49 protein-coding genes (1 of these 49 only partly in view) are annotated in these 57,671 nt (G+C 57.1%); 30 read left to right on the forward strand and 19 right to left on the reverse strand.

Going from position 1 to position 57,671, the window contains the following annotated elements:
* Window positions 1–47: 47 nt before the first annotated feature.
* From QFZ94_RS42555 to nifB, 7 genes are all read right to left on the reverse strand, one after another.
* Window positions 48–1,211 carry a DegT/DnrJ/EryC1/StrS family aminotransferase gene (locus QFZ94_RS42555; RefSeq protein ID WP_368587270.1) on the reverse strand — a complete coding sequence of 388 codons (1,164 nt, stop codon included), beginning with the start codon at window positions 1,209–1,211 and terminating at the stop codon, window positions 48–50.
* A complete protein-coding gene (locus tag QFZ94_RS42560) occupies window positions 1,201–1,479 on the reverse strand; it encodes a hypothetical protein (RefSeq protein ID WP_026228609.1) in 279 nt (92 codons plus the stop codon). Before QFZ94_RS42560 ends, QFZ94_RS42555 begins: the two co-directional genes overlap by 11 nt.
* Window position 1,480: 1 nt before the next feature.
* Window positions 1,481–1,699 (reverse strand): putative nitrogen fixation protein NifT, encoded by a 219-nt coding sequence (gene nifT, locus QFZ94_RS42565; protein WP_184228259.1) that lies wholly within the window; start codon window positions 1,697–1,699, stop codon window positions 1,481–1,483.
* Between the two features lie 318 nt (window positions 1,700–2,017).
* Window positions 2,018–2,515 (reverse strand): nitrogen fixation protein NifZ, encoded by a 498-nt coding sequence (locus QFZ94_RS42570; protein WP_429464021.1) that lies wholly within the window; start codon window positions 2,513–2,515, stop codon window positions 2,018–2,020.
* 59 nt (window positions 2,516–2,574) lie between these two features.
* The gene (locus QFZ94_RS42575; RefSeq protein ID WP_368587268.1) at window positions 2,575–2,937 is read right to left on the reverse strand and encodes a HesB/IscA family protein; all 363 of its coding nucleotides are present in this window, start codon (window positions 2,935–2,937) and stop codon (window positions 2,575–2,577) included.
* Window positions 2,938–3,005: 68 nt separating this feature from the next.
* Window positions 3,006–3,200 (reverse strand): 4Fe-4S binding protein, encoded by a 195-nt coding sequence (locus QFZ94_RS42580; RefSeq protein ID WP_084598351.1) that lies wholly within the window; start codon window positions 3,198–3,200, stop codon window positions 3,006–3,008.
* Window positions 3,201–3,269: 69 nt separating this feature from the next.
* Window positions 3,270–4,868, reverse strand: a complete 1,599-nt coding sequence (nifB, locus tag QFZ94_RS42585; protein ID WP_429464319.1) for a nitrogenase cofactor biosynthesis protein NifB — start codon at window positions 4,866–4,868, stop codon at window positions 3,270–3,272.
* Window positions 4,869–5,272: 404 nt separating this feature from the next.
* On the opposite strand from nifB, the gene nifV reads away from it, so the two are divergent.
* From nifV to QFZ94_RS42620, 7 genes are read left to right on the forward strand one after another with little or no spacing between them, the layout of a single operon-like run.
* Window positions 5,273–6,409, forward strand: coding sequence for a homocitrate synthase (gene nifV / locus QFZ94_RS42590; RefSeq protein ID WP_410851696.1), 1,137 nt, complete (start codon window positions 5,273–5,275; stop codon window positions 6,407–6,409).
* A gap of 41 nt (window positions 6,410–6,450) precedes the next feature.
* Window positions 6,451–6,789 carry a nitrogenase stabilizing/protective protein NifW gene (gene nifW / locus QFZ94_RS42595; RefSeq protein ID WP_410851695.1) on the forward strand — a complete coding sequence of 113 codons (339 nt, stop codon included), beginning with the start codon at window positions 6,451–6,453 and terminating at the stop codon, window positions 6,787–6,789.
* Window positions 6,790–6,803: 14 nt separating this feature from the next.
* Window positions 6,804–7,652 carry an electron transfer flavoprotein subunit beta/FixA family protein gene (locus QFZ94_RS42600; RefSeq protein WP_410851694.1) on the forward strand — a complete coding sequence of 283 codons (849 nt, stop codon included), beginning with the start codon at window positions 6,804–6,806 and terminating at the stop codon, window positions 7,650–7,652.
* On the forward strand, window positions 7,649–8,767 hold the full coding sequence (locus QFZ94_RS42605) for an electron transfer flavoprotein subunit alpha/FixB family protein (RefSeq protein ID WP_410851693.1): 1,119 nt from the start codon (window positions 7,649–7,651) through the stop codon (window positions 8,765–8,767). Before QFZ94_RS42600 ends, QFZ94_RS42605 begins: the two co-directional genes overlap by 4 nt.
* Window positions 8,764–10,077 carry an FAD-dependent monooxygenase gene (locus QFZ94_RS42610; protein ID WP_410851692.1) on the forward strand — a complete coding sequence of 438 codons (1,314 nt, stop codon included), beginning with the start codon at window positions 8,764–8,766 and terminating at the stop codon, window positions 10,075–10,077. The genes QFZ94_RS42605 and QFZ94_RS42610 overlap by 4 nt, the downstream gene beginning before the upstream one ends.
* Window positions 10,074–10,376, forward strand: coding sequence for a ferredoxin family protein (locus tag QFZ94_RS42615; RefSeq protein WP_018435014.1), 303 nt, complete (start codon window positions 10,074–10,076; stop codon window positions 10,374–10,376). The genes QFZ94_RS42610 and QFZ94_RS42615 overlap by 4 nt, the downstream gene beginning before the upstream one ends.
* Before the next feature lie 59 nt (window positions 10,377–10,435).
* Window positions 10,436–10,939 (forward strand): hypothetical protein, encoded by a 504-nt coding sequence (locus QFZ94_RS42620; protein WP_026228606.1) that lies wholly within the window; start codon window positions 10,436–10,438, stop codon window positions 10,937–10,939.
* A gap of 1,424 nt (window positions 10,940–12,363) precedes the next feature.
* Here the strand turns inward: QFZ94_RS42620 and QFZ94_RS42625 are convergent.
* Window positions 12,364–12,612 carry a hypothetical protein gene (locus QFZ94_RS42625; RefSeq protein WP_429464025.1) on the reverse strand — a complete coding sequence of 83 codons (249 nt, stop codon included), beginning with the start codon at window positions 12,610–12,612 and terminating at the stop codon, window positions 12,364–12,366.
* A 287-nt stretch (window positions 12,613–12,899) separates the two neighbouring features.
* Window positions 12,900–13,328 (reverse strand): hypothetical protein, encoded by a 429-nt coding sequence (locus QFZ94_RS42630; protein ID WP_429464027.1) that lies wholly within the window; start codon window positions 13,326–13,328, stop codon window positions 12,900–12,902.
* Window positions 13,329–14,830: 1,502 nt separating this feature from the next.
* On the opposite strand from QFZ94_RS42630, the gene QFZ94_RS42635 reads away from it, so the two are divergent.
* Complete coding sequence (locus QFZ94_RS42635) at window positions 14,831–16,723, forward strand: SAM-dependent methyltransferase (RefSeq protein WP_429464028.1); 1,893 nt, start codon at window positions 14,831–14,833, stop codon at window positions 16,721–16,723.
* Window positions 16,724–17,145: 422 nt separating this feature from the next.
* Here the strand turns inward: QFZ94_RS42635 and QFZ94_RS42640 are convergent, their stop codons facing one another.
* From QFZ94_RS42640 to QFZ94_RS42675, 8 genes are all read right to left on the reverse strand, one after another.
* On the reverse strand, window positions 17,146–17,715 hold the full coding sequence (locus QFZ94_RS42640) for a nitrogen fixation protein NifQ (protein WP_018435008.1): 570 nt from the start codon (window positions 17,713–17,715) through the stop codon (window positions 17,146–17,148).
* 16 nt (window positions 17,716–17,731) lie between these two features.
* The gene (fdxB, locus tag QFZ94_RS42645) at window positions 17,732–18,034 is read right to left on the reverse strand and encodes a ferredoxin III, nif-specific (protein WP_018435007.1); all 303 of its coding nucleotides are present in this window, start codon (window positions 18,032–18,034) and stop codon (window positions 17,732–17,734) included.
* A complete protein-coding gene (locus QFZ94_RS42650) occupies window positions 18,031–18,249 on the reverse strand; it encodes a CCE_0567 family metalloprotein (RefSeq protein ID WP_410851689.1) in 219 nt (72 codons plus the stop codon). Before QFZ94_RS42650 ends, fdxB begins: the two co-directional genes overlap by 4 nt.
* 73 nt (window positions 18,250–18,322) lie before the next feature.
* Complete coding sequence (gene nifX, locus QFZ94_RS42655) at window positions 18,323–18,736, reverse strand: nitrogen fixation protein NifX (protein WP_018435005.1); 414 nt, start codon at window positions 18,734–18,736, stop codon at window positions 18,323–18,325.
* Between the two features lie 51 nt (window positions 18,737–18,787).
* Complete coding sequence (nifN, locus tag QFZ94_RS42660) at window positions 18,788–20,149, reverse strand: nitrogenase iron-molybdenum cofactor biosynthesis protein NifN (RefSeq protein ID WP_410851688.1); 1,362 nt, start codon at window positions 20,147–20,149, stop codon at window positions 18,788–18,790.
* 21 nt (window positions 20,150–20,170) lie between these two features.
* On the reverse strand, window positions 20,171–21,664 hold the full coding sequence (gene nifE, locus QFZ94_RS42665) for a nitrogenase iron-molybdenum cofactor biosynthesis protein NifE (protein WP_429464031.1): 1,494 nt from the start codon (window positions 21,662–21,664) through the stop codon (window positions 20,171–20,173).
* A 273-nt stretch (window positions 21,665–21,937) separates the two neighbouring features.
* Complete coding sequence (nifA, locus tag QFZ94_RS42670) at window positions 21,938–23,584, reverse strand: nif-specific transcriptional activator NifA (RefSeq protein ID WP_410851686.1); 1,647 nt, start codon at window positions 23,582–23,584, stop codon at window positions 21,938–21,940.
* 730 nt (window positions 23,585–24,314) lie between these two features.
* Window positions 24,315–25,247, reverse strand: a complete 933-nt coding sequence (locus QFZ94_RS42675; RefSeq protein ID WP_429464033.1) for a LysR family transcriptional regulator — start codon at window positions 25,245–25,247, stop codon at window positions 24,315–24,317.
* Window positions 25,248–25,902: 655 nt separating this feature from the next.
* Here QFZ94_RS42675 and QFZ94_RS42680 point away from each other — a divergent pair.
* The gene (locus tag QFZ94_RS42680) at window positions 25,903–26,616 is read left to right on the forward strand and encodes a hypothetical protein (RefSeq protein WP_368587013.1); all 714 of its coding nucleotides are present in this window, start codon (window positions 25,903–25,905) and stop codon (window positions 26,614–26,616) included.
* Between the two features lie 626 nt (window positions 26,617–27,242).
* Entirely contained in the window at window positions 27,243–28,562 is a 1,320-nt protein-coding gene (locus tag QFZ94_RS42685) for an ATP-grasp domain-containing protein (protein WP_429464035.1), read from the forward strand.
* Here the strand turns inward: QFZ94_RS42685 and QFZ94_RS42690 are convergent.
* Entirely contained in the window at window positions 28,559–29,467 is a 909-nt protein-coding gene (locus QFZ94_RS42690; protein ID WP_429464036.1) for a LysR family transcriptional regulator, read from the reverse strand. The two genes, QFZ94_RS42685 and QFZ94_RS42690, sit on opposite strands and share 4 nt — an antisense overlap.
* Before the next feature lie 226 nt (window positions 29,468–29,693).
* Between QFZ94_RS42690 and nodB the strand changes: the two genes are divergently transcribed.
* The 16 genes from nodB (at window position 29,694) to QFZ94_RS42770 (ending at window position 51,513) form a co-directional block, all read left to right on the forward strand.
* Complete coding sequence (gene nodB / locus QFZ94_RS42695) at window positions 29,694–30,371, forward strand: chitooligosaccharide deacetylase NodB (RefSeq protein WP_410851683.1); 678 nt, start codon at window positions 29,694–29,696, stop codon at window positions 30,369–30,371.
* A gap of 421 nt (window positions 30,372–30,792) precedes the next feature.
* Window positions 30,793–32,136 (forward strand): chitooligosaccharide synthase NodC, encoded by a 1,344-nt coding sequence (gene nodC, locus QFZ94_RS42700; protein ID WP_429464038.1) that lies wholly within the window; start codon window positions 30,793–30,795, stop codon window positions 32,134–32,136.
* Between the two features lie 55 nt (window positions 32,137–32,191).
* Window positions 32,192–33,106: a nodulation factor ABC transporter ATP-binding protein NodI gene (gene nodI, locus QFZ94_RS42705; protein WP_375792177.1), complete on the forward strand. Its 915-nt coding sequence runs from the start codon at window positions 32,192–32,194 to the stop codon at window positions 33,104–33,106.
* A 2-nt stretch (window positions 33,107–33,108) separates the two neighbouring features.
* Window positions 33,109–33,897: an ABC transporter permease gene (locus QFZ94_RS42710; protein ID WP_368587017.1), complete on the forward strand. Its 789-nt coding sequence runs from the start codon at window positions 33,109–33,111 to the stop codon at window positions 33,895–33,897.
* A gap of 90 nt (window positions 33,898–33,987) precedes the next feature.
* Window positions 33,988–34,740: a sulfotransferase gene (locus QFZ94_RS42715; protein WP_429464039.1), complete on the forward strand. Its 753-nt coding sequence runs from the start codon at window positions 33,988–33,990 to the stop codon at window positions 34,738–34,740.
* A gap of 221 nt (window positions 34,741–34,961) precedes the next feature.
* Window positions 34,962–35,552 carry a NodA family N-acyltransferase gene (locus tag QFZ94_RS42720; RefSeq protein ID WP_410851680.1) on the forward strand — a complete coding sequence of 197 codons (591 nt, stop codon included), beginning with the start codon at window positions 34,962–34,964 and terminating at the stop codon, window positions 35,550–35,552.
* Between the two features lie 110 nt (window positions 35,553–35,662).
* Entirely contained in the window at window positions 35,663–36,268 is a 606-nt protein-coding gene (gene nodS / locus QFZ94_RS42725; protein WP_311733526.1) for a nodulation methyltransferase NodS, read from the forward strand.
* A gap of 13 nt (window positions 36,269–36,281) precedes the next feature.
* Window positions 36,282–38,030, forward strand: a complete 1,749-nt coding sequence (nodU, locus tag QFZ94_RS42730) for a nodulation protein NodU (RefSeq protein ID WP_429464042.1) — start codon at window positions 36,282–36,284, stop codon at window positions 38,028–38,030.
* Window positions 38,031–38,211: 181 nt separating this feature from the next.
* Complete coding sequence (cysC, locus tag QFZ94_RS42735) at window positions 38,212–38,808, forward strand: adenylyl-sulfate kinase (protein WP_035491029.1); 597 nt, start codon at window positions 38,212–38,214, stop codon at window positions 38,806–38,808.
* A 217-nt stretch (window positions 38,809–39,025) separates the two neighbouring features.
* Entirely contained in the window at window positions 39,026–40,618 is a 1,593-nt protein-coding gene (locus tag QFZ94_RS42740) for an efflux transporter outer membrane subunit (protein ID WP_429464044.1), read from the forward strand.
* 94 nt (window positions 40,619–40,712) lie between these two features.
* The gene (locus QFZ94_RS42745) at window positions 40,713–41,864 is read left to right on the forward strand and encodes an efflux RND transporter periplasmic adaptor subunit (protein ID WP_429464045.1); all 1,152 of its coding nucleotides are present in this window, start codon (window positions 40,713–40,715) and stop codon (window positions 41,862–41,864) included.
* 11 nt (window positions 41,865–41,875) lie between these two features.
* Entirely contained in the window at window positions 41,876–44,923 is a 3,048-nt protein-coding gene (locus tag QFZ94_RS42750) for an efflux RND transporter permease subunit (protein ID WP_429464047.1), read from the forward strand.
* 1,554 nt (window positions 44,924–46,477) lie between these two features.
* Window positions 46,478–48,166 (forward strand): FAD-dependent oxidoreductase, encoded by a 1,689-nt coding sequence (locus tag QFZ94_RS42755; RefSeq protein WP_429464049.1) that lies wholly within the window; start codon window positions 46,478–46,480, stop codon window positions 48,164–48,166.
* Between the two features lie 39 nt (window positions 48,167–48,205).
* Window positions 48,206–49,549: an amidase family protein gene (locus QFZ94_RS42760; RefSeq protein ID WP_429464051.1), complete on the forward strand. Its 1,344-nt coding sequence runs from the start codon at window positions 48,206–48,208 to the stop codon at window positions 49,547–49,549.
* 82 nt (window positions 49,550–49,631) lie between these two features.
* On the forward strand, window positions 49,632–50,999 hold the full coding sequence (locus tag QFZ94_RS42765; RefSeq protein WP_429464053.1) for a carboxyl transferase domain-containing protein: 1,368 nt from the start codon (window positions 49,632–49,634) through the stop codon (window positions 50,997–50,999).
* An 82-nt stretch (window positions 51,000–51,081) separates the two neighbouring features.
* Window positions 51,082–51,513 (forward strand): integrase core domain-containing protein, encoded by a 432-nt coding sequence (locus QFZ94_RS42770; protein WP_429464055.1) that lies wholly within the window; start codon window positions 51,082–51,084, stop codon window positions 51,511–51,513.
* Window positions 51,514–52,388: 875 nt separating this feature from the next.
* On the opposite strand, the gene QFZ94_RS42775 is transcribed toward QFZ94_RS42770, so the two are convergent.
* A complete protein-coding gene (locus QFZ94_RS42775; protein WP_429464321.1) occupies window positions 52,389–53,207 on the reverse strand; it encodes an IclR family transcriptional regulator in 819 nt (272 codons plus the stop codon).
* Between the two features lie 151 nt (window positions 53,208–53,358).
* Here QFZ94_RS42775 and QFZ94_RS42780 point away from each other — a divergent pair, with 151 nt between their 5' ends.
* From QFZ94_RS42780 to QFZ94_RS42795, 4 genes are all read left to right on the forward strand, one after another.
* On the forward strand, window positions 53,359–54,354 hold the full coding sequence (locus QFZ94_RS42780) for a hydroxymethylglutaryl-CoA lyase (protein WP_410853098.1): 996 nt from the start codon (window positions 53,359–53,361) through the stop codon (window positions 54,352–54,354).
* Window positions 54,351–55,625, forward strand: a complete 1,275-nt coding sequence (locus QFZ94_RS42785) for a CaiB/BaiF CoA transferase family protein (RefSeq protein ID WP_410853099.1) — start codon at window positions 54,351–54,353, stop codon at window positions 55,623–55,625. The genes QFZ94_RS42780 and QFZ94_RS42785 overlap by 4 nt, the downstream gene beginning before the upstream one ends.
* 77 nt (window positions 55,626–55,702) lie before the next feature.
* Entirely contained in the window at window positions 55,703–57,016 is a 1,314-nt protein-coding gene (locus tag QFZ94_RS42790; RefSeq protein WP_368587790.1) for an MFS transporter, read from the forward strand.
* Window positions 57,013–57,671 carry the 5' portion of an amidohydrolase family protein gene (locus tag QFZ94_RS42795; protein ID WP_026228592.1) on the forward strand. Its footprint extends 472 nt past the window's final position, so the window shows 659 of its 1,131 coding nt (coding positions 1–659); its start codon is at window positions 57,013–57,015; the stop codon falls past the right edge of the window. Before QFZ94_RS42790 ends, QFZ94_RS42795 begins: the two co-directional genes overlap by 4 nt.

Below are 57,671 nucleotides of genomic sequence, written 5' to 3' on the forward strand. Positions count from 1 at the left end.
CGACAACATGGCCGATGTTACCTTCTTCTCTCTTTCCGTTGTTCTACCTAGAGATAGATCGCGGCCCCCGCACCGACGTTGGTCGCCGTGTCCTTCAAAGTTTTGACGATGTACTTCACATCCTGAACAGTAAGCTGAGTGTGCAGCGGCAACGCGAGTGCTCGATCGCCAATCCGCTCGGTATCGGGCAGACAGCCTCGTCGACCTCCAATAGCATCGGCGGCCTTCATGTAATGAAACTGCTCATGCAACGGATGGCTGTAGGCTGCCGTTTCTACCCCGGAAGCCAGCATGTCGTCGATCATTTGAGCACGCGCGCTGTGAGTAAACCTCTTGCCCAGATGCACGACGTAAAGCATCCAATTCACTTCGTCCACGTCCTCCGCCTGATACGGTGGTTTGATGCCTTCGAAGCTCTCCATCGCTTCATGATACCAGGCTTCGACCCGCTTCCGTTGGGCGAGCCGCTCCTCGAGCCCTGCCAGTTGTGCGAGGCCGAGCGCGGCGGTGATTTCACTCATACCCGCCTGCAGCGGCACCCGGGCACCGAGGGAGACCGACTTTCGATCGGCGCTCAGACGTCGCCTTAAGTAACGCAGTTCGTGCGCCAAGCTGTCGTCGTCCGTGACGAGCATTCCGCCCTCTCCCGCACACAACGCGGAGGGTGGCGAAAAGTCAAAAACCGTCACTTTACCGAACGACCCCACGCAGCGCCCACGGTAGCGTGATCCGAGCGCCTCAGTGCTATCCTCGATCAGGCTCAGACCATTCAAATCGGCAAGCTCGCGCAACGATTGCCACGCGGCAGGATGTCCGTTCGTATTTCCCGCAAGGATTGCACGCGTCCGATCTCCAATCTTCTCTTGTGCCTTCATCGCGTCGAGGCAACCGCTCCAGTAGTCGATGTCGGCAAACACCGGTGTCGCGCCAGCGAGGGTGATCGCATGCGCGATCTGATGCCATGTATGCGATGCGCAGATGACTTCATGGCCTTGACCGATGCCGAGCGCACGCAGCGCAATCCAAGTGCCGAGCGTCCCGCTCGCCACTGCGACCGCATGGACACGGCCGCTCCAGCCTGCGAATGCAGTCTCAAAAGAATCGAGCATTGGTCCGTCGCTCCAGCACGACGATTGCAGGACCGCGTGAACCAGCTCGACCTCCCGCGGCCCGCACGCAGGCTCAGTAAGTGAAATTCCCTCAGTTTCCATCGTAGACTCCGTCTTCTGCAAGGATGAGCATATTGGCCTCACTTGCGTCTGTTGTCACGGAAACACAGACACCTGTCGACGTCGCGAGATAAACGCGGCGGCCCCGAAACTGGAGGAGGGGTTTTTCATTGACAAGCTCGACCGCGCTAATCCGAATGACTCGCACATCGGGATACGACTTCCGCCAGGTTGCGGCAGCCTCCAGCAGCGTCGGTTCGCTCAGCATCAACTCGGCGATAGTACTGATCTGATCTGCTGTAAGTGCCATGTCAGTCGGGCTCACCCGCGACGCGACGCGCTTCTACGGTGACAGGAAGCGTTGTATCGGCCGCCATCTCCGGCAGCTGGAATCGCCAGCCGTTCGCAAGCGTTATCACTCCGCCCCACATCTTCTTGCCATCGATGCAGACGATCTGCTCCTCGAGATCCTTCTTTGGCACGTAGGCGCTGAGTATGCCTTTCCTGTCCATGCGGATCATTAGTTTCACGTTGAGAGTTCCAAGGTCGGTTAAAAGATTCGCACTTCAACAAGTAAATCCAATAAATCTAACGATCGGGCCGAGAAGCACAGCGCTCGTCGTAGGTGGCTCTTGTACTGCGACCAGTGCCTCCCAGCTCTGATAGACCGATATCGTCCTTCTTCCCTTACGACCGTCCAGCCGGGCGCGATCTCGCCCTCAGTGCAGCGACCGCCTGCCCGTCAAAATTGACTGATTGAGCGCATCGCAAGACTCGCAGGCACCACGTATTTCTGGCCATTTCGGCAAGCCTCCAAGCCTTAACCAGAAAGCCGCTTCCGCACCGGCCTAAAATAGACTTCGCCGTTGCAAAGGTCCCGCAACTCCGTGACGCGGATTGCCGACGACTAGACGGGCTCCGTTGACTTGCGAACCGTCCGGTGCATCATAACCATGCGCATTACACGAGCCGCGTCCGACGGTTCCATTGCGGTCAGTTCCCTCGGGGATACGAAGACCTATCCAGCATAGATCGGCCGCATGCTCGCCCAAACGGGCGAGCACGTCATGGGGAAGGTGGTCGAGCGTGCATAGCTCCTTGGCGCGCATGCCGACGCGATGGTCGATTTCGACGAAGTGAACTGCATAGATGTAGAACCGTTGCAGGAAGGTTTCGATTCCGATCACATACCCCACGTCGCCTTTGCTGACGAGCGAATCACCCAAAGCCTTACCGGCGTATGTGCCGTCGTTACGGATGGAGAAGCGCGAAGCGACGCGCTCACCAATGCTGAAGCGAGGCGCAAATGTGAGCTCAATGAGGTCATCGTTGTCAGTTCCAGTCATACTTTTCCTCCGTGACATACCGAACTGCTAGCTCAAGACAACTGCGGTCGATGAATGCGTCAACCGCGTCCGATCGCGCTCACATCAATCCGAGCGACATCGGCACTGACCGCGACGACCGACCGTTGGTCCTCCTTAATAAATGCGAAACCTGACCGATCTGGCGTTTCGATAAAGTCGATCTTCAGACCATCTAGCAAAACGCGGCTTTCTGCCGGCAAGAAAATTCGCAGTCCGTGGACTTCGATGGTCTCGTCGCCGGTCCGAGCCTCTACTTCGGCACTGAATTCGGCGTCATATCCAGAGCATCCGCCGGTCCTGACAAGAAGACGAAAACCAGCACTTGATGGCAAGCCGGAAAAACGCACCACACGGCGCATAAACTTTTCCGCGGCAGCGGTAACAGAAAATTTGGTCAACATGATGTCGGCATGGTAACAGTTAGCAGTCGTTTGACGATTCGTCAATGTGCTGCCCGCGGCTAGCGATGCTAGCTCACCACAATGCACCCGTCCACGGGACAAACCGCCAAGCACTGCGGAGTATCAAACTGTCCTTCGCATACGGTACATTTCTTCGGATCGATCGCGAACACGCCACCTTTCTCGCTTATGGCGACATTCGGGCACTGCGGCTCGCAGGCCGAGCAGCCGGTACAGGTCGAGGCAATGATCTTCAGGGGCATAATGGCACTCCTTGTAATGATGGTTTGTATAGCGCGCGGGCAGCGCCGATCCATTTGTCCGTCTGCCGCTCAATCAGCAGCAGCCGTCGCAGTGATCGACGTCTTCTGCCGGATCCCGGGGGCGCCACGCTCCACGTGCACGGTCACGCCTTTCGTGATGCGGCTGCAATATTCGATGAACCATATCAGCGCGGCTTTTTCGATTGTTTCGTACGCGTACTGGTCCACCGGCTCAATGCCCGCCTGCGACAGCTCCTTGCGCGGACACAAACCGACCTTCGCAACCAGTACAGCGTGGCAATCGCTGATCGCGTGTATGAGCGGTGGCAGGCGATCTTCATCATCATGGCCGCCCCGACAATACGACTCCACGCGGCGGTGTCCCACAAAGATCGCTCCGCCAGCGCTGACCTCGAAAATCTGGAACTCGGAGACATGCCCAAAATGTGCGTTCACGCGGCCGCCTCCCTTCGTCGCGACAGCGATCAGCACCTTCAGGTCGGCCGGCACTTCGCTCGCCTTCACCAAAGCCATTGCAGTCTGTTTCGCGTCGCGCTGCGCATTGCGTTGCACTTCCACTCGGCGCTGATGTTCCCGACGGTAATTAGCGTCGGACCTAGTTTCCATGTCGTCGATCCCGTCGAGCTTGAACTCGTCGCGGCGGTCCTCACTCAGTAGACCTACTGCGTCCGCACGGCACTGACGGCAATGGCGCATTAACGTAGCGCCTCCCTTGCAACGGTCCTGCACGACCATTAACTCGCTAGCAGTAGGGCCACGCTGTCCGTGCAGTCCGAAATACGTGCCATGCTCAGCGTCCGAGATGAGCGGCATGATATTGTGCAGGAAAGCACCGCGCTTCTTCACTTCGCTGTTCACCTCGATCAGGTGTTCGTCATTTATGCCCGGAATCAACACCGAGTTGATCTTCGTCAACACGCCGCGCGCCGTGAGCATTTCGAGCCCTTGCATTTGCCGCTCATGAAGGATCTGCGAGGCCTCCTTGCCCCTGACGCGCCGGTGGTCCCAAAAAATCCACGGATAGATCAATTCACCGACGTTGGGGTCCACCATATTGATGGTGATCGTCACATGCTCAACAGCGTTGCTGCAAATCTCATCGACAAAGTCCGGCAACGCTAGTCCGTTCGTTGACAGACATAGTTTGATGTCCGGAGCGCGCTCGCGGAGCATACGGAAAGTGTCAAAAGTCCTCTTCGGATTGGCGAGCGAGTCACCGGGACCCGCAACGCCCAACACCGTCAACTGCGGAATCTTGGCCGCGACGGCCATAACCTTATTCACGGCCTGCTCCGGCGTCAGCTTCTCCGACACGACGCCGGGTCGCGACTCATTGGAACAGTCATATTTACGATTGCAGTAGTTGCATTGGATGTTGCAGGCGGGCGCCACCGCCACATGCATTCGCGCGTAATGGCGATGCGCTTCTTCCGAAAAACAAGGATGCTTGCTTATCCTTTCCCATACTTCTGCCGGCTCGCGCTCAGGCACGTCCGACGAACTGCAGCCCGACTTGTCTGCGCGGCCGTGGGTGTCGCAGCCGTCGATCTGAACAAGCGCATGTCCGGTCACCCTCAGGGTTAGTGTCTTTTGGATGCCGACAGGCGCAGTCGAGGACAGCGTGCTGGCATTCGCGCAATCTTGCATGGATGTTCTCTCCAAAGCCTCCAGTGGTTCGCCGGCTTTATCAGCGAAATCCATGCCACTCGCTCGAACTCCATTGGTATCGGTACGTGAGTTGGCCAACCAACTCAATGTTCTTCCTACGCGTCTTGACCAAAAGCCGACAACCAAGCCGTATTCTGTCGCTGTCACGACAAAAATAACGCACTCGTCGTGAGCACAAATTGCTTTTGGTAGGCCACTATACGCTCTCAATCACCCGGCACTGCCGGATTGCGCGCGTGGGGCATCCGCGATCCTCCGCCTGAAGGGCAAGCTTCGGCCGTTCGTGTGGCGCCGACAGGGTACCGCAAAGCGTTGTTTTGACGTGTAGACCATCACCTGGCACAACGTTTGCGACCCATGGCCAACAACTGAAGCGATCCGACATGAGCAACCCAATCATCAATGACACGACACTCCGCGACGGCGAGCAAACCGCTGGCGTCGCATTTCGCACAGAGGAAAAGTGCGCGATTGCCGCCGCGCTGTCGCAAGCTGGCGTCTCCGAACTCGATATCGGCATTCCAGCCATGGGCGAAGAGGAAATGGCGTGCATTGATGCGATTGTCGACATGAACCTCGACGCTCGTCTGATGGTTTGGGGGCGACTCACCGACGAGGACCTCAGCGCGGCATTACGCTGCGATGCCGACATGATTCATCTTTCGGTCCCGGTATCGGATATTCACTTGCAACACAAGCTACGACAGCCGCGTAGTTGGGTGCTAGCGCGCATCGCACGCGTCATTGGTAAGGCTGCGAAAAGCCACCCCAAGATCTCCCTCGGTATGGAAGACGCCTCGCGTGCGGACCCCTCGTTCATCTTAGAAGTTGCGCGATGCGCAGAGCAGCATGGGGCTCAGCGCGTTCGATTTGCGGACACCGTAGGCATATTGGATCCTTTCAAGACATTCCACGCTATCGCAGCAATTCGCGCCGCCGTGGACCTGGAAATCGAAATCCATTCGCACGACGACCTAGGACTCGCCACCGCCAACACGCTAGCGGCTCTCTCGGCAGGGGCGACCCACGCCAGCACTACCGTCAACGGCTTGGGTGAGCGGGCCGGCAATGCAGCGCTTGAGGAAGTCGTCATGGGCACGCGACATCTGCTCCGACGAGACACCGGCATTGACGCAACTGCGTTATGCGACATCTCATCGCTGGTCGAACGGGCGTCTGGCCGCGCTATTTCCTCCAACAAGAGCATTGTTGGTAGGGACGTCTTTACGCACGAGTCAGGCATTCATACCGACGGCCTTTCGAAGCACCCCACGACCTACGAGGGATTCGATCCCGCAGAACTAGGCCGGCACCGGTCGACGATACTCGGCAAACATTCTGGATCCCAAAGTGTGCGTGACGCCTACGACGCTCTTGGCGTCAAAGTGTCTGAGCGGCTTGTGCCCCAGTTGCTTGCACGTATCCGGTCATTTGCCACACAGTACAAACAGGCGCCGGGGACAGCCGATCTGCATCGCTTCCTGACGCAAGCACGTGGCACCCGAGTTAAGGTGTCTTGAGGCCGTCATCGGGTGCGCATTGGTCCAATAGGAGAAACTACGTGCAAGAAGTTATCGAACAACTGCATCGCCTGTCGTCCGCGGAAGACTTCCTGCGATTCTTTGACATTTCATACGATGAGAAGGTAGTGAACGTCAGCCGCCTGCACATTCTCAAGCGTTTTTTTCAGTACATCGAGCAACAGAAGGCGCTACCGCGTAATAACGCGGCGGCTGTGTTCTCTATCTATCGATGTTTACTGAATAAGGCCTACAACGACTTCGTCTTGTCCACGCCCGCAGAGCAAAAGGTTTTCAGAGTCTTTCAGGAAGCGGACGGACGGCGGGTCGTCTCACTTGACCAGCTGCGCGCGTCGCTGCCAGCACGCGGCGACGCCTGACCCCGGAGTAGCCAATGCATATTGTCGTTTGCATCAAGCAGGTACCGGACTCGGCACAGATCCGCGTTCACCCTGTCACCAACACCATCATGCGTCAAGGCGTCCCAGCCATCGTAAACCCGTACGATCTGTTCTCGCTGGAGGAAGCGTTGAGGCTAAAGGACCTCTTTGACGGTACTGTAACCACACTCTGCATGGGGCCGCCGCAGGCTGAAGACGCACTTCGCAAATGCGTCAGCTATGGGGCCGACGAGGCTGTACTCGTCACCGATCGCGCTTTCGCTGGCGCCGACACGCTGGCAACGTCATATGCGCTGGCTACCGCGATCCGACAAATCGCCAAGGAACAGCCGGTCGATATGATCTTTACTGGCAAGCAGACTATCGACGGCGACACTGCTCAGGTCGGCCCCGGCATCGCTACACGCATGGGCTTCCAGTTGCTCACCTACGTGTCCAGGATCCTGGAAATCGACCTCACCGCACGCTCGATCGTCGTCGAGCGTCGCGCAGAAGGCGGCGTACACGTACTCAAAACTCGATTGCCATGCTTGGTGACGATGCTTGAGAACACCAACGAACTTCGCTTCGCGTCGCTGCCCAGAATGATCCACGCGGCAGCTTTTCCGGTACGGAAATGGAATCGCGAGCAGGCCGGTATCGAGGACGTTAGCAAAATTGGGCTGAAAGGCTCACATACCGTAGTGAGCAAAGTGTTCGGCCCAACACCGCGCGAGCAAAAAGCCGAGATGCTCACAGTGGATATGGCGAGCCTGCGCGGCGTCTCGTTGGATCTGGTGCATAGGATGTTCGCTCGCCATCCGACTTTGGAGGCAGACGTGCTAATGAAGAGGACCTTATGAACTCGACCGTTGCCGCGAAAAAGCAGCCGGCCTTGAATGCCGGAGGCCGCAACCTGGAGCTACCCGAACATCTGAAAAACTACACCGGTGTCTGGGTCTTCCTTGAGCACGACCGCGGCCACGTGCATAGCGTGTCTTGGGAACTGCTCGGCGAGGCGCGCAAGCTTGCAGACAAACTTGGCAGCAACGTCTGCGTGGCGGTGCTCGGCGGCACGGATGAGCCCCTCGAAAAGTTTTCAACTGAGGCGTTCAGCCTTGGAGCAGACAAAGCCTATGTCATTCACGACCCAGTGTTGCGTGGCTATCGCAATGAGCCATTCACGAAGGGGCTGACCGATCTGGTCAACAAATACCACCCTGAAATTCTACTGCTCGGCGCGACCTCGATGGGCCGGGATCTCGCCGGCTCCGTTGCGACAACCCTGCTCACTGGGCTCACCGCCGACTGCACCGAACTGAACATCGATCCGACCTCCCGGTCACTGGCGGCCACCCGTCCGACGTTTGGCGGCTCATTGCTCTGCACGATCATGACGCTTGCATATCGCCCGCAGATGGCGACGGTACGCCCACGGGTCATGGCGATGCCCTCAGCGCAAGAAGGCCGCGTCGGCGAGGTCGTGCAGGAAACACTGGGGCTCGTCGAAGCCGACATTGCCACCAAATTGCTCGACTTTGTCGCCGATACGACGAGTTCTCAGATCAACCTTCCGTATGCGGATGTGATCGTCAGCGGCGGCAAGGGTCTCAAAACTCCGGAGAATTTTGGACTCGCGTTTGATCTGGCGCGCGTACTCCGTGGTGAAGTCGGCGCTACGCGCCCGTGCGTGCAGGCAGGTTGGGTCGAGGCGGATCGACAAGTCGGGCAAACTGGCAAAACCGTGCGGCCAAAACTTTATATCGCAGCCGGCATCTCGGGGGCAATCCAGCATCGCGTCGGCATGGAAAGCTCGGACGTGATTGTCGCAATCAACACCGATCCCAACGCACCTATTTTCGATTGCGCGCATTACGGCATCGTCGGGGACGCACTGCAGTTCCTGCCCGCGCTAACGCACGCCTGCAAGGAACACTTGGCACTTCGGCAAATGCGAGACACCAGGAGAGTTAGATGAGAGAATCGTCGCAATTCGACGCGATCGTCGTGGGTGCCGGACCGTCGGGCAACGCTGCGGCCTATGTTATGGCTAAAGGTGGACTCAAAGTACTTCAAATCGAACGCGGCGAATATCCCGGTAGCAAGAACGTTCAAGGTGCGATTCTTTACGCCAATGCACTTGAAGAAATCATCCCAGACTTCCGTGACGACGCGCCACTTGAGCGCCACATCATTGAACAGCGCATGTGGATGCTCGACGATACTTCGTTTGTGGGCACACACACGCGTAGCGACGACTATAACAACCCACCGTATAACCGCTACACGATCATACGGGCGCAATTCGACAAGTGGTTTTCGTCGAAGGTCCGTGAGGCCGGTGCCTTACTGATCTGCGAGACTACGGTGAATGACCTGATTCTTGACGGAGACCAAGTTGTCGGCGTCCAGTGCGACCGCGAACACGGCGAAGTTTATGCGGATGTCGTGATTCTCGCTGACGGCGTCAACTCAACTTTGGCCCGCAAAGCGGGCTTTCATGGTGAGATCGAAGCGCGCAACGTCGCACTAGCTGTGAAAGAGATCCTCTTCATGCCCGAGGAGACAATTCGCGAGAGGTTTAACGTTGCCGATCAAGAAGGCGTTGTAATAGAGATGGTTGGACGAATCACAGATGGCATGGCAGGAACTGGGTTTCTTTACACGAACAAGGAGTCGCTGACGATCGGCGTCGGCTGTATGCTGAGCGACTTCAAGAAAAACTCTAATCGCACAACCCCGTATCTGCTTCTCGAGAAAATGAAGCGTCACCCGTCCATCGCTCCCCTTATCGCGGGTGGCGAGATGAAGGAGTACTGCGCGCATCTCATTCCCGAAGGAGGGTTTAATGCGATCCCGCAAGTATACGGTAACGGCTGGATGATCGTCGGTGACTCGGGCGGCTTCGTCAACGCCGCGCACCGAGAAGGCTCGAATCTCGCAATGACGACGGGGCGCCTCGCCGCCGAGACAGCAATAGCCGCCAAAGCGGCCGGCCGCCACGGCTACCGTGCCAGCACGCTGTCAGCGTATAAGGCCGCGCTAGACAAGAGTTTCGTGATGAAGGACTTGCACAAGTACCGCGATATGCCGAAGGTCTTACACCATAATCCCCAGTTCTTTACCACATACCCTGATCTCGTCGCGAAAGCGGCCCGCACTATGATGACGGTCGATGGCATCGACAAGAAGACCAAGAAGCGCGAGGTCATAGCCAGCTTCCGTAAAAGTCGCTCAGTGGCAGGGCTGATCGGCGACGCATACAAATTCTGGAGGGCTTTCCGATGAATAATACGATCACTGCCAACATCGACGAAAAGCTGTTTCAAAATCGCTACCGAGTGGACGTCGGGCGGCCGCACGTCCGCATAAAAGACGTGGACATTTGCACAAACGATTGCACAGAAAAGAGCTGTACATTCGTGTGTCCCGCCTCCTGCTATCGGAACGAGAACGACGGCTCAGTCACGTTGGTCACCGACGGCTGCCTCGAATGCGGTAGTTGCCGCATTTTGTGCACCGACCACCACAATGTTGAATGGGCCTATCCGCGCGGGGGATATGGCATACAGTTCAAATTCGGCTAAACGAACAAGCTCAGTATCGCTCCGCGGCTGAGCGCCTTATCACATCCGGAGAAACTTTGATGAATCTCATTACTGGTATCGAGTCGACGGATCTATTCGGCGGTGAAGTCCCGGCCGGCGTACTACAGCTGATCGAGAGAACCCGCCGCGGCAGCGATGACGATGTGGCCGCCGCGTTGTGGACTGCCATCCTGTCCTATCCGCGCTGCCTGCCACCCTACTATCTGCTATATAAGTTCCATGCAAACCGGGGAGAACTTGGCGAGGCGCATAGAGTTGCAACGAGGGCTTTGGCGGTCGCTGCCTGGGAAGCGTCGATCAGCGGTGATTGGTGCGCGGTGCAGCCGGGCGACGCGGACTTCTCCATTCCCGGGCCGCCGCGCTTTTGGCTCTTTACGCTGAAGGCGCTTGCGTTCATCAGCGTACGGCGTGGCGAACGGGCCCTTGCACTGAAGCTGATTGCCAAACTACGCTGGCTGGACCCGATTGATTGCATCGGTTTCGAGGTCGTCGAAGCCTTACTCGCGCAGTCAGAACACGGCAATCGCAAACTGACGAATTGACAGACAGCAATTCGTCACTAGAAGGGGAACTCCCACGATTCATTGGAGCTTTTCCGCATGCCCAATCGAAATGCGTGGTCAGCTTTGTAATGCTCAATCCTTCCGGCACGGTGCATAGCACCTTCTCAACAACAAGCAGACCATGACTTCGTGCGTGTTCGGTGCGGAAGGCAATCCCGGTATCGTCAATGTCGCGTCTACCTTCATGCAGGGGTGCACATCAATCCGTGCCGAAGGTTGCGAGCGAGTTCCGGACCTCGCCGCTGACGACGTCGCAATCCCCGAACAGCTAATGCAATTCTAGTTCGAAAAGCATGAGTACAACGGGCCGCCAGCGGAGTTGAGCATCCTTTCGTGCGATGTTGGGGGCGGCTGTTCTGCTCGTATCAGTAGCAATCCAGTTGGCCGAATGCAATGGAGACGATGTGGCACCGCCGCTTACTGACAAGGAGGCAAGTCAACCATTCGCATTCGGCCAGTCTACACCGCCCGGTACCCTTACTCCATCGACCGCACCATCGCGGCCACCCCCGAAGTGGGCGCAAAGTAGACGCGCTCGGGTGGCCACGCGTGGGTAGTGCAAACCGGTCGACCCGACAGCTACAGATTATGTCGTCGTTGACGCTCGGGCCGTCATGCCCGGGATAAAGCGATGCGCGCGCAATTGAGGCAAAGCGGGATGCAGACGCGTGGACACCGTCAGGACGGCAAGCCCGACTGGATGCCTGCGCGCCATGCAACCTGCCGAAGTGGCGGAGGGAGTCAAGACGCCAACCGTCGTGCGGGCGTCGGTTTATTACGCAGATCCGACCACCCCAACCCACGCATGACATTTGTCGGCGAGGCGGAAACATTCGAACGGGTTACACGATCGTCCACGCTCGATTCAATCGAGCCAACCAGTCGGACTGGTTGCATCGCGACATTCGGACAGAACCTGCCGGGCAATCGGTACAAGCTGATACGCTTCACACCGTGCTCTTCGCAATGCGGTTTTTGTTAAGGCCATGTCACTCATCCCTAGCTGTCAGGTTGACGACCATCGTCAACGGGATAACGCCCCGTTCGCGTCAGCCTCATCGCAAGGGCCTCCACACCACTACGGACGGCTTCCCCTCGTTGCGGCATCGGAGTTTTTCGTCATGGTGTTTGTCCTTTGTCATTTTCCAGCCATCAGGTCCGTAAGTCGGAGCGGTCCGCAACTAACGCTACTCTTACTTGAACAGCAGCGCTTTGATATCACACAGACTGAACCGAAACCTGAAGCATAGGACATCGCGCAACTGATGACCGCCGCTGGGAAGCGAAGACCGTGGGTCACGGCGATCTCGCATCCTAAGCACGCGATCGTACTCGGTCAATTCAGCAATGTCACAGTGACTCTCTGACTGCTCAGAGCCCAACTGATAGATTAGGTTTCGTTCTCATTCTCCTTCGCGAATACGGGTGGATACTTCTGCGATTGTCATTTCACCAATGTGACGCGAAAGCGGATGAAAGAACATTTCATCAAAGAGCTCTTCCGATTCTTTGAAAGCTCGTGCTGGATTCTCCTCAACGAAAGCGTAGGCTTCTTCGTGAGCAAGGACGAGAAGTTTATGAATCTGTCTTTTATGCATCGTGAACAGCATATCAACTAAAAATAAAGGCGCACACTGATTAAATGGCTGCATTTCTGCATTCTAATACGTGCGAGCATTGCCACCAGCCGCTTCGCTCGTAGTTTGAGCGCCCCGTTTCTTCGGTACGTATATGAGCAATTTCTGTATGGTTTGCAACGCAGTTCACCGCCGAAGCGACGCAGCAGCGTGGCCTCGCGGGTCAGCGGCAAGCCCGATGGCGCATGCGGGACCTTGCAAAGGTTGCAGAACGGACAAGCGTGTCTAACCGGCTCGCGCTGCGCCATAGGCACATGCTCGGGGGGTCAAGCCCACCTGTTCTCTTGTCCCGGTTTGCGAATCTACTCCGTACCAGCACTACAGCAGTAGGCGAGGAGGAATACATGGTTTCCGGTGTCGGTCCTGACGATTGAGCGGATATCCGCGTTGAGCTTCGCCATCGCCGCAGACACGTAGTCGGGGGCCGGCAGCTTGTCGGTATTGAAGTCGTGGACAACCACGGCAACGGCGTTGTTGTCCTTCGTCATTGGGTGAGCGAGAACTCGATCTTCTTCCGCGAACCTCTGTTCCCGCGTCGCTACTGCACCAACCCGTCCGCTGCAGTATCCATGAGTACCTGACATCACATGAATCGTATTACCATCACTGCTCAGCCCCGCAGCGATCGTGTTGAGAGCGGCCGCGACGTCGTCCACGCAACACAGATCATGGAATCCCCAAATTTGCACGGCGTCGGGAGTACCGCTGGTAATGTTTACAAGTATTGCCACGATGTTCTCCAAGGTTTCGAAAGGGCCCATTTGACAATCAACCAACAATGACGGCCAAAGTGAGATGTCACTGCCCCGCCATTTCGCGCACAGCGATTACACAAGAGCCGGGAAAGTGAGAGGCCAGTTCAAAAAGCTTGCTCTGCGCGACTTAACGCTTTCCAGTCGTCAAAAAAGCAACGGAATTTCTAGTGCTTCATGAGTGCCAGCGGGACGCTTGAAGCGGAGGCCGACGGGCGACGGCACCTCATAAACGAGTTCGCCGCACCGCAATCTTTAGAAGTTAGGCCGACGATACATATAGCCCGCGTCCGACCGACGGCCATTCTCCGAAAGGCTGTCAAACGCGAAGTCACCTGGACGAGCATGCACCTCAGATCAACGAGTTTTGCTGCTTAGGCCGTTTCGTACCTGTGCCGTGATCAGTACAGCAACAATCATGCTCGTCACCGGTTAAAAGCAACGCCCACTGACCCTCCGTCAAACGTTGCGCAGCGGTAAATCCCAGAAGGATTTCGCGAGACTGACAGGTGGCCGCGTACTCAGCAGGCGACCAGCGGCGCTCTTCCGGCTAGCACTGCGGCCAGCCCCATCCAAACATGCCCCTCTTGATTTTAGGCATAGAAACTCCTTATCAGGATAGCAGATGGCCATCGAACCCGCGGTTCATAGCACTGCTGCCACGATAACGAAACTAATGTCATGGTGCCGCCGCCCACCTCAACGCTGAACGCGCTCGAACGCTGCCACGTTTTAGCTATAGCACCGAAGGCTAGCAGACTATAGAACAAGTTGGCATTCAACATTTCTTATACTACCAGCCGCAAGTTCTTATCGACCGCTTTCAATGAGGCATAACCTTCGCGTGCGAGCCGATATCGGAATCCGATACAGATGGGGCCACGCAAACCGTGCCAGAGCACCACATTCCTGCGGCAATTCGTTGGGACAACGGCTGACAATCGTTCAACCGCGCATGCTCGATGACATTGCCAGACGGATGAGACGCTTGTGCGCCGTGAGCGTACCACTGACGAGCCATGGAGGCCTGGAGTGCAACAAAGCCGCCCGGGTGGAATAGCCGGGATCAGATCTAATCTATGACGGCGAGGCCGGGTTGCAGCTGCGCAAAGAATCGGAGCAGCGACTATCAACAAGTAGCAGTAGCTAGATTTTTGGCGACCGCGCGGACCACCACTTGACTGTTTGATTTGCGCGGCGCGCAAACCAGCCAGAGAGTTCTATCGCATCCAAAGTGATTCAGAATTCAATCGGGGCTGCGTTGTATCGCCCTTCCAGACATCACAACATCGCAGCGCTTGGCGTTTCCTTGGTAGCACAGGCAAGCTATTGACAATGCTTTCAAGATCAGGCCAGATGCCGATCGGCGCGACACCTGATATTCATTTAGCTTGAAAATGCGGAGCAGCACCGGCACATCAATTCACCTTGCACCTAACGCTACGTCAGGCTTTAGCGTTGACGTACGTACCGGAGACGCAATGCAGTTAAAGATCGGTGAACTGGCAAAAAGAGCGGGGCTGAGCGTTCGTGCTTTACATCACTACGACGCGATCGGCTTGCTGTCTCCGTCGCAACGCACTGAGGGGGGAGCACGCCTGTACGGGCGTGGCGACCTGATCCGGCTGCATCGTATCGAGGCACTGAAACGGTTCGGTTATTCGCTTCCCGATATCAAAGCCAGCCTTGACGACCAACCGGCCAGTGCCCCGATAAATATTCTTCATCGGCAGATCGCCGAACTGGACGCGCAGGCTTCGCGGGCGCAGCGGCTCAGTCGCCACCTGAGACGCCTCGCCAAGATGCTTGCCGCCGGCAGCGAAACGCCCGCGATTGATTGGCTCAACACCTTGGAGTTGATGAGTATGTATCAAAAGCACTTGAACGAAGACGAACTCGACACGCTGTTTGCAACGGGCCCGGACGCGCTTGCGCCGATGGATCCAATATGGGACGAGCTCATCGTTGAGGTTCATAGCGCCATGCGGGAAGGTCTGTCTAGTGAAAGCAGTGTTGCCCAAGAGTTGGCATGGCGCTGGGTTCGGCTCATGACCCGCATGACGAACAACGACCCGGCGCTCGCTTACAAGTTGATGAAGATTCAAACCGCGGAGCCACGCGCACAGCAGATTGTCGGCATTACGGCGGAGATGCTGGTTTGGATAGACGAATCGTTTGCGCACGCGCGCTGCACACTTCTCGCCAAACACTTGAACCCGGCGCAAATGGACGAAGTTCGACGCCGCCAGCTTAACGAAAAGAACAGGCGCGAATGGCCAACGTTGGCGCTTGAGTTGCGGGCACACATGCAGGCCGGCGTCGCGGCCGACGCTGCGCCGGTACAGGCTCTCGTCGAGCGCTGGCAACAGCTTTTCCGTGAAAGCTTCTGTGGCGATGACGTGGTCTTGGAAGTGCATGTTCGAGAAGCCTTGAACCAAGAGCCGGACCTGCAACTTGGGGTGGGGCTCGACGAGGCATTGTTGGCCTATCTGCATAAGGCACACATCGTTGGGCACGATGTGACACCAACCGACGCCGGGCCCAAGCCTAGCGCCTTGATCGTGGCTAGGCAACGGGCGGCGCACCAACTACTGGATCGCCCGCTGGTGCTTGATGATCCGCTCGCATTGGCCGTGCTAGGCAAAGCCGAGGCACAGGACCTACGCAATGGCCTCGATCGGTTCCGCCACCCGATGTCGATGTGTAGGCGCAGCGCGCTGGTCGTACGCAGTAGGCTAGCGGACGACATTTGGACCGAGGCCGCCGAGCGGGGGGTGCGACAATACGTCGTGCTTGGGGCAGGACTCGACACCACCGCCTACCGGCAGCACGACACGCCCGGGAGCATCTTCGAGGTTGACCTGCCGGCCACGCAGGAATGGAAACGAGCGCACCTGAATGAGGCGGGCATCCGCTTGCCGCAATCGTTGCGGTTCGTACCGGTCGACTTCGAGCGCATCAGCCTTGCCGAGGGCTTGACGCGTGCCGGATTCGATCCACTCGCACCGGCCTTCTTCAGCTGGCTCGGAGTAACCATGTACCTCGACGAGGCTGCGGTCGTTGATACTTTGCGGTTCATCGCGCGCTGCGCCAGAGGCAGCGCCGTGCTGCTGGAATACGCATTGCCAGTGTCCAGCTTGCCGCCGATGATGCGTGTCTTCGTCGAACAGTTGATGGCGCAATTCGCCGAGGGCGGCGAGCCGTGGAAAAGCGCGTTCGATCCGGCTGAGTTGGCTCAAATGCTGGTTACACTGGGCTTCAGCAGTTCCCACACTTGGACTATAGACCAGTTGAACCACAGGTACTTTGCGAACCGCTCAGACGGACTGCAAATCGGAACAACACCGTCACGTCTAACTCTAGCCACGGTCTAATCGTCAGACTATGCCTCGCAATTACTTGTTTATCCGCCCCAGTCCGCGCAATGGTCAGCGCTACAAGCGGCAAGGGCATCCCACAATCGCAAGGCTATACGAGTAGCAATGCGCCAGCGCAGCGATGCCACCGAGCCAAGTACGGGTCACCGCGTGCGCCGGGGAGCCGAGCAGGAAATCCTCGGGTGCGAGATGCACCAAGGATTCTAGGTTGTTTGCAGCCTCGGTACAGTCGTGTGCGACGAGAAACCCGGAGGCGAAGACGCATAGGAAGACATGATGACATCCACGCTTAACACCTTGATCCGCGCTGAACGCAATCAGCTGGCAATCGTTAAAGTATCTCCTGAGCATTTGTAGCTCACCGTCACGGCGAATATGCCAAGGCCCCGCATGGCCACGTATCGTCGGTAACCAGACCATCAATCTGGTCCGAAGCAATCCGCGAAGTCGCCACACTCCGCGCAGTTTGAAGACTTGCAGACAAGCAACGCCTCACGCTCGCACAGTTGCTTGTAGAGGAATTTCTTCCACTTCATACCGTGAACGTTTTTTTGCGCCAGCCGCGGAAACCAATAGCCCAACAGCACCGGCAATTCGCTACGCGAGCGAAGGCGCAGCTCCTGCCACAGGTGTTTGTGCCCCGCACAGGCGCAGGCGAGCGCATGCGAAACGCAATGGATTTCAATCGTTGTGCCTGCGAGCGGATCAGCATGTGCCTTCAACAGGTTTGCGAGGTCTCCGACCTCGTCGTCGCACGATCGCTGGCGCCACGCCGCAGGCGAGGCGGCCAGTTGCAAGAAAAGGGCGCTGTCGACGCCGGGAAACCAATGCGCGAGCAGCCAGTGGGTTTCATCCAGATTCAACCCGCGGATGGGCAGTGTGTGCACGCCGGCTTGGCCGAACGCCGCCGAGAGTACCCCAGCGAGGGCAAGAACCGTGGAATCGTTGCTGTCCACAGCGTGACGCATCAACGTCGTGTAGAAGTCCATCACCGTCCTTTGTGGCTCAGACCATGGCCACCGCGTGCGTGTAGCACTTTTTTGGGCATATCCTCGCGCATGCCGTGCAACCGATACACAACTCCCGGCGCGCAATAGTCATAACCTTCTTTTCGTACTCGTCGTCGTCATCCTCGCCTACCGGGGTAAGCTCGCCCCCCTCGTCTACACCGACGAGCTGCAGGACCCCACGAGAACACGACCGGAAGCATCGTCCGCAGCCGATACACTTCTCATCATCAAGGGCGGAGACAAAGGTAGGCGTCCACATCTCCCCGCTAGGTAGCTTTACGCAAAAAATCTCGCTCATCTCCGGCTCCCAAGCGCTTCGTCGAGAGCCGCTGCCGCGGCCTTGCGCGCGTCCATCAGCGCGGCGTGAGCCTCGTGGCAGAGCTGCGCAACCGTCAATATCTCTTCCCACCTAGTCGGAAGATCCTCCGAAAGGTCGTGGAGATCCATCTTGGCCTGAATGGCCCGTGTATTGAGTGTCTTCAGGCGCACCTTCAGTTCATTCGGGTCACTCATGCCCCCTCCCGTGGTAAAAGGACGCGCCTCAGTTGTCGCTGTCCGCAAAGTGGCGGTCTTGTCAACAGTGGCTTTAGCCATGAGATACCTCGTCATCCTCGGCCAAGTCGAATGAGCGCACATTTCTGGTTAGCGCCTTGCGCAACCACGGCGGTGGCGTACCTTTCAGGACATCCCTAAGCTTGATAAGGATGTCCTCAATTGGCTCCAGCTGTGGCACCTTGACTGGATGCACCTTCAGCGCTACGACGCGCGCCGCTCCTGAACCACCGATTGCGGCAACGTACAGGATCGCGCAACCGCGGATCGCGTCCAGCTTCGGTGCAAGCTTATCTTCGTCGCCGTCCTCCTCTAACTTGCCGCCAAAATCGAAGGCTTCCACGAACGCGTACCCCTCCGCCGTCACATCGAAGATAACAATGCTTTTCGCCCAGCCAAAGTGCGCGTCGACATGCAGTTTGTCCTGCGTGGCAAATGCGATTTTCATGCAATGGTTCCCTCATGATTTGCATGCAATGGTCGCGACGACCGGAATTCCTTACTCCGCGTTAGCGACTGGCGCAGCGAGGTCGAGCGACGACTGCGGCAGAGCCCAGTCGGCCGAGCGGTGGTGCGTAACTCGATCGATTAATAGATTCGCGAGTTCGAAGACGAGGTTCATCGTTCCGCGATAGCCGACCTGGCATCGATGGGCATTGCCGACCCGGTCGAATACGGGAAAGCCTATGCGCAACAGAGGCTTGCCGAGACGCGCGGCCATCTGCCGGCCGTGCGAATGCGTAATAAGCAGGTCGCAATCCCCCGCGCCTCGTTCCATGTCCTCAAGGTCACCGAGCACGACCTCGCTCGTCGGCAGTAGCGCATGCGACGCCGATGTAGTCGTGCTGACGCAGACTGGCAACTCGGCGCCGATTTCGTGCAACAGCGAACCGATTGCAAGCAGCAAATCCGGTTCTGCGCCCAAGGCCACCTTGATGCCACCTATGTAAAAATGGCTGTCGAGCATTGCATCCAGCAGTTGGCTGCGCTGCCTCTGGTATTTGATCGGGACCTCCCGGTCTGACAATCGCGCAAGGCGATGCAAGAGCCGGTCGTTCGGTTCGAGCCCTGTGAGCCGCTCAAAAATTTCGAATGGGATGCCTGCGATCGTCTCCAGTGCCTGCGCACCGTCGCGCGTTTGCTCGCCCACGCCGAAGGTGAATGTCGACGCACCTGCGGCGCGTATCTGGTCGAGAGAAGTCCCGCCCAGCGTGGTCCCGCGCCAGTCGGGAGCAATGTGGCCATCGAGCGAACCGGAGACGTCTGGCAATATGATCGGAACTAACCCGAATGCCTCAATGATCTCTCGCAACTCGTCGATATCGCTGGGTGACAGATGACTGCCGGGCAGCACGTTGACCTGTCGCTGCACGGTTGGCAGCGGCTTGACAAGCGCCTTCACGATTGCAACGATGGCGCGCCTGTAGCCGTCCTCGAATGCGCCAATGTAGTCTGGCGTCGATACGTACACGAGTTCGGTATTGCTCAACTCTGGCTTGCGTTTGCGCACCATCGCGAGATGACCGGCGACATCTTCCCCGTTGGCCTCAGTCAGCCCTGTCGAGCAAAGCACGATGATTTTCGGCGCCGCGCGCTTGCAGATGTTTAGTAGCGCCGTTTCGACGTTTTCAAATCCGCCCAGAATGGTAGTGACCTCATTCATTGCAGTGGTCTGCAACGGGATGGCCTCCTTGAAATGGCGCACCAACAGGACGAGGCCGAACGACGTGCAGCCCTGCGAACCGTGCATCACCGGCATGCACGCATCGAGTCCCATGGCGGCATAACTCGCGCCAAGCGGCTGGCTCATTTTTAGCGGGTTGACCGTACAGGCTTTCCCTAGTTCGACGACGTTTGCCATTGTGTCTGCACTCCGCTATGTTCAGGCCGCGACGCTGGGTCGAAGGCCCTTCGGGCAATCCCGCGCGCTTGCACGCGGCGACTGTTCTGTCATGCGCTCCGTGAACTCCATTCGCTCGCCACAGAGCCCTTCGCCTTTGTCGTCCCACGGAGCTGGAATGCGCACCTGCTGCCAGACCGGGTTGCTGATTGCGCGGTCAATCTCGTGCACCAGCTCGACGATTCCCTCATACCCGGCATATGGATGATGGCGTTCTTGATTGACATCAAGCCAAGGCACCCGCGCCTTTAGCGCGACAAACTGCGAGCGCCCGCCGGACAGCATGATGTCGGCCTGCGACTCGCGGAGCATGCCGTACATTTCGCTTGCCGTCATATTGTCGACTATGCGCGCGTCATCGCCCATGATCTCCTTGATCCTTTCCTTGTCTTTCTCGGTGCTTTTCTTCACACTGGTGCCAACGATCTCGAGCCCCACCTCTTGCAACGCCGCAACAAGCGACCAGGATTTCACACCGCCTGTAATCAACAGCACGCGCTTTCCATCGAGGCGCGCCCGGTATGGCGCAATGCGCGCCCACGCGCGCTCCTCTTCTGCTTCAATCAAGCGATCGGCGCGTTTGATCAGATCGTCGGGCGCACCCCTTTGCACCAGCAGCTTGGCGACTTGGCGCAACGCATCGCTCACATCGCCGATTCCGTAGAAAGAGCCCTCAAAATAGGGAATGTCGTATTTCCGCTGCATCTTTGTGGCAATGTTAATCATCGACTTTGAGCACACCACCATATTTACCTTCGCGCGGTGAGCGCTCGCGATGTCACTGTAGCGAGCATCACCAGAGATGCAAGCCAAGATACGGATACCAAGCGCGTCGAAGAGCGGCTTCGTCTGCCACAACTCCCCCGAGAGGTTGTATTCGCCGATGATATTGATGTCGAACGGCGTTGTGTGAGCGGGCTCACGCGAGCCGATTACATGATCGAAAATCGCCTCCCCACCGAGTTTATTGCCGAAGTTTTTCGACCCGGCGAAACCGGGCGCGTTGACCGGTATCACAGGTTTGCCGAATTTCTTTGACGCTTGCTTACACACTGCCTCTATATTGTCACCGATCAGCGCGGTGACGCACGTCTGATAGACAAACACGGCAGGGGGATCATATTTTTGGATAATCTCGCGAATACTTCTGAACAGCCGTCTCTCGCCGCCATAAATTACATCGATCTCACTTAGATCAGTCGTGAACGCAGTCCGATAGAGCATCGACCCGGAGGATGCCGCGGGACGGTTATCCCACGAGTTGCCCTCGCACGCAATCGGCCCGTGCACAAGGTGCGCTACGTCAACCACGGGCTGAAGTGCAATCCGAGCTCCATCGAATGCACAACCGCCAGCAGTCGCTCCTGGCGGAAGTTGCTTGGCGCAGCCTTGTCTGCGCTCCGTCTCACTTTTCGCCCTATTCTTCGCGCAACCGGGTTCGTCGAAAATATCTGCAGTCCTAGCCTTGAACCACATTGGAGAATCCTGACAATATGAGGTCCACAACTAATCGCAAGTTCCATACCACGGCTCGAACCTGCAGGCATCCGCAGCGTGGGAGATCGGGCACTGTAGTAACAGCGTCAACTTAAACCAGTGCTTTGTCGGAGTTGAACGGATTGCGACACAACATACTTATCGACCTTCTTTCAGACCATGCGCGTGCTGTGTTCCACGCGCGCTTCGCTTTGCATACCGAGCAGACGAAATATCGGAGCCGTCCAGGGCGTGACCTCAAGCTTCGCTTTCTTAGAAGCGGCGTAGTTTGATTCCGTGCTTGCGCAGTGCATAGCCGATCTGCCGCGCCGTAATGCCGAGCAGGCGTGCCGCCTTTGCCTGCACCCAACCGCAGCGCTCCATGGCCCAGAGCAACCGCTCACGCTCGTCCTCAGGGATGTACTCACCAGAGCGCATGCCGAGACCGCGGGCATCGCGCTCCGGGGCGCCGAATTTCGCGGGAACGTTCAGCGCGTTACTGACTGTAACGTCCGACGAGCGTGCCGGACGTACTGCGTCTTCTCGCTCCACATGATGCAACACCTTCGTGAGGCACCGGTCGATCTCGCAGAGAAACGAAGAACGACCAATCGTGTCATGATGCGCCATTGTCGCAGTCCGCTCAATGCAGTTTTCGAGCTCGCGCACATTTCCGGGCCAGTAACAACTCGACAGCACGCGCAACGCTTCCTCGTTGAAATGCAGAGCGCGACCGTTCTCACGATTAAAGCGGTTAAGGAAGTATTGCGCCATCTCGGGGATGTCTTCCCGGCGCTCGCGCAGCGGCGGCAACACGATGCTCACCACGTTAATGCGGTAGTAAAGATCCGCTCGGAATTCGCCCTCTCTCACCATTTGTTCCAGACTGCGATTAGTTGCTACGATGAGCCTCACGTCAACTCTCACGGGCGTTGTCCCTCCTACCCGCTCGAACTCCCGCTCCTGCAGAACGCGCAGGAGTTTCGCTTGGAACGACGGCGATATATCACCTATCTCGTCGAGGAAAAGTGTTCCGCCGTGCGCCAATTCGAAGCGCCCCTTTCGCTGAGTTTGCGCGCCCGTGAACGCCCCCTTCTCGTGGCCAAACAGCTCGCTTTCCAGCAGTGTTTCCGTCAGCGCCGCACAATTCACCGAGACGAATGGCTGGTCCTTGCGCGGGGACAAACGATAGATTGCACGCGCGATCAACTCCTTGCCGGTGCCGCTCTCGCCGCGCAAGAGCACCGTCGTTCTCGCAGGTGCGACCTGATGGACCTGCGCGAATACGTGCTGCATCGACGCAGATCGGCCGATTGCCCAATCGACTTGATATATAGGAGGGGCCGCGTTCCGTCGGCGACTAATCTCCTCCTGCACGCTTTTGCGGTTCGGATTCGCCTCACGCTCAAGGAGAAGTGCCCTGCCCATTGGCGCAGCAACAACTTCCAAAAGTTGGAGATCGTCTGCGAAAACACGCTTCCCGTCCGGATTCTCACAAAGTGCTACGAGCACCCCGAGCGGCCGTCCTTCGTGCCGGATCGGTGTCCCAAGTAGAGCGACACGCTCGGCATTGGAAACACGAACAGCCCCCGTGCGGTCGTCGAACATTGGGTCACCATCCAACTCAGACACAACCACGGCGGACTCGCTTTCCTGTATCTGCCCTACGATCCCTTCACCGGAGGGAAAACGCATACCTTCTCGCCAGCCGTCTGACAGTCCCGTGCTACACAGGCCGCCAAGCTTTCCATCCGGCTGCTCGACGGCGATGAACGCGGACCGCCAGCCTCTCGCACGCGACAGAAACCACAGCGACCTCTTCAACGCGTGCTCCGCATTACGGGATGAGGCCAGCGCTTTTAGCACTTCGGCCACTACATCGAAATCGGGAGGGCTCTCGTTGATAAGAGAATGCGACATAGATTCGGGCTCCAGCGACAACTCGTCAACGCAGTGACGGAGACGGCTCGGCACAACGGCAGAGCCATAGTCGCGTTGTTGGCAGCCGAATTCGGGATGCCGCTGTGCTCAGGCATCGCCAAACTCGACAAAAATGACAAAATCGCAGCAATGGCGTCGGGAAGCTGCAAACAGAGGCAACGGGGCCCCTCCGTTCGCGGCTAGCATACTAACCAAAAAAGACGTAGGTTTCACGACAAATTCGGGTCAACGGCAACCCGCACCGTCAGTCGAGGTTCCTAGTCTCGGTCGAACGCTGCCAGCGTTGAAGGAAGGCAGAAGCGGTTTCGGTATATGAAATTCAAATCGTAAGTGCCATAGGCCTCAAATGGCAGTTCAGGTTGCATTGCACCACGCAGACGCAACTCCGCGCGAGTCCTTCCAAAATGCTGTGAGAGCAGTTCAGCAGCTTGCTCGAGTGCATCCGCCCAGTTGTTCGTCGTTTCTTTTTTAGCGCGCGATCCAATGCAACGTTACACGCCTGCAACCGGTCGACACCTATGTCATTCCGCATCGAGGCCCGATGTTTCTCGATGACATAAGTCAAACGCCACTCAGTGGGCTCGTGAATTCCCAAAGCAACGCTGCCTGCCCGCGTCAGCGTCGGGGCTGCTCATCGAAAATACCCGGCAGCAACCGTTTTGACGCGCCGAAATATCATCTCTTCGACGCGACCACTGCGCGACGTCACCTAAACCTGACCACGCGTTGGCATCGCCGGCTGCTCTGCCGTGAACATTCCGTGCTCTGCCGAGCTCAGCTGCAGCGAGCGAAAGAGGAACCGTTGAAGTGCGGTAGCTGCGGATGTTCGGTCGTTCCAGTTCTCTTGAGTGAACAGACCGAATTCCGCCACTGGCGGCATCGGCAACCCGACAGCTTGCGGATCGATCGCGTGCATGGTGTCGCGGCGCACGTGCCAGTCGAGCAGCACTGCAATACCGAGTCCTGCCTCAACGGCCGACTGCACCGCCGACAGACTCGTGCTCGTACACGCAACACGCCACGCGATGCCGGCGTCGAGCAACGTCGCGAAAAAAATCTCCTGCCACCGGCATGCGCCGCCGAATGCAACAATCGGAAGCGGGCCCTCGCCAAGGTCCGTGTTCCGGGTACGTGCGGCCGCCCAGCGAAGCGGATGCCGCCATGTCACTATCGGCTCCGAGTGAATCAGCGCAGGGTCGCCGATCGCGAAATCTAGTGTGTTGCTTGCGAGCCGCTGCGATAACGCCGGGCTCGCATCGACAACAATCTCCAGCGCTACGTCCGGATAGAGAGCCGAGAACTGCCGCAATGCATGGCGAAGGTGGCTCATTGCGATGTCTTCCGGAATGCCGACCCTCACCGTGCCAGAAACGTCGCCCTCAGTCAGGGCGGAGCGAGCCGCGAGGCCAATGTCGAGGAGCTTGTGCGCATATGGCAGTAGCACGCTGCCCGCGGTGGTCGGCTTTACGCCGCGCGGTGAACGTTCGAGCAAGCGGTGGCCAACCTCATCTTCGAGCCGCCGAAGGGCCATGCTGACAGCAGCCTGTGTCCGATGGAGAGCCATCGCAGCATTGCTCACGCTGCCGGCTTCTACAACCGTCACGAACGTACGCAGCAGCGTGCTGTCGAGATCGCGAATCATCAATTTCCCTCATGCAGACATAAAGATTATCAGCTTATACCACGCATACCCCTGCGGTTAATATCCTACCGTCACGAGTCAGGGAACATGGATGCGAAAAAAGTTGCACGAGAAACACGCCGAATACGCATTGCGGGGAATACCCGAGTCGCTGGCCCAGCCGGCCCCTCGAGCTTCGCCGTGTACCTGATCGAACAGCCGCCACCGAACTGGCCAATGCTCCTTCCAGTGAAGGAGCAATACTGCAGAAAAGCACAGCTTGACGTTGTGGCCTCCAGTCATCTCGTGCCCACGTCATGGCGCTCCTCGATGAGGAGTTCTAGGCACGCCGGGCTATCTGAGCCCGGATACGACCACTTAACTGCTTAGCAAACAATAGGTTGAAGCATTGCGTTCAGCAGGTTGCACGAACCCTCTCTCGCTATGCTAGCCGAAAAAAATGCCCAAGAATGTTTGACAGTGCTGCCCTCTCATCGCACGACCGCCGCAGTCGCGGTTCGAGTCTAGAAGCTCTAGGAACTCCCGCGAGCCTGATGTACGCATCGAAGTTTCCCGCAGGAACGCGTCAAGGTGCCCGGCTGATCTCCTCGACGCGTTTATAGCAGCCCGGTTCGCTCGTTTCTTTGCCCTTTTTCAATTTCTAACCGGAGGTCACATGAGTACAGCCAACGATCGCACTTATTTTGAGCAAGTCGCTCAACAAGCTGTGGAACAGATGTTCGCAACTTCGCCCGAAACCGCAGCGTTCCACCGTGGCGACTGGATCGACAGTGAGTACTATCGCCGCCACCTCGTAGAAACTGTATTGCGAATCCGACTCAATAACGAGGTCGACGCGTTCGCACTCTACAAAATCGGCTCCAAGGACAACACGCTCGCACAGATCCTCGCGCAATACTTGGCAGAAGGATACGGGCATGAGGGGAAATTCCTCCACGACCTTAAGAAATTCGGCTTATCTGCCAATGACGTCGACCGGGTTGCCCCCCTCCACAGCACCGACAAACTGATCGGCTACCTCTATCTGAGCATTGGTCGCAACGGTCCGCTGCCGACGATGGTCTGGAACTGGCTGCTCGAATGGTACACCAATCGCTACAGCAAGAGCATTACAGAAGCCGCCGCGCGGGCGTTCGGCCACGATCACGTTAAAGGTTCGCTCGACCACATTCAGTACGCGGAATCGCACAAGCACTATGACATCATTTGGATTGCCCTTCAGCGGGCAATAGGCGGCTGGGGCAGCATTGAGAGCGCGGAAATGTATCTCCGCAACTTCGTCGGCCTGATCCACGAATATTTCGATGAGTTGCGTGTGACGACCGTGCCCCGGACGGAAAGCATAACCTCGCGGGAAGCAGCCACATGACCGCCGTCATCTTGGTTGCGCCAGCGTCATCCGGTACCGCAGTTTTCGCCGCCACAGCTCGTCAAGGTATCGCCGCCCTTGCATTTGCGCGTGCCGCGACCCTTCGACTGCGAGCGTCTGTTGCGTCCTTCGCGGTGGTGGGCGCTGCGCTCGGTGTCTTCCCATGCACAGGCGAGTCACCGTGGACAGTTCAGCGCTCGCGGAGATTGCCGGGCAGCAGCGTAATGGACACATATACCCACTGGTTAAACTAAACAAGTCGATCTTGTTGTCGAAACTGATGATACGCGGCCATATTTGCAATCCAAACCCACGCAGCTCCGGCAATGCGAACGTGGCGATGCGACGTGCCTGACAATCGTACGGTTCGTCAAATCCTTATCAGCGGACTTCGCCGGCGGCGCCGAAGTGGCGAGTGTGCGCCACAATCCGGTCTCAAAGGAGACGAAGCTCCCACGCCCACCCGTCCTCCACTATCGCGAGACTGACTGCTCTCTTAAACCCCTACCAGACATGTCCGGTTCACCGCCGCAGATCGCCCCGACGCCGGGCCCGGACATCGCCAAAACGCTCTGTGCGCTCAAATTTGATCAAGCCGAAAAAATATCTGAACAAGTTGCTTCCACATGAAAGCCAATCATCCTGCTAAGGGTAACCGCATAGTCGTGCTTAACCGGTGGTCCGACGGTTTCGCTGCCTATCAGCGCTACATTGATCATGCGGCGAACAAGATCGCATACGTCTGCACGCCCAACAGTGTCGCCGCGCTTGACACCTCTCGCATTGCACACGTCGAACAGCTATCTGACATCCTCGATGAAGAAGCGCTGCATGCGGCGGTGCGCGCCTGTAGTTCAGCGCTCGGCGGCATCGACAGGCTAGTCGCCTTATCCGAATTCGACCTTTTAGCGGCCGCGCGACTGCGCAATTCGTTCAATATCCCCGGCGACCTTCCCGAGACAGTCGTGCGCTTTCGAAATAAGGCCGTTACGACGAATACTATCGCCGCAGCTGGCCTGCGTGTACCGCGGTTTGCAGCCCTGGAAGATCTGGTCGTTGCCAAGGCGGCGACTACCACTGTGATGCGTTTTCCGATAATCGTGAAACCGCGATCAGGTACGGCGAACATAGGGTCACGGCGCATCGAGACCCGTCCTGAGTTCGATGCACTGTGGCCGACACTACCGCTTGCCGAGTACGATTGCGAGGAGTACATCGACGGTCCGGTTTATCACGTTGACGGCTTCCTTCTGAATAGCACATTGGTTATCGCGCGCGCGTCTCGCTACATCAGCACTTATGTGCAGTTCGCTCAAGGTAAACCACTCGGCTCGGTGATGCTCGACCCAAGTCCTCTAAATGAGGCGCTAACCGCATTCTCCGTAAAGTGTCTGCGCGCCCTGGATTTCAGAAATGGGCCATTCCATCTTGAGATAGTCCGGGGCTGCGATGGATTGTATTTCCTTAAGGTTGGTGCCCGCGTCGGCGAAGGAGAAATCCCATTCCTCTTTCACGATCTGTACGGTGTTGACCTGTTCGCCCTCTGGGCCGCGCAGCAGTCAGGTGACAAGGCGCGGTTAGCCACTCAGGTGCAAGCAGCGCTAGACGCGTCGGCATCGTCCGCCCGCGGTGGATTCCTCATGTTGCCGGAGCCAGTGGGCAAAGTATTCGTCGATGCAAAATTGCTACGAGAGATCCCCGCGCTTTACGAGGCGGTTTTCCCCAAGCCACGTCATTTCTTCGACGGCACCGGCGGCTACGCCACCCTCCTCGCGCGCTTCCGCTACCGCGCTGCATCGGAGCACGAAATAGCCACAGGAATTCACACGACATTAGACAATTTCCAATACACGCTCGCCGAGATTGCCGCGCCCCCCTTCACTGCGGAGCCAGCGGCTCCAATGGTTCATCCCGGAAGGCATTCCCCGCCGCTTCTGCCTTGCTAGACGTAGTTTCGCGCCTCCTCCAGCAGGAGCTCTCGCATCCAGATGCTCGCAGGATCCCCGTTATGCAGGGAAGGCCATTGGATCGCTTCAGTGAAACAGGAAAGTGGCAACGGGACGTCGACGATCCGCAGCGGGGCGACTTCCGCGAAATACTTTGCTAACCTCAGAGGAATCGTAGCGATACGGTTAGTATGAAGCAGGACTCGCGGGATCAAGTCGAAGGTAGGCACGATAACCTCTTCGCGCCTCTTGAGACCTAGATCGAGTAAGAAGAACTCCTCGATCGAAGGTCTCCGTGCACGTCCAAACCTCACTGTTACGTGTCCCATCGACATGTACTTCTCGAGCGGCAGGCGGCGGGACAACTGTTTGTTCGTCGGACAGCCTACACACACGAGCTTCTCCTCAAAGAGCGGTGCTTTAGGATGAGCATCAGCCAACAACAGCTCCGGCAGGATCAAAAAATCGGCGTCCCCACGCCGAAGCAGCTCACCCGGGTCGTCATCAGGGAAAAGCAATTCGAAACCAACCGAAGGAGCCTCGCGCGCTACCCGCTCAATGACATTCTGAAAATAGACCAGCGTCATAAAGTCGGACAGGCACACCCTGAAGCGGCGATTCGACTTGTCCGGTCGAAACACGTCCCGCGAGATGATCGAAAGCTGGATGTGCGATAGGGCTTCCCGAACAGGTCCAGCGAGCTCCGTCGCTCGCGCAGTGGGGACGAACTCACGACCTCTCATTACAAACAGGTCGTCGCCGAAATAATCGCGTAGTCGAGCAACGGCGGCGCTCATGGCAGGCTGGCTCAAATTGACGCTTTGCGCCGCAGCCGTCAAGTTGCGCTGCGTCATCAGCGCATCCAGCGCGACGAGAAGATTCAGATCAAGGCCTTTGAATCGCATGTTCCGGTATCCGCCTTATGGATGAGACATATCGAAACAATCGATTGTACAAATTATTTGCGATAACGCAAAGTTGCGACCATTCAAATGGAATAGGGAACGTCGAAGCCCGTCTATCGTAGTACTGATTGATCCGCAAAATCCCGCATAGTGATCCGCAGTTGGCGATCGAACCTATCGGCAGATCGAACGATACAAGGCATGCGTCCGACGCGATGGAAAGGCTATGAACCACCCAGACTATTTGACAGAAGTGCGCAGCGACAGTGATTGTGCCGATCTTCGCCCTAAGGTTTACCTTACATTTGATGACGGACCTCATCCAGTATGGACGCCGAAAATACTTGACATATTGGCATATGAGCAAGCGGCGGCAACTTTCTGTGTCATCGGCGCATACGCAGCGGAGTATCCAGAACTGATCAAACGGATCGCCGCAGAAGGTCATGAACTCGCTAACCACACCATGACACATCCAGACCTTTCGAAATGTGAGCCGGACCTAGTTCGCCGTGAAATATGGGAGGCGGATGCGCTTATCAAGGAGACGTGTCCTGCGGCAAAAGTGACGTATATCCGGGCGCCATACGGAATCTGGACGAAAGACGCAATCGGGGAAACGGGGAAGGCTGGATTGATCGCGCTTCACTGGTCAGTAGACCCGCGGGATTGGTCTCAACCGGGTGTCAATGTGATTGTTGATGCGGTGATGGCATCAGTCCGGCCAGGCTCGATTGTGCTGTTGCATGATGGAAGCCCCCCCGGAGAGTCAAACTCCGATGTTCACACGACATCCCGCAGACAAACGACCGAGGCTCTCTCGCGTCTAATTCCTGCATTGAAGGCGCGCAAGTTCGTGATTAGTCGACTTCCTGATCGTCGATCCAAAACACTGGCCGAATGAGTACACATCTGTAACCACTAGCCTGCTTGGACTATTGGCTAGCCACTCATTGCAAACGGTTCCCCATAGTCACATCGAGAGATCGTGCACGATTCTGGCGGACAATCAAACGAAGATGTCAGGAAAAACTGACCCGTGAAAAAGGATCCACTGATATAACTTTCCGTGTCCGCCGATGGAGGTGTTGTTGCTCACCTCGATACCATGGAACGCATTGGAGGAGGTTATTAGTCGGTCGAAAGCGACAGATTAATACGATTAGGCGGTACGCGACAGCACCCAGTCAACTCTTCCTGTCTACGGTATCGCAGTTTCACGCAGGGTCTGTCGTCGATGTGATCACGCCAAGCAGGCGTATTGACGGATCCTAGCAGGCCTGTAATCAGATCGTTTTTTGACACCACTTAGCAAACTGACCTCGATGAACATTCCTGCCGCCATCAATACGACCTCCGTTTTATTGTACGCACTTCTTTCTGCCGTTTATAAGACAGCGCAGGTTCTACATACCCTACCCGCCCCAGCTGAGCATAGCAACCAATCTGCCACGAATTTTCTTCCCGACGTCGACGTCATCGTTCCGTGCTTCAACGAAAACCCCGATACTCTGCGCGCGTGTCTCGCCTCTATCGCAACGCAGGAATACTCAGGGGCTTTAAAAATCCACGTGGTCGATGACGGATCCGCCAACCGCGATGCGTTGGAACCCGTTTATCGCGACTACGAGCACGATCCAAGATTCAATTTTGTTCTTCTTCCCCAAAACGTGGGAAAACGCAAGGCCCAGATCGCCGCAATACGGGCTTCATCCGCAGAACTCATACTCAACGTCGATTCCGACACGACCTTGGCGCCGGACGTTATAAGCCAACTCATACTGACAATGAGCGATGCAGAGGTCGGCGCCGCCATGGGTCAATTGACCGCCAGCAATCGCAACGATACGTGGTTGACCCGTCTGATTGATATGGAATACTGGCTCGCGTGTAACGAGGAGCGCGCAGCTCAGGCCCGGTTCGGCGCCGTGATGTGCTGCTGCGGGCCGTGCGCGATATATCGCCGCTCCGCGCTTCTCTTGCTGCTCGACCAGTACGAAACACAGATGTTCCGGGGAAAGCGAAGCGATTTTGGGGAGGATCGTCATCTAACAATTCTCATGCTGGCCGCGGGCTACCGAACAGAGTACGTTCCAAATGCGATCGCTTCGACCGTCGTTCCAGACAGACTCGGGCCGTATCTTCGCCAACAATTGCGCTGGGCGCGAAGCACATATCGCGACACGCTGTTGGCGCTACGCCTTTTACCCCGCCTAGATCGGTATCTTACGCTGGACGTCATTGCGCAGAATGCAGGCTCCCTATTGCTCGCGATCGCAATGCTCTCCGGCTTTTTACAGATCGCATTGACAGAGACGGCCCCATGGAAGGCGTGCTTCGTGATCGCGTCAATGAGTATGCTCCGCTGCTCCGTGGCAGCTATGCGCTCTCGTGAGCTTCGATTTCTTGGGTTCTCCGCGCACACGCTGGTCAACCTACTGTTCCTACTACCTGTTAAGGCGTACGCCTTGTGTACACTCAGCAACAGCAACTGGCTGTCCCGCGGCGTGGCCGCCGGCGGTTGTAGCGCACACGTCGACCCGCCGGGGCACGACACTGAAACGGACACCACTATATCCACAAATGGCGAGGCTCAGCGTGACAAGCACCGTCGACACTGGGATGAGCAGGCATTAACGGAATCTGATGACGTTTTCCGAAACAGATGATCGTGTTCGTCACGAGATCTTCCTGAAGAGAACAACCATTTGGATTTCCATGTCAATGCCAACTGCAGCAATCACGTTTACAGGTGTCAACAAGTCCTACGGCGGGAAGCTCGCTGTCAATGGACTGTCCTTCCACGTAGAGCCGGGCGAGTGTTTCGGCCTTTTGGGGCCTAACGGCGCAGGCAAGAGCACGACCGCGCGGATGGTCCTCGGGATGGCGCTACCTGACGCGGGTACGATCACAGTCCTCGGAGAGCCTGTGCCTGGACGCGCGCGACGGGCACGTGCACGAATTGGCGTCGTTCCGCAATTCGATAATCTTGAACCCGGGTTCACAGTGCGTGAGAACCTAGAGATATTCGGGAGCTACTTTGGCATGAGCGCAGGTGAGATCTCGGTTGTGATTCCCTCTTTGCTCGAATTCGCGCGACTGGAAAGCAAGGCTGATGCGCGCGTTATCGAATTATCAGGCGGCATGAAACGGCGTCTGACGCTCGCTCGCGCGCTCATCAACGACCCCCAACTACTTGTAATGGACGAGCCCGCGACGGGCCTTGATCCACATGCGCGCCACCTCATCTGGGAACGCCTGCGCTTGCTACTCGCGCGCGGCAAAACAATTCTTCTCACCACTCATTTCATGGAAGAAGCGGAGCGACTGTGCAACCGTCTCTGTGTGATTGACGAAGGGCGCAGCATTGCCGAAGGTACTCCTAGTGCGCTGATCGAAGAGCAGATTGGGAGCCAAGTGATTGAGATATATGGCGGCAATTCACATGAACTGCGGCCGTTACTCGAGCCCTACACACAGCGAACCGAAGTGAGCGGCGAAGCATTGTTTTGCTATGCCGCTGATCCTGAGCAGGTGCGTTTGCAGTTGCGGGGGCATGCGGGTCTGCGCATTCTCCAACGCCCCGCCAACCTGGAAGACGTGTTTTTGCGGCTAACCGGCCGCGAAATGAAGGATTAGTGATGCGTGATGTATTCATGATAACTCTGCCCGGCAACGCGCTGAACTGGCACACGGTATGGCACCGCAACTACCTTGCATGGAGGAAATCTGCGCTTGTGTCGCTCCTCGGGAACCTTGCGGATCCGATGATGTACCTGTTTGGTCTTGGCCTAGGTGTGGGAATAATGATAGGCCGCGTCGACGGCACGTCATACATCGCCTTCTTGGCCGCTGGAATGGTTGCGACGAGTGCAATGACTTCTGCCACCTTTGAGACGATTTATGCGGCCTTCTCGCGAATGCATACTCAGCGCATGTGGGAAGCGGTGTTATGCACTCAACTCACGATTGGCGACGTCGTTCTAGGTGAACTTTCATGGGCGGCCACAAAAGCCCTTCTTGCCGGCGCTGCGGTGATGGTGGTTGCTGCGGTCCTAGGCTATGCGGCGCTGCCGAGTATCATCTATGTCATGCCCGTCGTCGTTCTCACTGGACTCGCCTTCGCGAGTCTGGCTATGGTGCTCGTCGCCATCGCGCCCAGTTACGACTATTTCATTTTTTACCAAACCCTTGTTCTGACGCCCATGTTGTTCCTGAGCGGCGTCGTCTTCCCGATCGGTCATCTCCCCGGTGCTCTTCGGCAAATTGCGAGATTCCTTCCGCTGACACATTCCGTTGAGCTGATCCGCCCAGCGATGCTGGCACGGCCTGTCGCTAGTATCAGCCTTCACGTGGCTGCGCTTTGCGTCTACGCAGTACTGCCGTTCTTTTTATCGGCGGTTCTACTTCGCCGCCGCCTAATGTCGTGACGATTTTGGCAATCAATCCGAGCCCACGAGCTTCGCAACGGACCATCTGCGCAGCACTCACACCCTCTTTCAACCCGTTAGATGAACGCCATGACATACCCCATGCAGACAACTGAGCCATTTGCGATCGTGGGGATGCCGAGGAGCGGCACTCACTACTTGGAAGAATTGCTGAATGCGCATCCGAACGTGTCAAGCAATGGTGAGTTGCTCAATCCGTATGACCCAATCTGGCCCGATCGCGCCCGGCTTTTGCGTAGCGATCGCGAACTGCTCGAGCTAGCCTATCTGCACCATCCGACCATGACCGGGAATCCCCATTTGACACACGTCGGTTGCAAGATCAACCAGCCTCAGTTTAACGAACGTCCCGGGTTTTTCGAGACGCTGGCCGCGTGGCCACGTTTGAAGGTACTGCTCGTGATTCGACGAAACACGTTGGAATCGTTTCGTTCTTTGGTGCAAGCAAGACAAAGCGGTCAGTGGCTAAAATACGGTCCGGACAACGACGACTCACGTCCGCCTCCGCAAGTCATGTTGAAAATCGAAGACTGTGAGGCTTACTTTAAAGCCGCGGACGATTTCCACCACTTAATTCTGAGCTCGTTTTCACCGTCGAGCGTGCTCACTATCGACTATGAAACTCTTCGGGACGATCCGGCCTCAAGTCTGAAGGCGGTCTCAGCCTTTCTCGGCATCTCGAATCACCCTTGCTCTGAAAACACATCTCTTAGACGTCAGGAAGTTCGATCGCTGCGGCAGACGGTACTTAACTTCGAAGAGTTGAGGCGTCACTTCGAGGGCAGTCGATACGATAGCTTTTTCGAAGCTCAAGGGGGCTGATCGGCCCGCCAAACATCAAGATTTCCCCGATAGCTTTCAATTGTCTAGCTTTTGAAGAGCATTGGCTTTATCGACTCGCAAACTCGGGTTTAGCGGTCCGCAGCCTAGCTAAACTAATTCTTGCGTTCCGAACAGCAGATGAACCCGATGTGTATGGCCCACTGTTCCGGTTCTGTGTTCAGCGAATGGCGTATGAACATATTCTTATAAGGTGACTTCAAATGGCCTCAACTGTGCAATGGAGACTGTGTTGGGAAAATGAGCTAGGGCTCTCGGACCACATAGAATTGTCCGAGTTCTTTCGGGCAACGTATGGACCAACTGGATCTTTTAACGCGAAACCTTTCGAGGGCAGCCGGAGTTGGGCTGGTGCGCGGCCCGAACTCCGTGCGATTGCCTACGATTCGCAAGGGGTGGCGGCTCACATGGGCTCGCTGCGCCGGTTCATCAAGGTTGGCACGGTCGATGTTCTTGTAGCCGAACTGGGACTTTACGGAGTTCGTCCGGATCTCGAAGGACTCGGCATCAGCCATTCGATCCGCGCGATGTATCCGGCACTGCAGGGCCTTCGGGTTCCTTTCGCATTCGGCACGGTGCGCCATGAGTTGAAGAACCATATCGCGAGGTTGTGTCGGCATGGATTGGGAATGGTCGTCTCGGGCGTGCGGGTGCGGTCAACTCTGGCCGACGTTCGTCTAGATTTGCCCCCGACACGCACTGAAGACGTCCTTGCGGTAATCATGCCGATTGGTAGCTCGATGAGCCAGTGGCCGGAGGGGAGTGCAATCGAGCGCAATGGTCCGGAGCTATGAAGGCTGGCGCTTCACCACAGAAGGCGGTGGAGCCGACGCCCCCATGCAATTGTCCTTATAGTAAACCGCTATCGAGGTATGTGAACTTGACACATGTAGCGAACTTCGACTTGCTGCTTCGGGAATTGAACTCCAACGATCCGTGGCGGCTGGACAGTAACCCGTTCGAATTCGAGCGCCACAGGCAAATGCTTCGATTGTCACTTGCCGAGGGCATCGTCACAGATGCACTTGAAGTCGGATGTGCGGGCGGGGCGTTCACGGAAAAGCTGGCGCCTCACTGTCGACGGCTCACCGTCATCGATGTAGTTCCAGAAGCGATCGCGCGAACACGCGCACGGCTAATGGAACCGGCCAATATCACTTGGATCGTATCAGACATCCAGCGCTTTTCGGCTCCGGAAAAGTTCGATCTGATCGTTGTCGCGGAGGTTCTTTATTACCTCGGAAGCATCGCCGAGGTACGGGCCACTGTGCAGAGCTTGGCGCGCATGCTTGCGCCCAACGGGCAGTTGGTATTCGGATCGGCTGTTGACGCCAATTGCCGGCGGTGGGGCCACATCGCCGGGGCGGAAACGGTGCTCGAAATGCTACGGGAAGAGCTGACCGAGGTCGAGCGCGTGCAGTGCATCGGGCGGTCGTCCAATGAGGATTGCATGCTCGCGCGCTTCCGGAGCCCGATGGATTTTCCAAATCAACCGAATTGCCTCCGTTAGAGCGGGAGATACTATGCGCATCTGCGGCATCAAACTGACACACGATGGAGCCATCGCTGTTGTGGAGGATGGAAAGCTCCTTTTTTGCATCGAACAGGAGAAGCGGGACAATAACCCGCGATATCAGGAAATCGGGAATCTTGACGTAGTTGCAACAGTGCTGAGCGAACACGGGCTGCTTGTCGATGACATCGATCAGTTTGTAATTGATGGCTGGGACGGCGAGATAGAGTCGGAATTTCGCACTCTCAGCGGCCGTACGCCTGTGATCTTGAAAGGTGCTCCCTATATCGAACGCAGAGCCGACGATCTCCTCCATCCGCTCGAACGCACCGGCCTGTTAATCGGCGAACAATCGTATGCGTATCAGAGCTACCCTCATGTTTCGGGCCATGTCGCGTCCGCGTACTGCACCAGTCCGTTCGCGATAAGCGGGGAGCCTGCATACTGCCTAGTCTGGGATGGCGGCATGGTCCCAAGACTGTACTATGTGCGACCGGACGAAGCACGCCTCGTCAATTGCCTGTTCCCAGTTATCGGCCAAATGTACGCGGCGGCTGGACATCATTTCGGGCCCTACAAGAAGGCGAGCGGCGCTGACTGGGACCTGGGCGTGGCAGGCAAGCTTATGGCATTTATCGCGCTCGGGTCGGTCGACGAAGGCATCATTGCAGTCTTTCGGGATCTTTATGAGCAACGCTTTGCCGGCGACACCGAACTTGCGCAAGAATACCGCGAGAATGTCCGCATACCAGAAAAATCTCTCGCAGCTACACGCGACTTTTTCCAAGAATGCGTTCCACAATTGGAGGCCAAGCCTGAAGAAGACATACTTGCATCCTTTCACGTATTCCTCGAGCGTCTTCTGGTTCAAGGAATGGAAGCAGCGCTCTCACGCCATCCGATTTTCGAGCCGCGGAACTTGTGCATCTCTGGGGGATGCGGTCTCAACATCAAATGGAACAGCGCACTACGTGAGAGTCGTCTTTTTGACGCAATCTGGATTCCGCCTTTTCCGAACGATAGTGGGTCTGCGATTGGCGCCGCTTGCTGCTCGATGGCAGCGAACAAAGGCTTCCTGCCGTTGGAATGGTCGATCTATAGCGGGCCAGCAGTGAAAACTGGTGACGTGCCGCCCGGATGGACAACGTCCCCTTGCTCCATTGCACAACTCGCCGGCGTACTCGCTGAAAATAAACCCGTCGTCTTCCTAGCCGGCAGGGCAGAGTTGGGACCCCGAGCGTTGGGTGCCCGAAGCATTCTCGCTGCTGCGACGTCCCCTGCGATGAAGGACTTCCTCAACGCGGTGAAGCATCGGGAGCATTTTCGTCCGGTGGCACCAATATGTCTTGAAGATCGGGCGGTTGCCGTCTTTTGTCCCGGTACTCCAGACCCCTACATGCTGTTCGATCATCAGACCCGCGAGGAATGGCGGGAGAGGATCCCCGCCGTAGTGCATCTCGACGGATCGGCTCGGTTGCAAACCATTGCAAGAACTTCCGCGCATCCCGTGGCGCAACTCCTGATTGAATACGAAAGACTCACTGGCGTTCCTTTGCTATGTAACACCAGTGCCAACTATCATGGACGTGGCTTCTTTCCGGACGCTGCTTCAGCCTGCGAGTGGGGAGGTGTCGAACATGTATGGTGCGACGGTCTTTTATTGAGCAAGGCATGTAGCACTGGCCTGCCATCGTCAATCGACGAACCAGGTTCTGGTGGCCAGTTTGAGCGGGCCGTAGGCGCACCGCTCGGGGCGTGACTTGAATGAGTGCGCCAGGGACTTTCTTTCACGGACGAACTGCACAGACAGCGGCAGCATCCCTCAATGTCAAGATTTTTTATATTGCCATACCGATGCCCCACCACACTGCTCCGACCCTGCGATGCAGAGCGGACGCCTTTGCTTCCAACAGCGGTTTCACCCCCTATCGTAGACAAATATGAAGAAGACCTCCGTTTCAGATCTTCATGTGCACGGCTTCCGGATTCAGCCGGAGTCGAGAGGACGATTGCTCCGGCAAACGCCCGCCATCCTGTGGTTCACGGGGCTGTCGGCAGCTGGAAAGTCGGCGATTGCCGACAAGGTCGAGGCACTACTGCATGCGTCCGGCCAACTCACCTACATTCTCGATGGAGACTCTATCAGGCTCGGTCTATGCAAGGATCTCGGCTTTGCGGATGCGGATCGCCACGAGAACGTGCGGCGCGTGGCCGAAATTGCAAAATTGATGGCTGACGCGGGGCTCGTTGTGCTGGTGTGCCTCATTTCGCCGTTCCGTCGCGATCGGGAACTCGCCAGATCTACCGCGGGTAGGCACCGTTTCGCCGAAATCCACGTTCACGCTAGTTTGGCCGTAGCCGAAGCTCGCGATCCCAAGGGACTGTATCGGCTTGCGAGAACTGGCGCCATACAGCATTTCACCGGCATCGACTCGCCGTATGAACAGCCGACGGTCCCGGACGTATTCATCGACACATGTTCGAAGTCCATCGATGAAGGCGCGGACCTTGTGGTGAAGTGGCTCAATAGCCGCTAGTTGGAGCGAGACGAGTGTGGGCACGCCGCAAAACTGGACTCGATAAACCGATGTCCATGGCGGACGAGCGGCTCGATCGACGCCAATTGTCGGAGCGGGCGAAACGTCGACACTCGCATGTTGCATACCCTCCTTCCAGCGAACCCGGTGCCAGGGAGGTGAGTTTCTTCAACCACCCATCTGATTGCACTGCGCTCACGCGGACCAAGGTAGACAGATGATTGATTACGGCAATCTCAATTGCTATCGCGGACGATCGCGGTCTCGGTTGCGCGACTCAGCGTTGCTTCCGGCAGCAAATCAGCCTCTCGGCCGTGCCGCATCGATCACTGTCTTGCTTTCACTAGTCTATTCACTTTCCGGCTGCACAGTCGGCCCCGAATATCGCACTCCCGCGCCGCCCGCGACCGACAGCTATACACCGAAGGCCCTACCCGAACACACGGTTTCGTCGCCCGGTGCGACGGGTCTTGCGCAGCAGTTCAAGGCTGGCGGCGAGCTGCCTGCACAATGGTGGACCCTTTACCGTTGCGAGCCCCTCGACGCGCTGATACGCGACGCCCTCTCAAATAGCCCGAATATCGCTGCAGCCAGCGCGGCGCTGCGCCAGGCGAGCGAAAATCTGCGTGCGCAAACAGGGATCGATCTATATCCCACCATCGATGTGAAGCTCAATGCTACTCGCGAAAAGCTCAATGGCACGACGCTAGGCCAGCCCAGCCTGAACAGAATACTAAGTCTGTACAACGCATCAGTGAACGTTTCCTACAACCTGGATCTCTTCGGGGCTGCACGCCACGAACTCGAGGCGCTGGGCGCGCAGGTCGACTTCCAGAATTTGCAGCTACAGGGCACATACCTGGCGCTGTCAGCGAACATCGTCACCGCTGCGGTCAGGGAAGCTTCCCTCCGCGAGCAGATTGACGCGACCGAGCGTATCGCCGCGGATGAGGAGACTCAGCTCGGTGTATTGCGTAAGCAACTTGAGTTCGGCGGGGTGGGTCGCGTGGCTGTGCTCTCGCAGGAAACGTTGCTCGCACAAACGCGCGCTACCCTGCCGCCACTGCGGCAGTCTCTCGATCGGGCGCGACATCAGCTTGCCGTGCTCGCGGGTAAACCGCCTAGCGATAACAGCGTTCCCGAGTTCAGGCTGTCGATGTTCACCCTACCGCAGACCTTACCCGTCGCCCTCCCTTCGTCGCTCGTCCGTCAACGTCCGGACATCCTGGCTGCGGAAGCCCTGCTGCGTCAGGCGAGCGCCCAGGTCGGCGTCGCAACCGCGAACATGTATCCGCAGCTTACGCTGTCCGCAAACTACGGCCCGCAATCATTCACGCCAGCGGGCATGCTGAAGTACGCGGACATGATCTGGAACATCGGCGCGGGGCTCACGCAGCCGATCTTTAACGGAGGCCAACTGAGCGCTAAAAAGCGCGCGGCGGAAGCCGCCTTCGATGAGGCCAACGGGCAATACAGGCAAACGATACTGCTTGCATTCGAAGATGTCGCGGATACGCTCCGCGCACTCGATCACGATGCAGCCGCACTCGCCGCGCAAACCGAAGCGTGGCGTGCAGCCAGCAGCTCGCTCGAGCTGACGCGTGGCCAGTTTCGTGCCGGCGGTGTCAGTTATCTAGCTCTGCTCGATGCGCAGCGTCAATACCAGCAGACCATCGTCAATCTCACCCAGGCGCGCGCTGCACGCTACGCAGACACGGCCGCATTGTTCGAAGCACTGGGTGGCGGCTGGTGGAGCGACGCGGCCAGGTTCCAGACAGGACAGGCGGACTCCGATATCAACCCGCAGTGAACCCTCTTTCTGCTTGCCGCGCCCCGCATGGTTTCCAATGCTGCGCGTCCAAAGGGATCTGTTCCATATCAGTTTGCCGTGCAAGGACACGACGATGACGACAAATAAACCAACAGCAAAACGGATGATCACCATGCTGATCTGCATGGGCGTTCTGCTTGGCGCGCTGATCGGTTTCAACCTGTACAAGGCGCATATGATCCGGAAACTCATGGCACACAATGCGGTGCCGGCTGCTACCGTCACGTCCGCCGTCGTGAGCTATCAGATATGGCAGCCACAGCTTGCCGCTGTGGGCAGCCTGCGTGCCGTGCGCGGTGTCGACGTGACGACTGAAGTGGCTGGACTCGTTCGCGAGATCGCATTCAAGTCTGGCGAGGAAGTCAAGGCTGGACAGGTGCTCGTGCGTCTGAACGACCGCTCGGACCGCGCGCAGCTCGCCTCGCTAAGAGCTGCCGCCGAGCTCTCGCAAACCGTCTATAACCGCGACACGGCACAGTACGACATTCAGGCGATTGCCAGGGCGCAAGTGGATGCTGATGCCGCCGACCTGAGAAGCAAACGAGCACAAGTCGAACAGCAGGCCGCACTAGTCGAGAAAAAAACGATTCGCGCGCCTTTCGCGGGACGCGTGGGCATCACGACAGTCAATCCAGGCCAGTACGTCAATCCGGGAGACGCCATCGTTACGTTGCAAGCTATTGACCCCATCTACGTCGACTTTCACCTGCCCCAGCAGGAACTCGGTCAACTGCAGGTGGGACAGAGCGTCGCCGTAGCTACAAGTGCATTCGTGAGCCGCGGCTTCGTGGGCAAGATCCACGCTATCAACCCGCGCCTCGACAGCACGACGCGCAACGTGGAGGTCGAAGCGGCCCTCGACAACCGCGAGCGCAAACTGTTGCCGGGGATGTACGCTAGCGTAAAAGTCGATGTTGGTCACGAGCAGCGCTACCTGACACTGCCGCAAACGGCAATCACTTACAATCCCTACGGGGCAACAGTTTTCGTCATCAAACCGGGCGAGCATAAGGACGCACGCGGCAAAACGATGCCCGTTGCGCAACAAATCTTCGTAACGCCAGGACCCACGCGCGGCGATCAGGTTGCGATCCTGAAGGGCTTAGACGAAGGCGCACTAGTGGTGACGAGCGGCCAACTCAAGCTGAAGAACGGCACACCGCTCGTAATCGACAATCGCGTGTTGCCGGCAGATAGTCCTGCTCCGACGCCCCAAGAACAATAAGAGTTCCTCAGATGGATTTCACCGACATCTTTATCAAACGGCCGGTCCTCGCGTCCGTGGTAAGCCTGTTCATCCTCGTGCTGGGCTTACGTTCCCTGTCGACACTTAAGGTTAGCGAATATCCCCAGACCGGCACTGGCGTCGTTACCATCACCACCTCGTACTATGGCGCTAGCGCCGAGACGATGGCCGGCTTCGTTACTCAGCCGCTCGAAGCCGCGATCGCACAGGTGCAAGGCATCGATTACATGTCGTCGAAGAGTAGCACGAGTGTCTCAAGTATCACCGCGACTCTCCGCCTGAACTACGATCCGAACCGCGCGCTAACAGAGATCAACACCCAAATCGCGTCTATGCGGAACCAGTTGCCACCCCAAGCGCAACAGCCAGTGTTGACGATTCAGGTCGGCCAGACTACTGACACGATGTATATGGGCTTCTACAGCGATGTCCTGCCAAGCAACAACGTCACGGACTATCTGCTGCGCGTTGTCAAGCCGAAGCTCGATTCAATTCAGGGCGTGCAAACCGCAGAGGTTCTCGGCGGCCGTCAGTTCGCGTTGCGCGCGTGGCTTGATTCCACCAGGCTCGCAGCGCACAACGTCACGGCTTCTGACGTCTACACCGCACTCGGCAACAACAACTATCTGGCGACGCTCGGAGCAACCAAAGGCCAGATGACCAGCGTCAGTCTAAACGCTGGTACCGATCTGCATTCCGTCGAAGACTTCAGGAAGCTGGTTATCAAGCAGAAGGACGGCGCGATCGTGCGCCTAGAGGATGTCGCCAATGTTGTATTGGGTGCGGACAACTACGACTCCAATGTCGCTTTTAGTGGAAAACGCTCGGTGTTCATTGGGATCAAGGTAGCGCCCGACGCGAACCTGCTCGAAGTAGCGAAACGCGTCAAAGCTGTGTTCCCTGATCTGCAGAAGCAGCTCCCCACGGGGGTGTCGAGCGACATCGTCTATGATGCCACGGACTTTATCGAGACTGCCATCGACGAAGTGGTGAAGACGCTCGTCGAGGCACTACTGATCGTAACGCTAGTGATTTACCTGTTCTTCGGCAGCTTCCGCGCGGTGATAGTGCCCTTGTTCGCGATGCCGCTGTCTCTGATCGGCACATTCTTCATGATGCAGTTGCTCGGCTACTCCATTAATCTACTGACGCTGCTCGCGCTGGTGCTCGCGGTCGGACTCGTGGTCGATGACGCGATCATCGTGGTTGAGAATTTCGACCGACACCTGACGACCCGGGGCAAGCGTCCCTTCGATGCCGCGCTCATCGCCGCGCGCGAACTCAGTGGCCCGATACTCGCAATGACTGTTGTGTTGATTGCCGTCTATCTCCCCATTGGCTTCCAGGGCGGACTGACGGGCGCACTGTTCACGGAGTTCGCATTTACACTGGCAAGCGCGGTCACTATGTCGGGCGTGGTCGCGCTAAGCCTATCGCCAATGATGTGCTCGCGACTCTTTCATCACGAGCAGCAACCCGGACGCTTCAACCGTTTCGTCCATCAGCAGTTTGAGAAAGTGCATCGGGGTTACATGCGGCTCCTGCGCTCGATACTGGACACATGGACCGTATTCGTCGTGATGGGTGCAATACTGTTATGCGGGACCATCTATTTATTTGCGACGTCACAGTCCGAACTCGCCCCCCAGGAGGACCAAGGCATCGTACTGTCGCTGATCCAGGGACCACCCAATGCGACGATTCAACAGATGCAGATGTATGCCGACCAGGTTTTCCAGATATCTAAGCAATTGCCCGAGTATGCGCAGATGTTTCAGTTGACAGGCGCGCCGACATTGAATCAGGGCTTCGGCGGCGTGCTCTTCACGACATGGGACAGGCGAAAGAGAGGTGCCTCCGAGTTGCAACAGGAGCTTCAACACAAGTGGAATGGCATCGCCGGCGCGCGAGTTGCTGCTTTCCAGCTTCCACCCCTGCCCGGTGCGCAAGGCTTCCCGGTGCAGTTCGTGATCAACACGACTGAGCCTTTCGATAACCTTAACGAAGTAACCCAAGCGGTTTTGCAACAGGCGCGCGAAAGCGGCATGTTCCTCTTTGTCGACTGCGACCTAAAGATCGACAAGCCCGAGACCGTTCTGATGGTTGACCGCGACAAGGTCGCCTCGCTCGGCCTTACGCAAAGCGACATGGGACAGGCGCTCGGAGCTGCGCTCGGTGGGAACTACGCGAATTATTTCTCGGTCGCCGGCCGTTCTTACAAGGTGATTCCACAACTTCAGCAGGTCGACCGAATGAACCCATCGCAGCTATTAGACTACAACCTGCGCACTTCCGACGGCAGTATGATCCCTGCTTCGACTGTCTCGCATCTGAAGTCGACGGTTGTGCCCGAATCCATCAACCATTTTCAGCAAATGAATTCGGCAACGATCTCGGCCGTAGTCGCACCCGGCGTTTCGCAGGGCGAAGTACTCGAGTTCCTGCGCAACGCCACAACCCGCGTCGCTCCCTCAGGATACAACATGGACTATTCCGGACTTTCGCGCCAATTCATGCAGGAGTCGGGCGGCTTCCTAATCACTCTGATGTTGGCAGCGGTCATTGTGTTCCTTGCACTCGCGGCGCAGTTTGAAAGCTTCCGCGATCCCATCGTCATTCTGGTATCAGTGCCGTTGGCGTTGTTCGGTGCGCTGATCTTCATTAACATCGGCGTTTCCACGCTCAACATCTACACGCAAGTCGGACTGGTCACACTCATGGGGCTTATCAGCAAGCATGGCATTCTCATCGTGCAGTTCGCGAATGAGTTACAGCGTTCAGGCCGCAGCAAGCGCGAAGCTCTTGAAGAAGCGGCAGGCGCGCGCCTGCGCCCGATCGTCATGACTACAGCCGCCATGGTGCTTGGTGTTCTGCCGTTAGTGATTGCGTCCGGCGCTGGCGCGGCAGGGCGCAACGCGATCGGGCTGGTAATATTCACGGGACTGTCGATCGGCACTCTGTTCACACTGTTCGTTGTCCCGTCGATGTACATGTTGTTAGGTGCAGAACATCACGAGAAGACAACAGCAATGACGTGACCGCCATCAACTGTGCAATTTTTCGTGCACTCCTCGCGCCGCGGCGTGGCTGGAGCAAGCGACTTGCGATGACTGCAAGGACTGCCTTCACGCGGGTCTTTGTGTCTCGCCATTGATCAGCCCCACGTATCTGAGGACACGAAGACTCCCCTAAGATCAGGGATAGCCTAGGCTAGCGGTAAGCCTAGACATTATGTGAAACCGTTGAATTTATGAGTGAACCGGAGCACCGTTGGCGAGGCGTTAACCCGAACCAGGTGTCCGGTCGGACCGAGCAATTGCAGGAAGGCGGAGTGGCGGCGATGAAAGCTGACGATACGTCGCACCGTCATCAGAGCACGCCGCAGCGGACTAGGACGACCGGTGTCGGAACCTTAAAGGAAGGTTTGGAATGGCGTGCACAAAGACGTGTTTGCGCGCCCGCCTTGGTGCGGGGGGCGACGATTGAAGCGGTCTGCGAAGTTCTCGGCGCGGTCCGCTATGACGTAGCAGTGAAAACGGGCTCGCTTGTCCGATTGGCAAAGCGGTCGTAGCGCCACACCGTCCGATGACTCAGAATGTCTCGAAGAAATGCTGGTCCATGTAACGCATTTTCTTCCGACTTCAGGTGTCTGGGCGCTACGGCATTCCGGGCGAGAACAGATCGCCCCGTAGCCCAACCACAAGCGCGTGTATCGGCTTATCTGAGGGCATCATCTGCTGCTGCGCCGTCTCGGGGCGCTGCGATACACGTGCCAGCACGACGATCGTGTTGTTGCCGTGGACAACAGCAATACCATTCGTGCTCCGATGGCTTCAAGTTCCGGTGCGACGATGGCTCTTCCCTGTGTGTAACCTTCGAGCTGCCTGCCGCGACCGGAGGCGATTAGCTGGACTGCGACAACTCGAAGCCATACCGGCAGCGTGGCGCACGACGTGATGCTGATTGCCGTCGAGCAGCGCAGCTCATCGAACGGATGACGTACAACGCTCTACCTACATCGACCATGGCACGCGTATCTTCGGGCGCGAACTGCCTTCCCCCCGCATCCGCTGACCACGCACGTACACTGGCCCACAGCAATTGTATGGCTCACTCGTCCGTGAAGACGATGTGCGTTTCCCCGGGGTTATAGGGCAACGCCACGCCACCAACCCGCAATCGAGTCCAGTCGGAAAGTTATATGCCCACGGGTTCTCGTCCTCAAGTTAGCCGATATCGAGCACGAGGTAACCTTTTCCAGTCGACATCCTGACGCTCGCCTCGTTGCGACATTGCCTTCACGTCTTCGCAAGCGATGTTTAGGCAACTCGGCGGCGACAAAAAATAGACGACCGGTTCTGACCTCACGATATCTTCTCACAAGTATCAATTTTATTTGTTTGATCCTGAGGTAGACGATTTGCTATCGTGGCATACGCGGATACTAAAAATAAATAGCGGTTTGCCCTGACAGACAACGGAGTTATTGGCAACGAAATAAGCAATCTTTCCCTCTCTCTTATCTAAATCGTAGCGTTACTCTCAGCGATCGTCTTTTCGACGGGTAGAGGTACTCCAAAGCGAGATAATTCATGAAAAACTGCGCCGCATCTTCACAAATTGCATCACCGACTATTGACCTATTGTATGACTACGCTCCTTTCCTCGACATTTGCAAATCGGAAGGAGCAATTGGCTCGTTTTCACCCAGTGTACGGACGCCGCGGGTTGCAATCGTGGGGGCTGGCATTAGCGGGCTTCTGGCCGCGGCGGAATTGATGCGAGCAGGTGTCACCGATGTCACCGTGTTTGAAGCCCGCGATCGCATCGGAGGTAGAGTATGGTCACAACCTTTTGATCCACGGTACCCGCATCTCATTGCTGAAATGGGTGCAATGAGATTTCCTCCGACTGCGACCGGTCTTTTTCATTATCTTGACAGGTACGGCATTTCGACGACAGCCTCTTTCCCGGATCCAGGAATGGTCGATACCGAATTGCACTATCGCGGTACTCGCCATATCTGGCGCGCGGGAGAACCGCCGCCCCCATTATTCAGAGTCGTCTACGAAGGCTGGAGAGCCTTTTTGCAGGAAGGATGCGTGATCAACGGTACGTCTCTAGTTGCTCCCGCAAAAATCACCGCAATGTTGAGGTCAGGCCGGTTTGAGAAAGCCCGAGCGGAATGGCAAGCGTGGCTCGACGTGTTTCGTGACAGTTCTTTTTATGCAGCCATCGTGGCCATCTTCACTGGATCTCGCCCGCCCGGAGACATCCGCTGGGAACGGCCTGACGACTTTGAACTATTCGGTTCTTTGGGCATAGGCTCTGGAGGCTTCCTTCCTGTTTATCAGGCGGCATTCACCGAAATACTACGGCTCGTCATCAATGGCTACATGGACGATCAACGCTTGGTCTCTTGCGGAATTTCTACACTAGCTGAGTGCCTCGCAGCAGAGAAGATCGGAGAATGCACCGTTGCTGACCGGGTTCGCTTCAATGGCGTGGGCCGTATCTACAAAGAAGACGGAAAGATAAGGCTGATGACTGACGCGGGCGAAATCATGACCTTTGACCGAGTTATCGTTACCAGCAACACAAGGACAATGCAGATGGTTCACGGCCTGACCGACGACGAGACGTTTCTCAGTCGAGACGTCTCACGAGCCGTTAGAGAAACGCATCTCACTGGGTCATCAAAACTATTCATGCTTACACATGGTAAATTTTGGATCGGTAACGATTTGCCAGTCACAATTCAATCTGACAGTTTTGCGCGCGGGGTATATTGCCTTGACTACGAGCCCGATAGGCCAGACGGTCGAGGTGTAGTTTTGCTTAGCTACACATGGGAGGACGACGCGCATAAGCTACTAAGCGTCCCCGACAAAAAGCAGCGCTGCGAGCGTTTTGTCGACGCCCTTGCTACATTCAACCCTGAACTTGCGCGCCACCTGACTCCCGTGGATGACGACTACGAGCATGCCATCCTTCACCATGACTGGTTGACTGATCCCCATTCTTCCGGTGCGTTTAAACTCAACTATCCCGGTGAAGATGTGTACTCACAGCGGCTTTTTTTTCAATTTCAGACGGCAAACGACCTTGCAACGGATACCGGCCTATATTTGGCTGGATGTGGTTGTTCATTCACCGGTGGTTGGATCGAGGGGGCGGTCCAGACGGCTATCAATAGCGCCTGCGCCGTTATACGCAGTACGGGCGGAGACCTTCTACGGGGCAATCCTCTCGACGAAATACGCAGTGCCTATCACTACTGATATCGCATGCTCTGACGACACCCTATTTTGGGACACTTTATGTATTCGGAAGACTCTCTGGAATCGCTTTGTGATGGTATACGCGATGGTGAAATCTCTGCGGATGACATGCGGAAGCACGCAATTAGCGCCAATGCCAGTCAGTCGAAGCTCAATTGTTTCATTGGTAGTCGCGACCTCGATGCGCATTTCGCAAGGCCGAATGATGTGCTGAAAGGTGCACCACTCTACGGCATCCCCTTCTCATTGAAAGACAATATTTGTGCTAACGGGTTTCCAGTAACTGCCGGTACGCCAGGGATGGAAGGATGCATAGCGACACGCGATGCCATTATCGTCCGAAAACTGAAATCCTTGGGCGCTGTCGTCGCCGGTAAGAACAATATGCATGAACTTAGTTTTGGCATCACATCGGTCAATCCGAGGTGGGGAACGGTGGGCAACCCGAAGGCTCCTGGATATCTGGCGGGCGGAAGCAGTGGCGGTTGCGCGGCCGCGGTGGCTGCCGGGATCGTTCCGATGGCGATCGGAACTGACACTGGCGGCTCAGTGCGGATACCGGCCGCCTTCTGTGGCATTATCGGCTTCAGGCCTACAAGCGGTCACTGGTCTTCAGCCGGAATCATTCCAGTTTCTCGCACTAAAGATTCACCTGGGCTTTTGACGCGCACGGCGAAGGACGCGTTGATGATATATGAGCTGCTTTCCACCGGTACCCGCCCGCCGGAAAAACAGATTAGTATTCCTTACCGCATAGGACTTCCGGCGTCCATGTGGAGTGACCTCAATGAAGATGTCCGAAAGCATTGTTGGCGTGCGATCACGCGTCTGATCCGCGCGGGGTTCGAGTGCGTTGATCTGGACGACTCGGCTGTTGCCGACTTAAATAGGATTGGAACCTTCACCATTCCCGTTTACGAATTCTTCATGGACTTTCCACGCACATTGCTTTCCTTCGGTTGGGCCAACAGGATAAATACGATATTCGATAACATCCGTGATGAAGCTGTCCGCAACATCGTCCACAGTAACCTCAGTGCGCAACTGATCTCCGCGGCGGATTATTCTTTTGCGATTCAGAATGTGGGCCTTTTGCGTCAACAAATGAAAAACCTGTTCACCACCCAAGGTATCGATTTTCTCGCATACCCGACGGTTCCACGCAGCGTTCCCCACTGTAGCGATGCCGGGCGGCCCGAACTTTTCTCGGAGGTGATACGTAATACCGACTTGGCCAGCAATGCCGCGATGCCCTCGGTTACGCTTCCTGTTGCTCCGGATGGTGCATTGCCCGTTGGTTTGAGCCTTGACGCACCACGAGGTCAGGACCGCCGCCTCTTGACTATGGCAACGTCTGTAGAAGACGTTCTGAATTCGTCGTAACACGACTGCCATCTTCACTGCGAAAGGTTTCATGCGCAGGCAGCAGCAAACGATTCGCACACCGTTTCGGAGGCGGTAGCCAATGCAGATTTCATTGCAAAGAATAAACACTCTCTTTGACGCCGGTAGTTTTGTCGACCATCACCCTGTCGAGAGAAGTCATTTCATCTGCGGCGAAGGGTCTATAAATTCCGTAAGAACGTTTCTGGTCATGAATCGGGGACGAGACTGTGAATTCAGAGGAAGCGGACAGTGGCGCACCGCCACGCAGATTACAAAGACCGTGACGATAGCCCGGGACAGTTGCGCCCCATTGATTTACGTTCAGGACCGTCCCGGAGGGACAGATAGTTTCGATACCACAAAAGTTCTTTCATCGGACATGTCGAAACTGCTTTTATCACCAACTGGAATGGGCAGAGTCAGTGCATCCCTCGCGGAGTTGGCCGAGAAGAATTTGCTAATTTCCGCCATACTCGGCCCGACCTCAGGCCCCTTGGCCTTACCACTGATGCTGGCTGACTTGGTGTTGATGACCAAAAAGGGCGCCTTGTGCATGGGTCGCCCCGATATGGTGAAGGCCATGCTGGCCCAGGATTCAGATCTCTATTCGCTAGGTGGAACAGACGTTCACAGCAAGCACTCAGGTTCAGTTCAATTGGTATTCGAAGATGAAGAAGACTTATTCGGATGTGTAAGGCAGTTGCTTCACGTCAGCGCCAACCGCGGAGCGAACCGTGGTCTGGGATATGAAGAACCCGAAGCAGCTGATTTCAAGAGCTTGATTCCATCGGATCATCGTACGCCCTATGACATGCATCAGTTGCTGCATTCTTTCGTCGACAAGGACAGTTTCACCGAAATTAGCCCCGAATACGCAAAGGAAGTGTTGACAGGCTACGCGACCATTAAAGGAAGCGCGGTCGCTATCATTGCCAACAATCCCCGCTATAAGGGCGGTGCCATTCACAGGCAATCCGCTACCAAAATAGTCAAAATGGTTGGTGTGGCTGAGAAAGTCCGGATACCGATCATGTTTATTGCTGACATCCCTGGATTTATGATAGGCCGAGAGGCCGAAAATAGTGGGATTTTTTCTGCAGCGGCAGATTTGTTCAGGGCACACGTTCGAAGCAAAGTACCTAAGTTGCTGCTCATTGCAAGAAAAGCGTACACGGGAGGCGTGTATGCTATGTGCGGCCCTGGCTTTAACCCAGTAGCAGTCTTGGCTTATCCGCAGGCTCACATTGGTGTTTTCGCTCCCGATACGATGACAAAAGTCATGCCAGAACTTGATGAAACGACAAGAGACATAATGCAGAAGCTGACCGACGAAATCGTAAATCCCGAACTGTTGAAGGCCAGTGGACTGATTACCGACGTCATTGAAATAGAAGATACCCGGGAGCAGGTTTCGAGATACTTGTTCGCGGAAGCAGGCAGATCTTGAGTCGGATGTTCTGATCGCGGGACAATGCGCGACTTGCCAGACTATCGTGTCCAAGTCGTAGCACTGCCGCGATCAAACTTCTTTGGACTGTTGCCGCGCCACGGTCATCCGGCACTGCGTCATGATAACCGCACTTGAACAGGCGCTGTACGCACGTCAACCAGGCGACGACGGGATCCTGATACATCATTCCGATAGGGGGGCTCAATATGTCAGCATTCGGTACAGCGAACGGTTAGCCGAGGCGGGTATCGAGCCGTCCGTCGGCAGCCGTGGCGACAGCTACGATAACGCGCTGGCTGAAACGATCAACGGCCTGTACAAGACAGAGCTGATTCATCGGCGCGCCCCGTGGAAGACACGCGAATCTCTCGAACTCGCAACCCTGGAATGGGTCGCCTGGTACAACAACTGTCGGCTGATGAAACCACTCGGATATATCCCTCCCGCTGAGGCTGAGGCACACTACTACAGGCAACTCCGAAGTGCCGCTGACATGCCCGCATTAACTTGACCCAACCGGCCTCCACGATTCCCGGTGCGGTTCAGATGCGGCCCGAGAGCCGGTCCGCCTTGCCCTCCTTGACACAAACGGGCCGACCGGCACCTTTTCGAACGCAACGGGTCCGCTTCCCTGGTGAGTTAGTCCACAAAGATGCAATGCCGATCAGTGTCAGATGCATGCTTCATCCGGGCCCAACGGTGCGGCTTCGTGGGCGCCTTTGCGCTCCTGATAATGTCCGACGCGGCGATTTCGCATGCGCAAGTGAGACAAGCTACGCCGTTGGACCTGACTGTCCTGAGCGAGTCGAGCGGGCTCCAGCCAATTTCAGACACGCTGACTTGCGTTGCTGCAGCCGCCCCGCAATGGAATAGCACCCCTAGCGTCATTGGAAGGCACGCAACGATGAGCTGCTTTGCGAATACCATGCACGCGCTGTGTCTCATGCTAGCCCACGAGCCGAGGTGAGCGTGAACGTCACACTGTCCGCTGCTTGTAGATGGCGTGCTGCGCAAGCCGGCGCCGGTTTTCACGGCAGTTGGCGGCGGATCGCCCACATGACAAGCGTACCCCAGGAGCCGATGATCAACACCACGCGCCACCCGGTCGGTGACTAACGTTGCGCGCAGGCACTAACCACCATGTGAACAGTGTGACCGGCAGGCACTGCTCTTTGGCGAGTTCGTCGATATAAGGATCAGTCACAACCAGGAGATGTTCGCGTCGATGCCCGCGATCAGCGCCGCAGATAAATTACACACGGACGGTCGTGGGCAATTCATCAGAAAACTCTATCGAATATAGAAGCAGCGAGACCGTAAGGTCGTCTTGCTCCTAGAGCGGTTGGCGAGGCGGACCAACCAAAAGGCGCCGATGAAGAGACGCATTTAGCTGCTTCTATCGATATCCAGTCCTTCAAGATTTTGGGCGTCTTCCTGGACGAATCTGGCGATGCTTGCATCGTATTTCGCGCCCCTGCCCCCCAAGGCAACCGTCGCTCGCTGCGCGCTGAGAAGCAACTCCTTAAGAGCAAGCTTGATCGTAGATGGGGTGTCGAATCTGCCCTTCGGTCCCGATAGAGTCAGAGCGCCTACTAGCTGACCGGTTGAATCGAACACCGGCACCGATGCTGATGTCGTTTCAGGATCGCGTTCACCGTATGAGACCGCGCACAATTGTTCCCGCACCCGATTCCAGCGCGGATCTGACGATTCAGTGAAAGCGAGCAGTACTTTGCCGGAGGCGCCGTTGTCAATCGCGAATTCCTCCCCAATACGTATCGCTACTCTCACGCTTCTCGAAGGCTCCACGCGGTACAGAACTAAGCGCTGGTCACCTTGCCGCACATAGAAAGATGCCGTCTCGCCCAAGTCCCGACTGAGCTGCTGAAGGATCGGCTCCACCACTGGACCGACTTGAAAAGACCGCTGGTAAAGCATTGCGAGCCGTAGCGGTTGAGGTCCGATAGAGTACTGACCGTCATTCAACTTCCGGATAAATCCGCCGTGCTCTAAAGCGCCGAGCAACCGCAAGACCGTACTTTTGTACAACCCGGCACGGCGCGAAAGCTCGGTTAGCGTCAACTGGTCGTCGGTCGGGCCGAATGCGCTGAGAATAGCAAAAGCTCGGTCAAGAACCGCGACTCCGCTGCTTGTCTTCGATGCGTCGACTGAACGCTGCCCGTCGTCGGGCCCAATGCCAGTCATTTCTTCCCCTTCGGTCAATTGCCGTCACTTTACGGTTTCGCTCGACAGAACTCAAGTTTCACTTTGACATCAAGGGTTCACCCCTATTAACGAGATTAACCCGACCATCTAGAGTTCTATCACGTAGACCCACGATCTATTGCATAGAACCATGGAGTTACTCTTGAATACCCCGAATCCCGAAGTGTTGATCAGCGAGGTCGGGCCGCGCGACGGATTGCAGAGCGTTAAAACCGTGATGCCCACGGCAGCGAAGCTGCGATGGATCTCCGCGCTCGCCGCTGCGGGTCTTAGGGAAATTGAAGTGGGTTCATTCGTGCCGACGAAGCTGCTGCCGCAGATGGCTGACATTCGTATAGTCGTCGCGCATGGGCTGTCTATTCCGGATTTGCGCGTCGCGGTTCTCGCGCCGAACCTGCGTGGTAGTCAGCGCGGTTTCGAAGCTGGCGTGCACAAGGTCACGCTTCCCGTGTCAGTGACCATAGAACACTCGCTGGCCAATATGCAGAAAACCAATGAGCAGATGATCGAGGAAGTGCGCAATATCGTCGCGCTTCGCAACGAACGGTTTCCAAACGTAGAGATAGAGGCCGGCATTTCGGTTGCCTTCGGCTGCACGATCGCCGGCACTGTGACCGATGACCAGACGATGCGCATGTGTTTGGCAATGGCCGAGTGTGGTGTTGATGAAATCGGCCTGTCCGATACGAGCGGCTACGCGAACCCGACCCAGGTTCGCCGGCTGTTTCGCCGGCTCCAAACGGAACTTGGCTCAAAGGCTGGCGGTGCACACTTCCATAACACGCGCGGACAGGGACTTGCCAACGTCGTCGCAGCGCTTGAAGTCGGCGTGACGACGATCGACTCCAGCCAGGCGGGTCTCGGCGGCTGTCCCTATGCGCCGGGCGCAACCGGCAACATCGTGACTGAGGACTTGGTCTTCCTGCTGGAAGCCATGGGCTATGACACGGGCGTGGACATCGACAGGCTGATCGCCGCGCGTGCCATTCTCGCCGATGCGTTGCCTCGCGAAGCGTTATACGGACACTTGCAGGACGCGGGGCTCCCCAAAGGATTCGCGTATGCAGACGGCCACGCACCCCGTGCGCCGCAACCGGAAGACTACCGGATCAGACTAGCGCAATGAGCAAAGTGCGAGCCAACCAAGATTTGCCGTATAGCGGCGTACGCGTCGTCGAGATGACGCACATGGTGATGGGGCCCACATGCGGCATGGTGCTGGCGGACCTCGGCGCGGAGGTGATCAAGGTCGAACCCATTTCCGGCGACAGCACGCGCGCTTTGCGCGGGTCCGGGGCGGGCTTCTTCAGCACGTTCAACCGCAACAAGAAGAGCATCGCTGTCGACGTAAAAGATCCGCGCGGCGTGGAAATCATTCACAAGCTGCTTGCAGGGGCGGACATTTTCAGCGAGAACTTCAAGAGCGGCACGATGGACAAACTTCGCCTCGGTTATCCTGCACTGTCCAGGATCAATCCGCGTCTCATCTACGTGTCGCATAAAGGGTTTCTGCCCGGCCCATACGACCATCGCACCGCGCTGGATGAGGTCGTGCAGATGATGGGCGGCCTCGCTTACATGACGGGACCGGAAGGCAGGCCGCTCCGCGCCGGAACGAGTGTCAACGACATCATGGGAGGCATGTTCGGCGCTATCGGTGCGATGGCGGCCCTCGCACAACGCGAACGCACCGGCCGGGGTCAGGAAGTGCAAAGCGCGCTGTTCGAGAACAATGTGTTCCTCGTAGCACAGCACATGATGCAGTACACGGTGACCGGTACTGCCGCGGCGCCGATGCCAAGCCGCATTTCAGCCTGGGGCATCTATGACGTGTTCTCGGTGAAAAACGGCGAGCAGATCTTTCTTGCGGTCGTCTCCGATACTCAATGGGTGCCGTTCTGCGACGCTTTCGGGCTGGCGGAGCTCAAGTCGAATGAGCGGCTAGCCTCCAACAATCTGCGCGTGCAGGCCCGCGAATGGTTGCTGCCGCAGCTTCAAAAACATTTGGAAGCGTTCACCGCCGCGGAGATTAGCGCGATCTTCGAGCGCTGCGGGCTGCCTTATGCGCCGATCATGAAGCCGCAGGACCTTTTCGATGATCCGCACCTGCTCGCTACCGGCGGACTCGCCCAAGTGACTTTGCCGCCTGACGCCAGCGATGCGGGGCAAGCCATCGCGACACGGACTGCGCTGCTGCCCTTGACGCTCGGTGGTGAGCGCCTGCACCTACGCGCGCCGCCGCCTTCGCTCGGTCAGGATACTCAGGCGCTTCTGACAGATCTCGGATACACGGCTGAGGATCTCGGACGATTGGTCGAGGCTGGGATTGTCAAGTGTCGGGACGCCCAGCCTCACGATGCGTCGAATCCTTCGGCGAACGAACTCGCCAGCGCCTGAACCAGCGAAGCAAACAAGCAGTCACTGTTCCGCAGAGGCCGGGCCTCTGCACGCCGCGATTTGTCCGGAGACGAGGCATGGCATTAAGTTCATCGAATATCGCCACAGGCCGCGCGGCGGATTCCACCCTCGAGCACTCCGCGGTCAGAAAAGCCGCGCGGCGCTTCATTCCGCTACTGGCGCTTGCGTACTTCTTCAACTATCTCGATCGCACCAGCGTCGGTTTCGCGGCGTTGACAATGAACCGCGATCTGGACTTGACCGCCACGCAGTTCGGCTGGGGGGCTGGCATCATGTTTGCGGGGTATTGCTTGTTCGAGATTCCGAGTAACCTCGCGCTGTACCGCTTCGGCGCACGGCGCTGGCTCGCCCGCATCATGATCACGTGGGGGCTGTTCGCAGCGGCAACGGCACTAGCTGTCGGCCCGAAAAGCTTCTACGCGATCCGGCTGATGCTTGGCATCGGCGAGGCCGGTTTTTTCCCCGGTGTGATCTTTTTTCTCGCGGTCTGGTTTCCGCCTGCCTATCGCACCCGAGTTCTGGCTTGGTTCACCGTCTCCACGCCGCTCTCGTCGCTCGTGGGGGGGCCGCTCTCGGCTGGCCTGCTGCACATGGACGGTGTCTTGGGACTAGCTGGCTGGAGGTGGATGTTCGTCGTTCAAGGACTGCCCGCGTGCGTCCTCGGTTTTCTGGTACTGAAAATGCTGGACGACAAGCCCGCCGATGCGAAGTGGTTGTCGCACGACGAACGGCAAGCTCTGCAGGGGGCGTTCGATCGAGAAGACACGTCAAGTCGGAAGAAGAAGCATTTCGTTGCGGCATTGAAGGACGTGCGAACCTACATTCTGGCGATGATTTCCTTCGGCTTCACGATGGGCTCTTACGGCATCGGTATCTGGCTCCCTCAGATGCTGAGGGCTCACGGTATGAGCGTGGCAAAGACGGGCTGGATGTCGGCAGTGCCTTACTTCTTTGCTACTGTTGCGTTGCTCTGGTGGGCCAAACGAGTCGACAGTCGCGGCGGGCCGATAGCGAATCTGGCCGCGGGTCTGCTGATCGGCGCAATCGCGCTCGGCGTCTCGACGTACTTTCATCAACTGCTTCCGACGATGGCCGGCCTAACGCTCGCGCTTATCGGCACGATTGCCGGGCGAACGATCTTCTATACGCTCCCAACCAGCTTCCTTTCAGGCCAAGCGGCCGCCGGTGGGCTCGCTTTCATCAACTCGTTCGGCGCGCTTGGCGGCTTTGTCGGACCGTATCTCATCGGCTATCTGAAAGACGGTTTCGGTACGTTCTCGGCCGGCATGATTGGCCTGTCAATCGCGCTGGGCATCACGACATTGCTGACACTGTCACTTCATGCGTTGGCTTCCGGAGAACAGGCATGAAAAAATCACATTCGCCGCGGCGTCGGCAATTGCTCGGCACTGCCTCAGCTTCCATGATTCTCTCCCCTGTTACCGGGCGCCATGCGTTTGCAAGAGAGGAAAAGCACCTCATGAGCACAACGAGCAATTACCTTCCCGTTCGGGCCGACTGGCTCGCTCGCGGCACCGAAGCCGCGCTCGAACCCGACATGCCGATCATCGATGCGCATCATCACTTCTACGAGCGCCCAGGATGGACCTACCTTCTGGACGAGTATCTCGAGGACGCGCGCTCGGGACATAACATTACTGCCTCGGTGTTCATGCAGGCGCTGACACGGTATCGCCCGTCTGGTCCCGAGGCACTGCGCCCTGTGGGAGAAATCGAATATGTTGCAAGCGTCACGACTCCTTTGCAGAGCGGCAAGCCGCAGGTTGCAAAAGCCATGGTCGGCTACGCTGATCTTCGCCGCGGATCAGCGGTGCGCGATGCTCTCGAGGCAGAACTGCATGCTGGCGATGGCAGATTTCGTGGCGTTAGGCACCTCGTTACTTGGGATGCCGACCGGACCCTTGTCAATCCATTATCGGCGCCCCCGCGAGGGCTGCTGCTCGATCCGGACTACGGGGCGGGAGTCGCACAACTAGCTTCGCTTGGACTGTCATACGACGCGTG

This window comes from Paraburkholderia sp. JPY465 (genome assembly GCF_050436725.1).
GTDB classification, from domain to species: Bacteria; Pseudomonadota; Gammaproteobacteria; order Burkholderiales; family Burkholderiaceae; genus Paraburkholderia; species Paraburkholderia youngii.

Coding starts and splice junctions, on each gene's coding strand:
- QFZ94_RS42555 (WP_368587270.1), bottom strand. CDS start 1,211: ATGGAAACTGAGGGAATTTCACTTACTGAGCCTGCGTGCGGGCCGCGG.
- QFZ94_RS42560 (WP_026228609.1), bottom strand. CDS start 1,479: ATGGCACTTACAGCAGATCAGATCAGTACTATCGCCGAGTTGATGCTG.
- QFZ94_RS42570 (WP_429464021.1), bottom strand. CDS start 2,515: ATGACTGGAACTGACAACGATGACCTCATTGAGCTCACATTTGCGCCT.
- QFZ94_RS42575 (WP_368587268.1), bottom strand. CDS start 2,937: ATGTTGACCAAATTTTCTGTTACCGCTGCCGCGGAAAAGTTTATGCGC.
- QFZ94_RS42580 (WP_084598351.1), bottom strand. CDS start 3,200: ATGCCCCTGAAGATCATTGCCTCGACCTGTACCGGCTGCTCGGCCTGC.
- nifB (WP_429464319.1), bottom strand. CDS start 4,868: ATGCAAGATTGCGCGAATGCCAGCACGCTGTCCTCGACTGCGCCTGTC.
- nifV (WP_410851696.1), top strand. CDS start 5,273: ATGAGCAACCCAATCATCAATGACACGACACTCCGCGACGGCGAGCAA.
- QFZ94_RS42600 (WP_410851694.1), top strand. CDS start 6,804: ATGCATATTGTCGTTTGCATCAAGCAGGTACCGGACTCGGCACAGATC.
- QFZ94_RS42605 (WP_410851693.1), top strand. CDS start 7,649: ATGAACTCGACCGTTGCCGCGAAAAAGCAGCCGGCCTTGAATGCCGGA.
- QFZ94_RS42610 (WP_410851692.1), top strand. CDS start 8,764: ATGAGAGAATCGTCGCAATTCGACGCGATCGTCGTGGGTGCCGGACCG.
- QFZ94_RS42615 (WP_018435014.1), top strand. CDS start 10,074: ATGAATAATACGATCACTGCCAACATCGACGAAAAGCTGTTTCAAAAT.
- QFZ94_RS42620 (WP_026228606.1), top strand. CDS start 10,436: ATGAATCTCATTACTGGTATCGAGTCGACGGATCTATTCGGCGGTGAA.
- QFZ94_RS42625 (WP_429464025.1), bottom strand. CDS start 12,612: ATGCAGCCATTTAATCAGTGTGCGCCTTTATTTTTAGTTGATATGCTG.
- QFZ94_RS42635 (WP_429464028.1), top strand. CDS start 14,831: ATGCAGTTAAAGATCGGTGAACTGGCAAAAAGAGCGGGGCTGAGCGTT.
- QFZ94_RS42640 (WP_018435008.1), bottom strand. CDS start 17,715: ATGGACTTCTACACGACGTTGATGCGTCACGCTGTGGACAGCAACGAT.
- fdxB (WP_018435007.1), bottom strand. CDS start 18,034: ATGAGCGAGATTTTTTGCGTAAAGCTACCTAGCGGGGAGATGTGGACG.
- QFZ94_RS42650 (WP_410851689.1), bottom strand. CDS start 18,249: ATGAGTGACCCGAATGAACTGAAGGTGCGCCTGAAGACACTCAATACA.
- nifX (WP_018435005.1), bottom strand. CDS start 18,736: ATGAAAATCGCATTTGCCACGCAGGACAAACTGCATGTCGACGCGCAC.
- nifN (WP_410851688.1), bottom strand. CDS start 20,149: ATGGCAAACGTCGTCGAACTAGGGAAAGCCTGTACGGTCAACCCGCTA.
- nifE (WP_429464031.1), bottom strand. CDS start 21,664: ATGTGGTTCAAGGCTAGGACTGCAGATATTTTCGACGAACCCGGTTGC.
- nifA (WP_410851686.1), bottom strand. CDS start 23,584: ATGTCGCATTCTCTTATCAACGAGAGCCCTCCCGATTTCGATGTAGTG.
- QFZ94_RS42675 (WP_429464033.1), bottom strand. CDS start 25,247: ATGATTCGCGATCTCGACAGCACGCTGCTGCGTACGTTCGTGACGGTT.
- QFZ94_RS42680 (WP_368587013.1), top strand. CDS start 25,903: ATGAGTACAGCCAACGATCGCACTTATTTTGAGCAAGTCGCTCAACAA.
- QFZ94_RS42685 (WP_429464035.1), top strand. CDS start 27,243: ATGAAAGCCAATCATCCTGCTAAGGGTAACCGCATAGTCGTGCTTAAC.
- QFZ94_RS42690 (WP_429464036.1), bottom strand. CDS start 29,467: ATGCGATTCAAAGGCCTTGATCTGAATCTTCTCGTCGCGCTGGATGCG.
- nodB (WP_410851683.1), top strand. CDS start 29,694: ATGAACCACCCAGACTATTTGACAGAAGTGCGCAGCGACAGTGATTGT.
- nodC (WP_429464038.1), top strand. CDS start 30,793: ATGAACATTCCTGCCGCCATCAATACGACCTCCGTTTTATTGTACGCA.
- nodI (WP_375792177.1), top strand. CDS start 32,192: ATGCCAACTGCAGCAATCACGTTTACAGGTGTCAACAAGTCCTACGGC.
- QFZ94_RS42710 (WP_368587017.1), top strand. CDS start 33,109: ATGCGTGATGTATTCATGATAACTCTGCCCGGCAACGCGCTGAACTGG.
- QFZ94_RS42715 (WP_429464039.1), top strand. CDS start 33,988: ATGACATACCCCATGCAGACAACTGAGCCATTTGCGATCGTGGGGATG.
- QFZ94_RS42720 (WP_410851680.1), top strand. CDS start 34,962: ATGGCCTCAACTGTGCAATGGAGACTGTGTTGGGAAAATGAGCTAGGG.
- nodU (WP_429464042.1), top strand. CDS start 36,282: ATGCGCATCTGCGGCATCAAACTGACACACGATGGAGCCATCGCTGTT.
- cysC (WP_035491029.1), top strand. CDS start 38,212: ATGAAGAAGACCTCCGTTTCAGATCTTCATGTGCACGGCTTCCGGATT.
- QFZ94_RS42740 (WP_429464044.1), top strand. CDS start 39,026: ATGATTGATTACGGCAATCTCAATTGCTATCGCGGACGATCGCGGTCT.
- QFZ94_RS42745 (WP_429464045.1), top strand. CDS start 40,713: ATGACGACAAATAAACCAACAGCAAAACGGATGATCACCATGCTGATC.
- QFZ94_RS42750 (WP_429464047.1), top strand. CDS start 41,876: ATGGATTTCACCGACATCTTTATCAAACGGCCGGTCCTCGCGTCCGTG.
- QFZ94_RS42755 (WP_429464049.1), top strand. CDS start 46,478: ATGAAAAACTGCGCCGCATCTTCACAAATTGCATCACCGACTATTGAC.
- QFZ94_RS42760 (WP_429464051.1), top strand. CDS start 48,206: ATGTATTCGGAAGACTCTCTGGAATCGCTTTGTGATGGTATACGCGAT.
- QFZ94_RS42765 (WP_429464053.1), top strand. CDS start 49,632: ATGCAGATTTCATTGCAAAGAATAAACACTCTCTTTGACGCCGGTAGT.
- QFZ94_RS42775 (WP_429464321.1), bottom strand. CDS start 53,207: ATGACTGGCATTGGGCCCGACGACGGGCAGCGTTCAGTCGACGCATCG.
- QFZ94_RS42780 (WP_410853098.1), top strand. CDS start 53,359: ATGGAGTTACTCTTGAATACCCCGAATCCCGAAGTGTTGATCAGCGAG.
- QFZ94_RS42785 (WP_410853099.1), top strand. CDS start 54,351: ATGAGCAAAGTGCGAGCCAACCAAGATTTGCCGTATAGCGGCGTACGC.
- QFZ94_RS42790 (WP_368587790.1), top strand. CDS start 55,703: ATGGCATTAAGTTCATCGAATATCGCCACAGGCCGCGCGGCGGATTCC.